The sequence below is a fragment of the Arthrobacter sp. 05T47 genome, assembly GCF_056395825.1.
In genome coordinates this window covers 114,160-171,061 of sequence record NZ_JBFTKG010000002.1, presented here as the reverse complement: position 1 = coordinate 171,061, position 56,902 = coordinate 114,160, and the positions used below count along the sequence as shown (strand labels likewise).

Below are 56,902 nucleotides of genomic sequence, written 5' to 3'. Positions count from 1 at the left end.
CAGGTGCCGCTAACCCGGCCCCGCCGATCGGTCCTGCGCTTGGCCAGCACGGTGTCAACATCATGGAATTCTGCAAGGCGTACAACGCTGCGACGGAAGCCCAGCGCGGCAACGTTATCCCCGTGGAGATCACGGTCTACGAAGACCGTTCATTCACGTTCATCACCAAGACCCCGCCGGCTGCAGAGCTCATCAAGAAGGCTGCAGGCGTCGCCAAGGGTTCGGCTACCCCGCACACCGTCAAGGTTGCCAAGCTGACCCAGGCCCAGGTCAACGAGATCGCCACCACCAAGATGGAAGACCTCAACGCCACGAGCCTCGAAGGCGCAGCGAAGATCATCGCCGGCACCGCCCGCTCCATGGGTATCACCGTCGAGGGTTAATTCCCGTCCGCTGATGGGCCGGGTTCGGGTACCCGATCACGACGCCGTCAGCACCGCCGGCCAGCCGGCACCACCTAAACATTGAAAAGCGGAATTCCGGAACAGATAATCCAGCCGGGATACCGCCTGTGGCAGGGCCCAGCGCGGTCCGCAGACCACAACTGCACAAGGAGAAATAAGCAGCATGGCAAAGCGCAGCAAAGCATATGAGGCAGCCGCCGCCAAGATCGACGCGGAGAAGTTCTACGCGCCGTTCGAGGCAGTGACGCTCGCCAAGGACACCAACCCGTCCAAGTTCGACGCCACCGTTGAGGTCGCTTTCCGCCTGGGCGTTGACCCTCGCAAGGCCGACCAGATGGTCCGCGGCACCGTCAACCTGCCGCACGGCACCGGTAAGGTCGCCCGCGTCCTCGTCTTCGCAACGGGCGACAAGGCTGAGGCTGCAATCGCAGCCGGCGCCGACTTCGTTGGCTCCGATGACCTGATCGAAAAGATCGCCGCCGGCTGGACCGACTTCGACGCCGCCGTCGCCACCCCTGACCTCATGGGCAAGGTTGGCCGCCTCGGTAAGGTCCTGGGTCCGCGTAACCTGATGCCGAACCCGAAGACCGGCACCGTGACCGCTGACGTCGCGAAGGCTGTCAACGACATCAAGGGCGGCAAGATCGACTTCCGCGTCGACAAGCACTCGAACCTGCACTTCATCATCGGCAAGGTTTCCTTCGACGCCATCAAGCTGGCCGAGAACTACGCGGCAGCACTGGAAGAGGTCCTTCGCCTCAAGCCGTCCGCTTCCAAGGGCCGCTACATCCAGAAGGCCACCGTCGCCACCACGTTTGGCCCGGGCATCTCGGTTGACCCCAACGTCACCAAGGTCCTGACCGAGGTCTAGTCCTCACCGGATCCACGGCGCCACCAGCCCCACGGCGCCTCCAGTTCCAAACGAAAGGCCGTCCCGCACCAGCGGGGCGGCCTTTCGCCGTTTCGGCGCCCGGGAACCCCCGCCGTCCCGGACTCATTAGCCGTCCCGGAGCCCTTGGAGCGGCCGGACTTGCCGGTTAGGCTGTCCCGGTGACTACGCCGTCGTACCTTATCGAGCCCCTTTCCCTGCCTGCAAGCCTTGACGGCGCCCGCGTTGATGCCGACGCAGCGGACTTCCTGGAATTCATGGCACTCTCCGATGAGCTCGTGCTGCAGACGTGGGGCAACCTTGACCGGGCCACGTCCCCGGCAGCGCGTCTTCAGTACTGGCGGGACAGTCCCTACACCCGGGTGCGGCTCTTTTTCGTCCGGGTCGACGGACGCATGGTGGCCAGCTCCTGGGTCCGCTTCGAATTGCAGGASAAYCTCAGCAGCGCGCTTCTGCACGTGAGTGTCCTGGRTGCCTTTACCGGCCGGGGGATCGGCCGGGCAMTGCTGGAGCACGCCGAAGCGGTGGCAGCTGCCGACGGACGGACCATACTGCAGACCTTCACGGAGCACCCGGCCGATTTCGACGTCGACGGCCCAAACGTCATCAGGCCSGCCACGGGCACCGGGGCGCTTCCCGCCGCCGCGCCCGGCGTCCGGTTCGCCGGACRCGCCGGCTACCGCCTCGAGCAGGTGGAACGGTTCAGCTCCCTCGACSTCCCGCCCACSGCGGACCCCAACGCAGAGGACCCCAACACAGCGGACCTCAACACCGCGGACCTCAACACCGCGGACCTCAACACCGCGGACCTGGACGTTCTGGAACGGGATGCCGTGGCCCACGCGGGGGACTACGAGCTCCTGCACTGGTGGGATGCCTGCCCCGAGGAACACGCCGCCGGGCTCGCGGTGCTGATGTCCCGCATGAGCACCGACGCCCCCAGTGGCGCGCTGAGCTACGAGCCGGAGACCTGGGACGTCGCCCGGGTCCGCCACGTCGAGGACATCTGGCGGCGGGCCGGCCAGTCCTCCCTGGTGGCGGCGGCACGGCACCGGGCCACCGGGGAGCTGGCCGCCTACACGGTCCTCCAAACTGAACCGGACAAACCCTGGCTGGCCAGCCAGGACGACACCCTGGTCGCGGCGAACCACCGCGGCCACCGGCTCGGCATGCTCATCAAGATCCTCAACCTGCGCCAATTGCGGGAACAATTCCCTGCGGTGCGGCGTGTGCTGACCTACAACGCCGCGGAAAACGATCACATGCTCAGCATCAACATCGCACTGGGCTTCAAGGCGGCCGGTTACGACGGCGAGTGGCAGCGGACCGCGGCCCCCGCGGGCGCAGCTGGTCGCGGCGGCCGGAACTGACCTCCCGCGGCGGACGGGAAGCCACTGGAGCGAAACCGTCCGCGTCACCAACGGACCCGCGTCACCAACGGACCCGCGTCACCAATGGAAGAGTGGCCCAAACCGGCATATGCTGGCGGTTGAAGGCCCGGTGTGAGCCGGGCCGGACCGATGGTGGATGGCACAACGGCTGGGAAGATGCCCTCTATGGCAAACGAAGTACGGATTGAGCAGCTGTGGATCCCCGATTCCCTTGACGCGCCCGATGCCGCGGATTTTCTGGCCGCCGTCGAGGTGGGAAGAAGAGTCCGGATGCAGACCTGGGGCACCGACGACCTCGCCTATGCGCCGCAGGAGAAGCTCCTCGAGATGGCGGACCCCTACGAACGCCAGGTGATCCTTGTCGCCAAGATCGACGGCGTGATTGTCGGGACGGCGGACATCGCGCTGCCGCTCGTGGACAACCTCGACCTCGCCGAATTCACGCTGGACATCCTGCCCGAATTCCGGCGCCAGGGCGTGGGGCGGCAGCTGCTGGAGGCCGCGGAGCACCTGGCCCGGGACGAGGGCCGCCACACCATCCTGATCGACACCAACCACCCGGGATCCACCCTGAGGGACCCGGAAGCCGAGCAGCTCGTGCCCGGCAGCGGCGTCGGATTTGTCCCGCTGGGAAGCCGCGACGTCGAATTTGCCCGTCACACCGGCTACACCCTGCAGCACATCGAACAGTTCAGTTCCTGCGCACTTCCGCTGGACAGCAAACTCGTCGCCGAACTCGAGGCCGAGGCCGAGGAAGCCAATGGCGGCCGCTACCGCCTTCACCACTGGACCGACCGGTGTCCTGACCAGTGGCTCGAGGCTGTCGCCGCCCTGGAGAACCAGGCAGGCGAGGACGAAGTGCCCGGCCCGGACGCCCAGGAGATGGTGTTCGACGGCGGAATCCTCCGGGAGGCGGAAGAGGTCACCATCGCCCAGGGCCGCCGGACTGTGGTCACCGCCGTCGAGCACATCGCCAGTGGAACGCTCGTTGGCCTGACCACCATCAGCGTCCTGGCGCTGCGCCCGGATGTCGTCTTCCAGGATGACACCGTGGTGCTGCAGGAACACCGCGGCAACAAGCTCGGGCTGCTGATCAAGGTTGCCAACATGGAGCGGCTCAGCGAACAGTTCCCGGACGCCCGTGTCCTGTACACCTGGAACGCCCCGGAGAACCGCTACCTCCTGAAGGTCAACCAGCAGCTCGGATTCACGACGGCGGGCGTCACGGGCCTCTGGCAGAAAGAGCTCCCCGACTTCGGCCCGAGCGTCAGCTGAGGGACAGCGGACTCTTTCGGCCGGGCCTGTCCGGCCCTGTCCGGCGGGCTCCTGCCCGCCCGATTTGGAACCCGCGCCCGGTGTCCCGTAAGCTGGCATGACCAAAGACCGTCGGTTGTTGGAAATCCACTCTCCCAAGCAAGACTCAATTCTGCAGTCGCGCCGGGAGAGCGCAGTGGATTTCCGGACGAAGGACCCTGAACATAGGGCGGCCGGCGCAGGTGAACGAAGCAAAGCTCCGTGGTCATGGACCGCGTCGAGACAAGCCCCGTGCATCTGCGCGGGGCGTTTTTTAGTTTTAGCTCTCTTGAGCGGGGCCCCGGACATACCGGCACTATCCCCGGAAGGAGGGTTATGGCAACGCCTAGCAAGGTTTCAGCAGTAGCTGAGATCACTAACGATTTCAAGGAATCGAACGCCGCTGTCCTGACCGAATACCGTGGGCTCACCGTTGCACAGCTCAAGCAGCTGCGTGTTTCTCTCGGCCAGGAAACCAAGTTCTCGGTCGTCAAGAACACCCTGACCGCCATTGCAGCCAAGGAAGCTGGTGTCGAAGCATTCGACGGTCAGCTTGCCGGCCCCACTGCAATCGCGTTCATCAAGGGTGACGCAGTTGCCGCTGCCAAGAGCCTGACGGATTTTGCCAAGGCCAACAAGCAGCTGGTCATCAAGACCGGTTACTTCGAGGGCAAGGCTCTGAACGCCACCGAAGTTGCTGCCCTGGCAGCACTCGAGTCCCGTGAGCTGCAGCTCGCAAAGGTTGCAGGCATCCTCAAGGCTCCTGCTGCCGCTGCTGCACGCATCATTGACGCACTGCGCCTCAAGCTTGAAGAAGAGAACGGTGCCCCGGCAGCAGCCGAAGCACCCGCCGCTGAAGAAGCTCCCGCAGCAGATGCAGCAGCCGAGGCCGAAGCACCGGCCGAAGCCGCAGCCCCCGAAGAGAACTAGTCCTCTTCTCCATAAGACTCCGGTGCGACAGCGAGCCTCAGGCCCGCCGGGCACCACTATAGGAAGGACGCCACACCATGGCGAAGCTCACCAACGAAGAGCTCATTGAAGCTTTCAAGGAACTGACCATCATCGAGCTCTCCGAGTTCGTCAAGCTCTTCGAAGAGACCTTCGAAGTTACCGCTGCTGCTGTTGCCGTTGCCGGCCCCGCCGGTGGCGCTGCCGCTGAGGAAGCCGAAGAGAAGACCGACTTCGATGTCATCCTCGAAGCTGCTGGCGACAAGAAGATCGCAGTGATCAAGGAAGTTCGCGCCATCACCTCCCTGGGCCTCAAGGAAGCCAAGGACCTGGTTGACAGCGCACCCAAGGCTGTTCTCGAAGGCGCCACCAAGGAAGCTGCCGAGAAGGCAAAGGCTCAGCTCGAAGAAGCTGGCGCCCGCGTTACCCTCAAGTAACTCCTGCCGTCCGGATCCATCGCGATCCGCACTGCTCGAAGGAAACCCCGTCCACTCAGGTGGGCGGGGTTTCCTGCATTCCCGGCCCGGGCATACACATCCCGGGGGCGCGGGTGAACGGMGCCCAAGGATTTGGCAAAGTTTTTCTGATACCCCTGTCGCACTTGATGGCTCGACCCTAGACTTTGGATTTGTGCCCACCGGCCCCCAACGTTCAGGAGTTCACCCACAATGACGGACCCAAACACTTCCCCCTCCCGCCGCGCCATGCTCACGGCGGCCCTCGTAGGCGGAGGCGCAGCCGCCGCCGCGCTGGCCGGCAGCCCGGCAGCACAGGCGGCCGGCGAACAACCAGGAGGGGGCCAGCCCGGCAGCAAGAAGCAGTTCACSCTSACGGTSCTSGGCACCACGGACCTGCACAACAACGTCTTCAACTGGGACTACTTCAAGAACACCGCCTATGCCGACGCCGCCGGCAACAGGATCGGTATCGCGCAGGCCGCCACGTTGATCAACGCCATGCGGGCCGAGCGCGGCGCGGCCAACACGCTGACCATCGACGCCGGGGACACCATCCAGGGCACGCCCCTGGCCTACTACTTCGCCAAGATCAAGCCCATCTCGGCAACGGTGAAGCACCCCATGGCGCTGGCCATGAACGCGATCGGCTACGACGCCGTGGGGCTGGGCAACCACGAGTTCAACTACGGCATTCCACTTTTGCGGACCTGGGAGAAGCAACTGGATTTCCCGCTCCTGGGCGCGAACGTCCACGACGCCGTCTCGGGCAGGCGCGCCTTCACGCCCTACGTCCTGAAGCGGATCAAGACGGACAGCGGCTGGCTGATGGTCGGCCTGGTCGGCTTCGTGACGCCCGGCTGCGCACTCTGGGACCGCGACAACGTCCAGGGCAAGCTCGACTTCAACGGCATTGTCGAGGAGGCCAAGACCGTCATCCCGCAGGTGAAGGCCGCCGGGGCCGACGTCGTGATCGTCACCAGCCATTCCGGGGCGACGCCCGGATCCTCCTACGGCGACGCCCTGCCCTTCCCCGAGAACGCGTCCACCCAGCTCGCCGAGGAAGTCCCCGGCATCGACGCCATCCTGGTCGGGCACGCCCACCTGGAGATCCCGGAGCGCTTCGTCACCAACAAGGCCACAGGCAAGCAGGTGCTCCTGACCGAGCCGCTCAAGTGGGGCATGCGCGTATCGGTCATGGACCTCGGACTCGCCAAGGAAAAGGGGAAGTGGAGCGTCACCTCAGCGCATTCGCTCCTTTTGGACGCCAAAACCGTCGACGCCGATCCCGCCGTCGTCCGGGCCGTGCAGGCCGGGCACGAGGCCACCGTGAGCTACGTCAACGAGGTCATCGGGACCTCCACCGCCCCGCTCAGCACGGCCACCGCCTGCTGGGRSGATTCCGCCGCGATCGAYGCSATCAAYTACGTCCAGGCCASCACCATCAAGGCCGAGCTCGCCAACGGTCCCGCGGCCGGGCTGCCCGTCCTGTCCATTGCAGCGGCCTTCTCCCGGGCAGTGGACGTCAAGGCCGGACCGCTGACCATCCGCGATGTCGCCGGACTGTATATCTTCGACAACACGCTGCTGTCCATCAAGGTCACCGGGGCGCAAGTCAAGGCCTACCTCGAGTGGTCCGCGCAGTACTTCAAACCGGTGACCTCCACCACGGCCAGGGCCCAGGACGTCACGAACGCCGTCACGGCCGCGGCCCCGAACGGCACCCCGGACTACAACTATGACGTCGTCTACGGCCTGGACGCGCCGCTGGACTACGAGATCGACCTCGCCCGGCCGGCGGGGGACCGGATCGCCAACCTCAGCTACGGCGGCCAGGCGCTGCGGCCCGAGCAGGAATTCGCCCTGGCCATCAACAACTACCGGCAGAGCGGCGGCGGCAATTTCCCGGCCGTCAAGAGCGCACCGGTGCTCTCGAACAGCCAGCAGGAGATCCGGCAGCGCATCATCGACTACGTCGTGGACCGCGGCACCCTGGACGTCGCCACCTTCAGCCAGGCCAACTGGCGGCTCACCGTCAACGGGGCGCCGCTGACCGTCACGGCCTAGCACTCCCGCCACCCCAACACGCACACCAAGGAACGCGGGGTCACCTGCGTCCCATCCTGACCGCCGGATGGGCTGTAAGTGACCCCGCGTCGCTTTTAAGAGGTGTTGGTTTTAACCCGCGCGGGCTAGTTGGGTTCGGTGATGTCCGCCCTGACGGCGCCAAGGGCCGCCGTCAGGGCGTCGGCGTCCACGAAAGCGCTGTAGCCGTGTTCCCCGGCACCCATGGAGATCCGCCGGCCCGTGATGGTCCGGTCGGCGTAGACCGGCCAGGGGCGGATGCTGCCCAGCGGCGTAATCGTGCCGCGCTCGTACCCCGTGGCCTCGAACGCGGTCTCCGCCGCCGGGAGCGAGAGTTTGTTGACGCCCAGCAGCGCCCGCAGCTTGGGCCAGGAGATCTGGCGGTCGCCCGGGACCAGGGCGAACAGGAAGCTCCCGTCCTTGTGCTTGACCACCAGGGACTTCACGATATCCGCGGGTTGGATTCCCAGGATTCCGGCCGCCTCCTCAAGGCTCCTGGCGGCGAGGCGTTCCACGATCTCGACGTCCAGGCCGCGGGCCGCGGCGTCGGCCAGGAACCGCTCGCGGCCGCCGCTGGTTGTCCGTTGTTCCACCATCCGCGTCAAGCCTTTCCTGCTCCTGGTCGTTGCCGGTTCTCTTGGGTCTGCGGGTGGCGGTTCAGTCGCGGTACAGCAGCAGGGCCTCGCCCTGTCCGCCGCCGCCGCACAGGGACACGGCCGCCTTGCCGGTGCCGCGGCGTTTGAGTTCGTGGGCCGCGTGCAGGGCCAGTCGGGCGCCGGAGGCCCCGATCGGGTGGCCCAGGGCGATTGCACCGCCGTGGATGTTGCACTGCTCCAGCGGATAGTCGAGGTCCTTCAGGGACTGGACCGCCACGGAGCCGAATGCCTCGTTGATTTCGATGAAGTCGAGGTCGGCGACGGACCAGCCGGCCTTGTCCAGGGCGTTCTTGATGGCGTTGGACGGCTGGGAATGCAGCGAGTTGTCCGGACCGGCGACCTGGCCGGGCTTGCCGACGACGGCGAGGTAGTCCAGGCCGTTGTCCTCGGCGAACTTCCGGCTGGTCAGCACCAGGGCGGCGGCGCCGTCGGACAGGGGAGAGGAGTTGCCGGCTGTGATGGTTCCGTCCGTGACGAACGCGGCCCGGAGACCGGCCAGCGATTCGACGCTGGTCTCCGGCCGGATGCCCTCGTCGGAGGTGACGGCGATCGGATCGCCCTTGCGCTGCTTGACGCTCATCGCGGCGATCTCGCCGTCGAAGACCCCGTCCTTGGCGGCCCGCGCCGCACGCTGGTGCGACTGGGCGGCCACCCGGTCCTGGGAAGCCCGGTCGATGCCGAGGGTCAGGTTCTTGCTCTCGGTCGAGAGCCCCATGGACTGGCCGTCGAAGGCATCGGTCAGGCCGTCGTGCGCGGCCACGTCGAGGGCCTGGACCGTGCCGTACGCCCAGCCCTGCCGGGACCCGGGCAGCACGTGCGGTGCGCGGGTCATGGATTCCTGGCCGCCGGCGACCACCACCGTGGCGTCACCGCTGCGGATCATCCGGGCGGCGTCGATCACCGCGGTGAGGCCGGAGAGGCAGACCTTGTTGATGGTCACGGTGGGGACGTTCCAGCCGATGCCGGCGCCGATCGCGCTCTGGCGTGCCGGGTTCTGGCCCGCCCCGGCCTGCAGGACCTGGCCCATGATGACGCTGTCCACCTGGTCGGCTTTGACGCCGCTGGCGGCAAGGGCCGCCCGGATGGCGTGGCTGCCGAGCTCGACGGCGGTGAAGCTGGCCAGCTGCCCGTTCAGGCGTCCCTGGGGGGTGCGGGCGGCGGAGAGGATGACAACATCGTTGTTGTCTGCAGGATTGCTCATGGTTTTTTCTTCCGATCTACGTCGACTTATGTCTACGTTATCGTGAGCCCCGTCACCTATCCATTCGGCCCGGTCCCGGCCCTCGCCGCCGCCGACTGGCGAGACTGAGGCAGCGCTGCAACAAGACTCAACAGAACCCCCAGTAGATCCCTGCCGGATCCCCGCCGGAACTTTGTGCTTGCAATCCCGGCGGAAGTGGGGTAGACAAGTAGGTTGCTTTGCCGTATCGTAGATATTTGCGTCTTCCCTGTTTACCTTCAGCCTTCATATAGCGGTGGGCTTAGCCTGACAGCTGTTCTATCAATGTGCCGTCAATAACGTGCACCAGCATGGACAGCGCGGGTCCCGGGTCATATAGCGGAACCGGACTGGTAGCGCTGCGGAGTCATTCTGCAGAGTGCATAACGGGGGAGATCTGACAACGCCTGAAGGTCTGTGGAAGGATCCCTCTTGGTCGCCTCGAGCACCTCTAATGTAAACAACGCTACCGCTATCAATGCCGACAGCACCGACGGTGCAACCCGCCGGCTCTCATTCGCAAAGATTCACGAACCCCTTGATGTTCCGAATCTGCTCGCCCTGCAAACCGACAGCTTTGACTGGCTGGTCGGAAACGAACGCTGGCAGGCGCGCGTTGCGAAGGCCGTCGAAGAAGGCGACCTCAGCGTCGCCACCTCCTCGGGTCTGTCCGACATCTTCGAAGAGATCTCCCCGATCGAGGACTTCCAGGGCACCATGTCCCTGAGTTTCTCCGAGCCGGAGTTCGCTGACCCCAAATACACCATGGCTGAGTGCAAGGACCGGGACGCAACGTACTCGGCTCCGCTGTACGTCAAGGCCGAGTTCATGAACAACAACACGGGCGAAATCAAGCAGCAGACCGTGTTCATGGGTGACTTCCCGCTGATGACCGAGAAGGGCACCTTCGTCGTCAACGGCACCGAGCGTGTCGTCGTCTCCCAGCTGGTCCGGTCCCCGGGCGCCTACTTTGAGCGCACCGCCGACAAGACCAGTGACAAGGACATCTTCACCGCGAAGATCATCCCGTCCCGTGGCGCCTGGTTCGAACTCGAAATCGACAAGCGCGACCAGGTCGGCGTCCGTCTTGACCGCAAGCGCAAGCAGTCCGTCACCGTGCTGCTGAAGGCCCTCGGCTGGACCGAAGGCCAGATCCTCGAGGAATTCGGCCAGTACGACTCCATGCGCGCGACGCTGGAGAAGGACGCCACCGAGACCCGCGAAGACGCGTTGCTGGACATCTACCGGAAGCTGCGACCGGGCGAGCCGCCCACGGTTGAGGCTGCCCAGTCCCTGCTGGACAACCTGTACTTCAACTCCAAGCGCTACGATCTGGCCAAGGTTGGCCGTTACAAGATCAACCGCAAGCTTGGCATCGACCGCTCCCTTGGCGACAAGGAAGCTTCGGTCCTGCACGTTGAAGACATCGTGGCCATGATCAAGTTCCTGGTTGCGCTGCACGCCGGCGAGAAGACCCTCACGGGTAAGCGCGACGGCCAGGACCACGAGCTCCGCGTCGAGATCGATGACATCGACCACTTCGGCAACCGTCGCATCCGCGCCGTCGGCGAACTCATCGAGAACCAGGTCCGCACCGGCCTGTCCCGCATGGAGCGCGTCGTCCGCGAACGCATGACGACCCAGGACGTCGAGGCCATCACGCCGCAGACCCTGATCAACATCCGTCCCGTCGTGGCAGCCATCAAGGAGTTCTTCGGAACTTCCCAGCTGTCCCAGTTCATGGACCAGAACAACCCGCTGTCGGGTCTGACCCACAAGCGCCGCCTGTCCGCGCTTGGCCCGGGTGGTCTGTCCCGTGACCGTGCCGGCATGGAAGTTCGTGACGTGCACCCGTCCCACTACGGACGTATGTGCCCCATCGAAACTCCTGAAGGCCCGAACATTGGTCTGATCGGTTCGCTGGCATCCTACGGACGCATCAACCCGTTCGGTTTCATCGAGACCCCGTACCGCCTTGTTGCCGAGGGTGTCGTCTCCGATGAGGTCAAGTACCTCACSGCCGACGACGAGGCCGAGGTCCTGATCGCACAGGCCAACGCCCCGCTCGACGAGAACAAGCGTTTCGCGGAAGAGACCGTCCTGGTCCGCGCCCGCGGTGGTGGAGGCGAGCCCGTGCTGGTTCCCGCCGCCGACGTCGAGTTCATGGACGTTTCCCCGCGCCAGATGGTGTCCGTGGCTACCGCCCTGATCCCGTTCCTCGAGCATGACGATGCCAACCGTGCACTCATGGGTGCCAACATGCAGCGCCAGGCCGTGCCGCTGGTCCGTTCCGAGGCGCCGTTCGTCGGTACCGGCATGGAACGCGCCGCAGCTGTCGACGCCGGTGACGTCACCATCGCCAAGAAGGCCGGTGTGGTTACCGAGGTCTCCGCTGAGCTGGTCATCATGCTCAACGACGACGGTACGGAAACCAACTACCGCATCAACAAGTTCGCCCGCTCCAACCAGGGCAACTGCTATAACAACCGTGTCCTGGTTAACGAAGGCCAGCGCCTGGAAGTTGGCGGCATCATCGCTGACGGCCCGGCAACGGACCAGGGCGAGCTCGCCCTCGGTAAGAACCTGCTTGTGGCATTCATGTCATGGGAAGGCCACAACTTCGAGGATGCCATCATCCTGTCCCAGCGCATCGTGGCCGAGGACGTCCTGTCCTCCATCCACATCGAGGAGCACGAGATCGATGCCCGCGACACCAAGCTTGGTGCCGAGGAAATCACCCGTGACATCCCCAACGTGTCTGAGGAAGTCCTGGCAGGCCTGGACGAGCGCGGCATCATCCACATCGGTGCCGAGGTTGAAGCCGGCGACATCCTGGTCGGTAAGGTCACCCCCAAGGGCGAGACCGAGCTGACCCCGGAAGAGCGCCTGCTGCGCGCCATCTTCGGTGAGAAGTCCCGCGAAGTGCGCGACACCTCCCTGAAGGTTCCGCACGGCGAGTCCGGCACCGTGATCGGTGTCCGCGTCTTCGACCGCGACAACGACGACGAGCTGCCCCCGGGCGTGAACCAGCTGGTGCGCGTCTACGTGGCTGCCAAGCGCAAGATCACCGACGGCGACAAGCTCGCCGGCCGCCACGGCAACAAGGGTGTTATCTCCAAGATCCTTCCGATCGAGGACATGCCCTTCCTTGCCGACGGTACCCCCGTTGATATCGTCCTGAACCCGCTGGGTGTTCCGGGCCGTATGAACGTCGGCCAGGTGCTCGAAACGCACCTCGGCTGGGTTGCCAAGACCGGCTGGAAGATCGAGGGCGAGCCCGAGTGGGTCAAGCAGCTGCCGAACCTGCCGCGCGAGAGTGGCCAGACCACTGTGGCGACGCCGGTCTTCGACGGTGCGCGTGAAGAGGAAATCACGGGCCTGCTCGATTCCACCAACGTCACCCGCGACGGCGACCGCCTGATCAACTCTTCCGGCAAGACCCGTCTGTTCGACGGCCGCTCCGGCGAGCCGTTCCCGGATCCGATCTCGGTCGGCTACATGTACATCCTGAAGCTCCACCACCTGGTGGACGACAAGATCCACGCCCGCTCCACCGGCCCGTACTCCATGATCACGCAGCAGCCGCTGGGTGGTAAGGCACAGTTCGGTGGCCAGCGCTTCGGTGAAATGGAAGTGTGGGCGCTCGARGCTTACGGCGCCGCCTACACGCTCCAGGAGCTCCTCACGATCAAGTCGGATGATATCCACGGTCGTGTGAAGGTCTACGAAGCCATCGTCAAGGGCGAGAACATCCCCGAGCCGGGCGTTCCTGAGTCCTTCAAGGTCTTGATCAAGGAAATGCAGTCGCTGTGCCTGAACGTGGAAGTGCTTTCCACGGACGGAACCACAATTGAAATGCGTGACTCTGATGACGCAGTCTTCACGGCTGCGGAAGAACTGGGCATCGATCTGTCTCGTGCAGAGCCCAGTTCCGTAGAAGAGGTCTAGCAGAGCGCCCGGAGAAAAGCAGCCGGCCCCGCCGCGCTGACTTTTCTCCGGGCCTCTCGGCCTCTTCCCGTAACCCAAGACTTCAGAATTTAGAGAACAAGAGAGAACAGGGACCATATGTCCAGCGAATCCTCCTTCGGCCTCATGCAGATCGGCCTCGCCACCGCGGAAGACATCCGTGGCTGGTCGTACGGCGAGGTTAAGAAGCCGGAAACCATCAACTACCGCACGCTCAAGCCCGAGAAGGACGGCCTCTTCTGCGAGAAGATCTTCGGACCGTCCCGCGACTGGGAATGCTACTGCGGTAAGTACAAGCGCGTGCGCTTCAAGGGCATCATCTGTGAGCGGTGTGGCGTTGAGGTCACCCGCGCCAAGGTSCGCCGTGARCGCATGGGCCACATCGAGCTGGCYGCCCCGGTCACGCACATCTGGTACTTCAAGGGTGTTCCGTCCCGCCTGGGCTACCTCCTTGACCTGGCACCGAAGGACCTCGAAAAGGTCATCTACTTCGCCGCCTACATGATCACGAGCGTCGACGCCGACAGCCGCCACGAAGAACTGCCCAACCTCCAGGTTGAGCACGACATCGAGAAGAAGCAGCTGATCGACAACCGCGACTCGGACATCGCCACGATCGCCCGCGACCTCGAGAACGAGCTTGCCCGTCTCGAAGGCGAAGGCGCCAAGGCTGCCGACAAGAAGAAGGCCCGCGACTCCGCCGACCGCCAGATGGCGAACGTCCGCAAGCGCGCCGACGCCGAAATCGAGCGCCTCGAGCAGGTCTGGGACCGCTTCAAGAACCTCAAGGTCGCTGACCTCGAAGGTGACGAGGGCCTGTACCGCGAACTGCGCGACCGCTACGGCATGTACTTCGAAGGCTCCATGGGTGCCGAGGCCATCAAGAAGCGTCTTGAGAACTTCGACATGCAGGCCGAGTCCGACATGCTGCGCGACGTCATCGCCAACGGCAAGGGCCAGCGCAAGACGCGTGCCCTGAAGCGGCTCAAGGTGGTCAACGCGTTCCTGACCACCAACAACAGCCCGCTTGGCATGGTTCTGGACGCCGTCCCGGTGATCCCGCCGGAACTGCGCCCGATGGTCCAGCTGGACGGTGGCCGCTTCGCGACCTCCGACCTCAACGACCTCTACCGCCGCGTGATCAACCGCAACAACCGCCTCAAGCGCCTGCTTGACCTCGGTGCTCCGGAGATCATCGTCAACAACGAGAAGCGCATGCTTCAGGAAGCTGTTGACAGCCTCTTCGACAACGGCCGCCGCGGCCGTCCGGTCACCGGACCGGGCAACCGCCCGCTGAAGTCCCTGAGCGACATGCTCAAGGGCAAGCAGGGTCGTTTCCGCCAGAACCTCCTCGGCAAGCGCGTCGACTACTCCGGCCGTTCGGTCATCGTCGTCGGCCCGCAGCTGAAGCTGCACCAGTGTGGTCTGCCCAAGCAGATGGCCCTGGAGCTCTTCAAGCCGTTCGTGATGAAGCGCCTGGTTGACCTCAACCACGCACAGAACATCAAGTCGGCCAAGCGCATGGTGGAGCGTTACCGTCCGCAGGTCTGGGACGTCCTCGAAGAGATCATCACCGAGCACCCTGTGCTGCTGAACCGTGCACCTACCCTGCACCGCCTCGGCATCCAGGCGTTCGAGCCGCAGCTTGTTGAAGGCAAGGCAATCCAGCTGCACCCGCTGGTTTGTGGCGCCTTCAACGCCGACTTCGACGGCGACCAGATGGCAGTGCACCTGCCGCTGAGCCCCGAAGCCCAGGCCGAGGCCCGCATCCTGATGCTGTCCTCGAACAACATCCTGAAGCCGTCCGACGGCCGCCCGGTGACCCTGCCTTCGCAGGATATGATCATCGGTCTCTACCACCTGACCACCAAGCGTGTCGGTTCAGCTGGCGAAGGCCGGATCTTCTCCTCCGTCGCGGAAGCCATCATGGCCTACGACCTTCACGAGCTGCACCTGAACTCCAAGGTCAAGATCCGCCTCGAGGGCTTCGTGCCCTACGCCGGCTGGGAAGCCCCGGAGGGCTGGGAGCCCGGTCAGACCACATTGGTCGAGACCTCCCTCGGCCAGGTCATCTTCAACCAGACGCTGCCCGCGGACTACCCGTGGGTTGAGAACGTTGCCGACAAGGGCGAGCTGTCCACGATCGTCAACGACCTCGCCGAGCGCTACCCGAAGGTCATCACGGCGGCAACGCTGGACAACCTGAAGGATGCCGGTTTCTACTGGGCCACCCGCTCGGGCGTCACGGTTGCCATCTCCGACATCGAGGTGCCCACGGACAAGCCGCGGATCCTCGCCGGTTACGAGACCATGGCCGCCAAGATCCAGGGCCAGTACGACAAGGGCCTGATCGACGACGACGAGCGTCGCCAGGAACTGATCGAGATCTGGAACAAGGCAACCAACGAGATCGCCCAGGCGATGCGTGACAGCCTGTCCCCGATGAACACCATCAACCGCATGGTGTCCTCCGGCGCACGTGGTAACTGGATGCAGGTCCGTCAGATCGCGGGTATCCGTGGCCTGGTGGCCAACCCGAAGGGTGAAATCATCCCGCGTCCGATCAAGTCCTCCTACCGCGAGGGCCTGTCGGTGCTGGAATACTTCATCGCCACGCACGGTGCCCGTAAGGGTCTGGCTGACACCGCCCTGCGTACCGCCAACTCGGGTTACCTGACCCGTCGTCTGGTGGACGTCTCGCAGGACGTCATTGTCCGCGAAGAGGACTGCGGTACCGAGCGCGGCCTGATGACCGCGATCGCCGTGGCCGACGCCAACGGCGTCCTCGTCCTGGACGAGAACGTCGAGAACAGCGCCTACGCCCGCACCCTGGCCGTGGACGTCGTCGACTCCGCGGGCAAGGTCCTGGCAGCGGCCGGCACTGACTGCGGCGACGTCGTCATTGCCGAACTGTTCGCAGCCGGCATCACCGAGGTCAAGGTCCGCTCCGTACTCACCTGTGAGTCCAGCGTCGGCACCTGCGCCCTGTGCTACGGCCGTTCGCTGGCCACTGGCAAGACCGTCGACATCGGTGAGGCCGTGGGCATTATCGCCGCACAGTCCATCGGTGAGCCGGGCACCCAGCTGACCATGCGTACGTTCCACACCGGTGGTGCAGTTTCGGCCAGCGGCGGCGACGACATCACCCAGGGTCTGCCCCGTATCCAGGAGCTCTTCGAAGCCCGTACTCCGAAGGGTGTCGCACCGATTGCTGAAGCAGCCGGCCGCATCACCATCGAAGAGTCCGAGCGCCAGATGCGCCTGGTCATCACCCCGGATGACGGATCTGAAGAGATCGCCTACCCGGTGCTGCGCCGTTCACGTCTCCTCATCGAAGACGGCGATCACGTCAGCGTTGGCCAGAAGCTCATCAACGGCCCGGTCGACCCCAAGCAGGTGCTGCGCATCATGGGCCCCCGTGCCGCGCAGAAGTTCCTGGTGGACGAAGTCCAGGGCGTGTACCGCAGCCAGGGCATCGGTATCCACGACAAGCACGTCGAGGTTATCGTCCGCCAGATGCTGCGCCGCGTCACGGTCATCGAGTCCGGCGAATCGGACCTGCTGCCCGGCGAGCTCGCCGAACGCAGCCGCTTCGAAGAGGCCAACCGCCGCGTTGTGTCCGAGGGCAAGACGCCGGCTTCCGGCCGTCCCGAGCTCATGGGCATCACCAAGGCGTCCCTGGCGACCGAGTCCTGGCTGTCCGCAGCTTCCTTCCAGGAGACCACCCGCGTCCTGACGCAGGCGGCCATGGAAGGCAAGAGCGATCCGCTGCTCGGCCTCAAGGAAAACGTCATCATCGGTAAGCTCATCCCGGCCGGCACGGGTCTCCCGCGCTACACCGAGGTCACGGTGGAACCGACTGAAGAAGCGAAGGCCAACCTGTTCACCGGCCCGAGCGCATTCAGCGACTTCTCCTACGACACGCTGGGCGGCGACGGAGCTCCTGAGTTCCACGCCATCCCGCTGGATGACTACGACCTCGGCAGCGACTTCCGCTAACGGGCAGGGCGGGCCCTTTCGTGTCGCGTTCCGCGCCACGAGGGACCCGGCCGCCCTGCCCTTGCAGCTCGACGTCGGGCCCCGTCACCACTCTGCTTTTCAGCGGAGCGGGGGCGGGGCCCTTCCTTTTGACCCCGTTCAACGATCGATTGCTGAGCTATGGCCCTTTAGACCCTTCAGAAGGGCCGTACCTCAGCAATGGACGGGAATCCGCGCCGATTAAGGGCTGGGACCCGTCCGTGTTAGACTTGAGACTAATTGTTATTGTGGCAGTGGATGAGTGCGCCGGTCTTAGTTAGACAGCTTGCAGCTGTAGGGCTTGACCAGGACGACGTTTCCGGTTTGCAGGGTTCTTGTGCAACGTATGCCACATTTTCGCATGCCTAGGGGCAGTTCAGGTCGAAAGTCCTTGGACCCCGGCGTGCGGTCCGACTATTAAGGCTTCGCCTCAGCTGCTCTGGAGAGAACTTCAAAGCTCGGGCGGCGAGGCGCAGCGACAAGAGAGCGGCCGCCAACGGCCGCTCCGGATAAAACGGAGAACACGAGAGTGCCTACGATTAACCAGCTGGTCCGCAAGGGCCGCACGCCGAAGGTCAAAAAGACCAAGGCCCCCGCGCTTAACGGCAGCCCCATGCGCCGCGGTGTCTGCACCCGCGTGTACACGACGACCCCGAAGAAGCCGAACTCGGCTCTGCGTAAGGTTGCTCGCGTGCGCCTCAACGGTGGCATTGAAGTCACCGCTTACATCCCCGGTGTAGGCCACAACCTGCAGGAGCACTCCATTGTGCTCGTTCGCGGCGGCCGCGTGAAGGACCTTCCGGGTGTCCGCTACAAGATCGTCCGTGGCGCCCTCGATACCCAGGGTGTCAAGAACCGTAAGCAGGCTCGCAGCCGCTACGGCGCAAAGATGGAGAAGAAGTAATATGCCTCGCAAGGGTCCGGCCCCCAAGCGGCCGCTAGTTCTAGATCCCGTTTACGGCTCCCCGCTGGTCACCCAGCTCATCAACAAGGTGCTGGTTGACGGCAAGAAGTCCACCGCAGAGCGCATCGTTTACGGTGCACTCGAGGGTGCTCGCGCCAAGTCCGGCGGCGACCCCGTTGCAGCCCTCAAGAAGGCCATGGAGAACGTCAAGCCTTCGCTTGAGGTCCGCTCCCGCCGCGTTGGTGGCGCCACCTACCAGGTTCCCGTTGAGGTCAAGCCGGGCCGTTCCACGGCCCTCGCCCTCCGCTGGCTGGTTGGCTACTCCAAGGCCCGCCGCGAAAAGACCATGACCGAGCGCCTCCAGAACGAAATCCTGGATGCCTCGAACGGTCTCGGTGCCGCTGTGAAGCGTCGCGAAGACACCCACAAGATGGCCGAGTCCAACAAGGCCTTCGCACACTACCGCTGGTAATACTTCCCGGACGCCGCCGGCTCGAAAGAGCCGGCGGCGAACGTGCAGTCCATCCGAAAGGGAGACACCGTGGCACAGGACGTGCTTACCGACCTTAGCAAGGTCCGCAACATCGGCATCATGGCCCACATCGATGCCGGCAAGACCACTACTACCGAGCGCATCCTGTTCTACACGGGTGTGAACCACAAGATCGGCGAAACGCACGACGGCGCTTCGACGACTGACTGGATGGAACAGGAAAAGGAACGCGGCATCACCATCACGTCTGCCGCCGTGACCTGCTTCTGGGAAAACAACCAGATCAACATCATCGACACCCCCGGCCACGTTGACTTCACGGTCGAGGTTGAGCGCTCCCTGCGCGTCCTCGACGGCGCTGTCGCCGTGTTCGACGGCAAGGAAGGTGTGGAGCCGCAGTCCGAGACTGTTTGGCGCCAGGCCGACAAGTACAACGTTCCGCGCATCTGCTTCGTCAACAAGATGGACAAGCTCGGCGCTGACTTCTACTTCACCGTCGACACCATCATCAGCCGCCTCGGTGCCAAGCCGCTCGTCATGCAGCTGCCGATCGGCGCCGAGAACGACTTCATCGGCGTCGTCGACCTCCTGTACATGCGTTCGCTGGTTTGGCCCGGCGACTCCAAGGGTGACGTCACCATGGGTGCCAAGTACGAGATCCGCGAGATCCCGGCTGACCTCCAGGCGAAGGCCGAAGAGTACCGCGCAACTCTCGTTGAGACTGTTGCCGAGGCCTCTGAGGAACTCATGGAGAAGTACCTCGAGGGCGAAGAGATCAGCATCGATGAGCTCAAGGCCGGCATCCGCAAGATGACGATCAACTCTGAGCTGTACCCGGTCTTCTGTGGTTCCGCGTTCAAGAACCGCGGCGTCCAGCCGATGCTCGACGCCGTCGTGGATTACCTGCCGAACCCGCTCGACGTCCCGCCGATGATCGGTCACGATCCCCGCGACGAAGAGAAGGAACTCACCCGCAAGCCGTCCTCTGAAGAGCCCTTCTCCGCACTGGCCTTCAAGATCGCCGCGCACCCGTTCTTCGGTCAGCTCACCTTCATCCGCGTGTACTCCGGTCACGTGGAAGCAGGCTCGCAGGTGGTCAACTCCACCAAGGGCAAGAAGGAGCGCATCGGCAAGCTGTTCCAGATGCACGCCAACAAGGAAATGCCCGTCGAGGGCGCTACCGCCGGCCACATCTACGCAGCGATCGGTCTGAAGGACACCACCACGGGCGACACCCTGTGCGATCCGTCCAACCAGATCGTCCTCGAGTCCATGAGCTTCCCGGAGCCCGTGATCTCGGTTGCGATCGAGCCGAACACGAAGGGTGACCAGGAGAAGCTCTCCACGGCCATCCAGAAGCTCTCCGCTGAGGACCCGACCTTCCAGGTCTCCCTCAACGAGGACACCGGCCAGACCATCATCGCCGGCATGGGCGAGCTCCACCTGGACATCCTGGTGGACCGCATGCGCCGCGAATTCAAGGTTGAGGCGAACGTTGGCAAGCCGCAGGTTGCTTACCGCGAGACCATCAAGCGTGCTGTAGAGCGTCACGACTACACGCACAAGAAGCAGACCGGTGGTTCCGGCCAGTTCGCAAAGATCCAGATCGCGATCGAGCCGCTGGACACTGCGGAAGGCGAGCTGTACGAGTTCGAGAACAAGGTCACTGGTGGCCGCGTTCCGCGCGAGTACATCCCGTCCGTCGACGCCGGCATCCAGGATGCGCTCAACGACGGCGTCCTGGCCGGTTACCCGGTTGTCGGCATCAAGGCGACGCTGATTGACGGCGCTTACCACGATGTTGACTCCTCGGAAATGGCGTTCAAGATCGCCGGCCGTATGGCTTTCAAGGAAGCCGCACGCAAGGCGAACCCTGTTCTGCTCGAACCGCTGATGGATGTCGAGGTCCGCACCCCTGAGGAATACATGGGTGAAGTTATCGGTGACCTCAACTCCCGCCGTGGCCAGATGCAGTCCATGGAGGATGCCCAGGGCGTCAAGGTTATTCGCGCGCACGTCCCGCTGTCCGGCATGTTCGGCTACATCGGTGACCTGCGGTCGAAGACCCAGGGCCGCGCTGTGTACTCCATGACGTTCAACAGCTACGCCGAGGTCCCGAAGGCAGTTGCCGACGAGATCATCCAGAAGAACCGCGGCGAGTAGTCCCTAGGACGCATCGCAGCAACGAAAACTCGGATGGGCCTCCGCCAGCGGAGATTCATCTGGTGCAGGCGGCCGGACTCCGGTCAGCTGTAGTCCGGCCAGGCCGGAGTGCGGCCGTCTGCACGAACAGGCTCTAGGCACTAGCATTAGTACCTGAATCTGCAATTTCACCAATCCAAAGCCCCCCAAGTAGACTTACTGGAGTTTCTGTCGCGACAAGCGCGGCCGAAGGGTAAGTCATTTGAAAACGTTCTAGGAGGAACCTGTGGCAAAGGCAAAGTTCGAGCGGACTAAGCCGCACGTTAACATCGGTACCATTGGTCACGTTGACCACGGTAAGACGACGCTGACGGCCGCCATTTCCAAGGTGCTGTACGACAAGTACCCGACTCTCAACGAGAAGCGTGACTTCGCGTCGATTGACTCTGCTCCCGAAGAGCGTCAGCGCGGCATTACCATCAACATCTCCCACGTTGAGTACCAGACCGAGAAGCGCCACTACGCACACGTAGACGCTCCGGGTCACGCTGACTACATCAAGAACATGATCACCGGCGCTGCTCAGATGGACGGTGCAATCCTCGTGGTTGCCGCCACTGACGGCCCGATGGCACAGACCCGTGAGCACGTTCTGCTCGCCCGCCAGGTTGGCGTTCCCTACCTGCTGGTCGCGCTGAACAAGGCTGACATGGTCGATGACGAAGAGCTCCTCGACCTCGTCGAAATGGAAGTTCGTGAGCTGCTCAGCTCGCAGGGCTTCGACGGCGACGAGGCTCCCGTTGTTCGCGTTTCCGGCCTGAAGGCCCTCGAAGGCGACCCCGTCTGGGTCAAGTCCGTTGAGGACCTCATGGCAGCAGTCGACGAGTCCGTTCCGGACCCGGTACGCGACCGCGACAAGCCCTTCCTGATGCCGATCGAAGACGTCTTCACGATCACCGGCCGTGGCACCGTTGTTACGGGCCGCGCCGAGCGTGGAACCCTCGCGATCAACTCCGAGGTCGAGATCGTCGGCATCCGCCCGGTCCAGAAGACCACGGTTACCGGTATCGAGATGTTCCACAAGCAGCTCGACGAAGCATGGGCCGGCGAGAACTGTGGCCTCCTGCTCCGCGGTCTGAAGCGCGACGATGTCGAGCGTGGCCAGGTTGTCGTCAAGCCGGGTTCCATCACCCCGCACACCGACTTCGAGGCTAACGTCTACATCCTCTCCAAGGACGAAGGCGGGCGTCACAACCCGTTCTACTCCAACTACCGCCCGCAGTTCTACTTCCGCACCACGGACGTAACCGGCGTTATCACCCTGCCGGAAGGCACGGAAATGGTTATGCCCGGCGACAACACTGAGATGACCGTTGCGCTCATCCAGCCGATCGCAATGGAAGATGGCCTCGGCTTCGCTATCCGCGAAGGCGGCCGCACCGTTGGTTCGGGACGCGTCACCAAGATCATCAAGTAGTACTTGCTGATCATGGTTATCCTGGCCGGTTGACGGTCACGGAAAACCAAAGAACAGCCCCGCTGCACACGCAGCGGGGCTGTTCTTTTTAAGTTCCTGATACCTTTACAGGAGGGGAAAGGAGCTCACCATGGGCTGGTTCATTTTTCTGCTCATCGTCGTCGCGGCAGTCGTCGTGTTCTTTTGGGCGAAGCGGCACTTCCGCCAGGAGATAGAGCGCGCCAAGCGCATCAACCGGGCGAACCGCAACCAATAACCCTGCGGGGGAGGAACTCAGGCGCGCCGGGCCCGCGCAAGCGCCTGGTACCAGTAGTACGAGTCCTTGGGCGTGCGCTGGAGCGTCTTGAAATCCACATGCACCAGGCCGAAGCGCTGTGAGTAGCCCGCCGCCCATTCAAAGTTGTCCATGAGCGTCCAGACGTAGTAGCCGAGCAGGTCGACGTCGTGGGCTATTCCGCCKGGTGAGGTGGCGTCCACCGCCTGGGCCAGGTGTGCGGCGAGGTAGCTGATCCGTCCGGCGTCGGGGATGGGGCCGGTGACGTGGTCCGGTTCGGGGAAGCTCGCGCCGCTCTCGGTGATGTAGAGCGGCGGCAGGGCCTCGCCGTATCTGTCCTTCAACTCCCGCAGCAGGATCCCCAGATGGTCCGGGGCGACCGGCCAGCCGAATCCGGTGCGCTCGTACTCCGGGAACGCGGCGAGATGGAACGGGATCTTCAGCAACTCCTCCACGGTTCCCGAGGGGGTGTTGACGCCGCGCCCCGTGGCCACCTTCACGGGGTAGTAGTAGTTCAGGCCATAGAAATCCAGCGGCTGGTGGATCGTGGCCAGGTCCGCATCGGAGACTCTCCCCAGGGACCGGAACCACGGCCGGGCGATCAGCGGCGGCTTGGGAAAGCGGCCCAGGAGGATCGGGTCCGCGTAGAGACGGTTCAGCACGAGGTCGAACACCCTGGCCAGCAGCCGGTCCGTCAGCGACCCGGAAGCCGGCCGGACGGGGGAATGCAGGTTCGTCACGCCGACGCCGCCGCGGACCCCCGCCGCCCGCAGGGCCTGCACCGCGAGGCCATGGCCCAGGAGCTGATGGCGCACTGAGGGCAGGGCATCGAAGAGCAGGCCGCGGCCGGGGGCATGGATGTCCATGGCGTAACCGTTGAGCGTGACCGAGGCCGGTTCGTTCAGCGTCACCCACTGCGCGACGCGGTCGCCGAACCGCTGGCCTGCCGCCGCACAGTACTCGGCGAACCGCTCCGCCGTCGAACGGTTCATCCAGCCGCCCCGGTGCTCGAGGGGGAGCGGGGTGTCCCAATGGTAGAGGGTGGCCATGGGGGAGATGCCGGCGGCGAGCAGCCGGTCGATCAGGCGGTCATAGAAGTCCAGGCCCGCGGCGTTGAACCGGCCGGTGCCCGCAGGCTGGACCCGCGGCCATGAGATCGAGAAGCGGTAGGAGTCGATTCCGAGCTCGCGCATGAGCCCGACGTCTTCGGCCGCCCGGTTGTAGTGGTCGCAGGCGACGGCGGGGGAGTGGCCGTGCAGGATGTTCCCCGGCTTCTCGGCAAAGGCATCCCACCCGGAGGGCCCGCGGCCGCCGGCCGCGAGGGCGCCCTCGATCTGGAAGGCCGCGGAGGCAACTCCCAGGGTGAACCCGGGGCTCAGGCGTGCGGCGAGAGCCTGAACTGCTACAGAGTCCTGCACAGTCATGCCCCTATCATCCATTCGATGGCGGTTCAGGACAACGACCCAAGGTCAGCTGCCTGCAGTGACTGCACTGCCGTGCAGCGCCCTGATTCGCTTCTGCCCATAAAATCCGGCATACTAGATGAGTTGTTCAAGCGCTCTTTCGCGTCCCGATCCGGATAATGCCGGGTGCCAGGGTCCAGGTAAGAGACCAAACATAACCCACTCCCCACGGAATTGCGGACGAGTACGTGTGAAAACGTGCGACACGCCCGACCGCGGGGGTCGGTTACGCCGGCAGGTTGAGGAACCCGGATTTTTCCGGATTCAGCTTGTGCGGCGGGTGGTAGTCACGACTTCAAATGCTTCGGCAGCCACATACAACAGGTAAGTAAACAGAGCAGCATTTACTGAAAGAGAGTCAGGCGACATGGCGGGACAAAAAATCCGCATCCGGCTGAAGTCATACGACCACGAGGTCATTGACGTTTCAGCACGGAAGATCGTTGAGACGGTCACGCGCGCAGGCGCAACGGTAGTCGGCCCCGTGCCGCTGCCGACGGAGAAGAACGTTTACTGCGTTATCCGCTCTCCGCACAAGTACAAGGACAGCCGCGAGCACTTTGAAATGCGCACGCACAAGCGTCTGATCGACATCATCGACCCCACGCCCAAGGCTGTTGACTCGCTTATGCGTCTCGACCTGCCGGCCGACGTGAACATCGAAATCAAGCTGTAGGGAGGTGCTGAGAGACTATGACCGCAACCCGTAACGTAAAGGGCCTGCTGGGCACGAAGCTCGGCATGACCCAGGTCTGGGACGAGAACAACAAGCTCATCCCCGTCACTGTGGTCCAGGCTGACTCGAACGTCATCACGCAGCTGCGCAATGCAGAAACTGATGGCTATGTCGCCGTTCAGATCGGCTACGGCCAGATCGATCCCCGCAAGGTCACCAAGCCGCTGGCTGGTCACTTTGAAAAGGCAGGCGTCACGCCTCGCCGCCACGTCGTAGAACTGCGCACTGCAGATGCTGACTCTTACGAGCTGGGCCAGGAGCTCTCCGTTGAGCTCTTCGAAGCCGGCCAGAAGATCGACGTCGTTGGCACCACCAAGGGTAAGGGCTTCGCCGGTGTTATGAAGCGTCACGGCTTCCACGGCGTTGGAGCTTCCCACGGTGCCCACAAGAACCACCGTAAGCCCGGTTCAATCGGTGGCGCATCCACCCCGAGCCGCGTCTTCAAGGGCATGAAAATGGCCGGCCGCATGGGCGCCGTTCGTCACACCACGCTGAACCTCACGGTCCACGCGGTTGACGTCGAGAAGTCGCTGCTCCTTATCAAGGGCGCCGTTCCCGGTGCCCGCGGCCAGGTCGTACTCGTACGCACCGCCGTGAAGGGAGCCTAGTTCAATGACTAGCACTGTCAAGGTTGACCTGCCTGCAGAGATCTTCGACGTACAGACCAACGTGCCGCTGCTGCACCAGGTCGTCGTTGCCCAGCTCGCTGCTGCTCGCCAGGGTACCCACAAGACCAAGACCCGCGCCGAGGTTTCCGGTGCAGGTCGCAAGCCGTTCAAGCAGAAGGGCACCGGCCGCGCCCGTCAGGGTTCCATCCGTGCTCCTCACATGACCGGTGGTGGCGTTGTCCACGGCCCCACGCCGCGTGACTACAGCCAGCGCACCCCCAAGAAGATGATTGCTGCTGCACTGCGCGGCGCACTCTCGGACCGCGCCCGCAACGGCCGCGTCCACGTCGTTGCTGACCTGGTTGCCGGCTCCAAGCCGTCCTCCAAAGAAGCACTGGCAACCCTGCGCGGAGTTTCCGAGCGCAAGAACCTGCTCGTTGTCATTGAGCGCGCCAACGACGTTGCTGCACTGTCCGTGCGCAACCTCGAGGAAGTTCACGTTCTGTACGCAGACCAGCTGAACACCTACGACGTGCTCGTTTCCGACGACGTAGTCTTCACCAAGGCTGCCTACGAAGCATTCGTTGCTGACAAGGTTGCAAAGAACGAGGAGGATGCCAAGTGAGTGCAGCCACCATCAAGGACCCGCGCGACGTCGTGCTTGCACCCGTTGTCTCGGAAAAGAGCTACGGCCTGATCGATGAGGGCAAGTACACCTTCCTGGTGGACCCCCGTTCGAACAAGACCGAGATCAAGCTGGCCGTGGAGAAGATTTTCTCCGTCAAGGTCGAATCGATCAACACCATCAACCGTGCCGGTAAGCGCAAGCGCACCAAATTCGGCTGGGGTACCCGCAAGAACACCAAGCGTGCCATTGTGAGCCTCAAAGAAGGCACTATCGACATCTTCGGCGGTCCGCTTTCATAGCGGAGACCACTTTAACGAGGAAATAAATTATGGGAATCCGTAAATACAAGCCGACTACCCCGGGCCGTCGCGGCTCGAGCGTAGCGGACTTCACTGAAATCACGCGGTCGACGCCGGAAAAGTCGTTGGTACGTCCCCTCCCGAAAAAGGGTGGCCGTAACAACTCCGGTAAGATCACGACCCGTCACAAGGGTGGTGGACACAAGCGCCAGTACCGTCTGATCGACTTCCGTCGCCACGACAAGGACGGCGTCAACGCCCGCGTTGCCGAAATCGAGTACGACCCGAACCGCACGGCTCGGATCGCCCTCCTGCACTACGTTGATGGCACCAAGCGTTACATCATCGCCCCGAACAAGCTGTCCCAGGGCGACTTCGTAGAGGCCGGCGCCGACGCTGACATCAAGCCCGGCAACAACCTTCCGCTGCGCAACATCCCGGTCGGTACCGTAATCCACGCAGTCGAACTGCGTCCGGGTGGCGGCGCCAAGATGGGCCGCTCCGCCGGCGCATCGATCCAGCTCGTTGCAAAGGAAGGCCGTTTCGCCCAGCTGCGTCTGCCTTCCGGCGAAATCCGCAACGTTGACGTGCGCTGCCGCGCAACCGTCGGCGAGGTCGGCAACGCCGAGCAGTCGAACATCAACTGGGGCAAGGCTGGCCGTATGCGCTGGAAGGGCGTTCGCCCGACCGTCCGTGGTGTCGCCATGAACCCGGTCGATCACCCGCACGGTGGTGGCGAGGGTAAGACGTCCGGTGGACGTAACCCCGTCAACCCGAACGGTAAGCGCGAAGGCCGCACCCGCCGTCCCAACAAAGAGAGCGACAAGCTTATTGTTCGTCGCCGTCGTACTGGCAAGAACAAGCGATAGGAGCCTGGACACATGCCACGCAGCCTGAAAAAAGGTCCTTTCGTTGACCAGCACCTCTTTGTGAAGGTAGCCAGGGAAAACGAAAAGGGCACCAAGAACGTCATCAAGACCTGGTCCCGCCGCTCGATGATCGTCCCCGACATGCTCGGCCACACGATCGCCGTACACGACGGACGCAAGCACATCCCCGTGTTTGTCACTGAGTCGATGGTCGGGCACAAGCTCGGCGAATTCGCTCCCACGCGGACATTCCGCGGCCATGTCAAGGACGACCGTAAGGGCAAGCGCCGCTAGGCGCCTGCACTTACGTCAAAGACGAGAGAAGGAAAGCAATGGAAGCCAAGGCAATTGCGCGTCACATCCGCGTAACGCCTATGAAGGCCCGGCGCGTCGTCAACCTTGTTCGTGGTAAGCAAGCGAATGAGGCTCTGGCAATTCTGAAGTTTGCCCCGCAGGCAGCTTCGGAGCCGGTATTCAAGGTAGTTCAGTCGGCAATCTCCAACGCCCGGGTCCTCGCGGACCGCGACGGCGTGGCGTTTGACGAAGGTGACCTCATCATCAGCGAAGCGTTTGTTGATGAAGGCCCGACCATGAAGCGGTTCCAGCCGCGAGCCCAGGGTCGTGCATTTCAGATCAAGAAGCGCACGAGCCACATCACCGTGGTAGTCGCTACCCCGGAGAAAGAGGAGGCTCGCTAAGTGGGACAGAAAGTTAACCCGCACGGGTTCCGACTCGGCATCACCACCGATCACGTATCGCACTGGTTTGCTGACAGCACCAAGGCCGGCCAGCGGTACAAGGACTTCGTTCGCGAAGACATCCGTATCCGCCAGCTCATGTCCACGGGCATGGAGCGCGCCGGTATCGCCAAGGTCGAAATCGAGCGCACCCGCGACCGTGTCCGCGTGGATATCCACACGGCACGTCCGGGCATCGTCATCGGCCGCCGCGGCGCTGAAGCAGACCGCATCCGCGGCGAGCTCGAGAAGCTCACGGGCAAGCAGGTACAGCTGAACATCCTCGAGGTCAAGAACCCCGAGATGGAAGCCCAGCTTGTTGCCCAGGGCGTTGCAGAGCAGCTGACTTCCCGCGTGGCGTTCCGCCGTGCGATGAAGAAGGCCATGCAGTCCGCACAGCGTGCCGGTGCCAAGGGCATCCGGATCGCTTGCTCGGGTCGACTGGGCGGCGCAGAAATGTCCCGCTCGGAGTTCTACCGCGAAGGCCGTGTGCCCCTGCACACCCTGCGCGCGAACATCGACTATGGCTTCTACGAGGCCAAGACCACCTTCGGCCGCATCGGCGTGAAGGTTTGGATCTACAAGGGCGACGTCACTGCCAAGGAACTGGCTCAGCAGGCAGCTGCTGCTCCGTCCCGTGGCCGTGCCGGCGACCGCCCGGGCCGCCCGGGTGGCGCCGACCGTGGTGACCGCCGCCGTCGTCCCGACCGCCCCGCAGCTGAGGCAGCTCCGGCTGCCGCCGAAGCTCCGGCAGTTGAGGCTGCACCTGCTGCAGTAGAAGGAGGACAGGCTTAAATGCTTATCCCACGTCGAGTCAAGCACCGTAAGCAGCACCACCCGGGTCGTTCCGGCGCTGCTACGGGCGGCACCCAGGTCTCCTTCGGTGAGTGGGGCATCCAGGCTCTGAGCCCGGCCTACGTCACGAACCGTCAGATCGAATCTGCCCGTATCGCGATGACCCGCCACATCAAGCGTGGCGGAAAGGTCTGGATCAACATTTACCCGGACCGTCCGCTGACGAAGAAGCCTGCTGAAACCCGCATGGGTTCCGGTAAGGGTTCTCCGGAATGGTGGGTCTCAAACGTCAAGCCGGGCCGGGTTCTCTTCGAACTCTCCGGTGTCAGTGAAGAGGTAGCTCGCGAGGCCCTGCGCCTGGCAATCCACAAGCTGCCGTTGAAGGCACGCATTGTGCGTCGCGAAGGTGGTGAGTAGAAATGGCAGTAGGATCCAAGGAACTTGCATCCGCACAGCTGGACGGTTTCGACAACGAGCGTCTCGTTGAAGAACTCCGCAAGGCCAAGGAAGAGCTGTTCAACCTGCGTTTCCAGTCCGCCACCGGTCAGCTGGAGAACCACGGTCGTCTGCGCGCGGTAAAGAAGGACATCGCCCGCATCTACACCGTTCTCCGTGAGCGCGAGCTGGGCATTCGTGCCGAGGTTGCCGCACCGGTTGTGGAAGCCAAGGAAGAGAAGAAGTCCAAGAAGGCTGCAACCAAGAAGGCCGAAAAGGCTGAAACGGTTGAAACCGAGGAGGATGCCAAGTGACTGAAAAGAAGGACGAGAACGTGACGGAAACTGTTTCCGACGCAGCCAAGGCTGACGAGCGCGGTTACCGTAAGACGAAGCGCGGCTACGTCGTCTCGGACAAGATGGAAAAGACCATCACTGTCCAGGTCGAAGACCGCGTGAAGCACGCCCTCTACGGCAAGGTCATCCGCCGCAACGCCAAGATCAAGGCTCACGACGAAGAGAACAGCGCCGGCATCGGCGACCTCGTGCTCCTCGCCGAGACCCGCCCGCTGTCCGCTACCAAGCGGTGGCGCCTGGTCGAGATCCTCGAAAAGGCCAAGTAGCACCTGCAGCTTTGCTGCTTGTTGATACAGCAGAAGCCCTCGTTCCCCTTTGGGGAGCGGGGGCTTCCGCGTTGCCGGGGACTGCCCAGAGTGGCGGTACCGCCGGTGGCGTCACGCTGGGCAGGCTTTGAGGAGGCGTACGACGCCGTCTGGGCGGGTTTCCGGGGGCCACCCGCGGCCGGTGGGCCCAAAGACTGTCCTGCGTGACGCCGTCGGGCGCTGGCGGACGGCCGCAGCGCATGGCGCGGCGTGCCGGCGCCATAGACAGGCCCCGGCTGGCGTGTGCCGGCGGCAAGGCTGTGATATGGGGATACGCCCAAAACGTGCTAAGATTTTGAGTTTGTATGGCGCCTTTTGCGCGCCGTCATCAACCTCGTAAACAATCGTGCCACGGCATAGTGCCCCCTTGCGCCCCGACTCGTCGGAAACCGCCTGGGAAGCAAATGTTTTTGGCACGGGCGTTTAGGCCTGGTCTGGCAAAATCCAGGCAGGTCAAGAGACACCCCGATCAACCGTTCCGCAAGGCTCATCCCGTAGGAATAATTTCGGTCTGAGAACCAGCGCGACGCAAGGAGTAAATAGTGATTCAGCAGGAGTCGCGACTCAAGGTCGCCGACAACACGGGTGCTAAGGAAATCCTTACCATTCGCGTTCTCGGTGGATCTGGCCGTCGCTACGCAGGCATTGGCGACGTAATCGTCGCTACCGTCAAGGACGCAATTCCGGGCGGCAACGTAAAGAAGGGCGACGTCGTCAAGGCTGTCATCGTCCGTACCAAGAAGGAACGCCGCCGTGCGGATGGTTCCTACATCAAGTTTGACGAGAACGCAGCCGTCATCCTGAAGAACGACGGTGACCCCCGCGGTACCCGTATCTTCGGACCGGTTGGTCGTGAACTTCGCGACAAGAAGTTCATGAAGATCGTTTCTCTGGCTCCGGAGGTGCTCTAGTCCATGGCTAAGATCAAAAAGGGTGACCTCGTTCAGGTCATCACTGGCGCCAAGGCTGAGCGCGGCGGCGACAAGGGCAAGCAGGGCAAGGTTCTGCGCGTCTTCCCCGAGACCAACCGCGTGTTGGTCGAAGGCATTAACCGCGTAACCAAGCACACCAAGGTCGGTCAGTCGCAGCGCGGCACCAAGACCGGTGGCATCGAGGTCGTCGAGGCTTCAATCCACATCTCCAACGTGGCTCTGGTTGACCCCTCCACCAAGAAGCCCACCCGCGTCGGTTTCCGCACCGAGACCGTTGAGCGCGATGGCGTGAAGCGCGAAGTGCGCGTCCGCGTGGCCAAGAGCTCAGGGAAGGACATCTAATGACTGAGACTCTCGAGACTCCGGCAAGCAAGATCGTTCCTCGTCTGAAGACCAAGTACGCCGATTCCATCAAGAACACGCTGACTGAGGAATTCAAGTACCAGAACGTCAACCAGGTTCCCCGCCTGGTCAAGGTCGTTGTGAACATGGGTGTTGGAGATGCCGCCAAGGACTCCAAGCTGATCGACGGCGCTGTCCGCGATCTGACCCTGATCACCGGCCAGAAGCCGCAGGTCACCAAGGCACGCAAGTCGATCGCTCAGTTCAAGCTGCGCGAAGGCATGCCGATTGGTGCACACGCAACCCTGCGTGGAGACCGCATGTGGGAATTCCTGGACCGTCTGGTCACGCTGGCCCTGCCGCGTATCCGCGACTTCCGTGGCCTCAGCGGCAAGCAGTTCGATGGCAACGGCAACTACACCTTCGGTCTGACCGAGCAGGTTATGTTCCACGAGATCGACCAGGATTCCATCGACCGCGTTCGCGGCATGGACATCACCGTCGTGACCACTGCCAAGACCGACGACGAAGGTCGCGCGCTGCTCAAGGCGCTTGGCTTCCCGTTCAAGACCGAAGACTAATCTAGCTACGTAAAAGGTCCGTCCGCGCTGGTCCCGAATTCTGTTCGGATATGCAGCACGGCGGAAACCGTTATGAGGAAGGGCAAGAGCCCACATGACAATGACAGATCCCGTCGCAGACATGCTTACGCGTCTGCGCAACGCTAACTCGGCATACCACGACTCCGTGACCATGCCGTACAGCAAGCTCAAGGCACGCGTTGCCGACATCCTGAAGGCTGAAGGTTTCATTGCCTCCTGGAAAGAAGAAGACGCTGAGGTTGGCAAGAAGCTGACCCTCGAGCTCAAGTTCGGTCCGAACCGCGAGCGTTCAATCGCTGGCGTTCGTCGTATTTCCAAGCCGGGACTGCGCGTTTACGCAAAGTCCACCAACCTGCCGCACGTGCTCGGTGGCCTGGGTGTCGCAATCCTGTCCACCTCTTCCGGCCTCTTGACTGACAAGCAGGCCGGCAAGAAGGGCGTGGGCGGCGAAGTCCTCGCTTACGTCTGGTAACGGGAAAGGAAGAGAATAATGTCACGTATTGGACGTCTCCCCATCACCGTTCCTGCCGGCGTTGAGGTCAAGGTTGACGGCTCTGTCGTCAGCGTCAAGGGTTCCAAAGGCGAGCTGAGCCACACTGTGGCCAGCCCGATCGAGGTTTCCCTGGAAGATGGCACCCTGACTGTCGCCCGCCCGAACGACGAGCGCGCCTCACGTTCGCTGCACGGCCTGACCCGCACCCTGATCGCCAACATGATCCAGGGTGTCACCGCAGGCTACGAGAAGAAGCTTGAGATTGTCGGTACCGGTTACCGCGTCCAGGCCAAGGGTTCTGACCTGGAGTTCGCTCTGGGCTACAGCCACCCGGTTAACGTCTCGGCACCGAACGGCATCACCTTTGCAGTTGAGACCCCGACCAAGCTCTCTGTTTCAGGTATCTCCAAGCAGCAGGTCGGCGAGGTTGCTGCCAACATTCGCAAGCTGCGGAAGCCGGACCCCTACAAGGGCAAGGGCATCCGTTACGCAGGCGAAGTCATCCGCCGCAAGGTCGGAAAGGCTGGTAAGTAACCATGGCGATCGCAATTAACAAGAAGCGTACGAACAAGAGCAAGTCTGCCCAGCGCAGCCGCCGCCAGCTTCGTATCCGCAAGCGCATCTCCGGTACGGCTGTACGCCCTCGTCTGGTCGTCAACCGCTCCGCACGTCACGTATTCGTCCAGGTTGTCGATGACACCAAGGGCCTGACCGTGGCAAGCGCCTCCACATTGGAAGCCGACCTTCGTGCATTCGACGGTGACAAGACCGCCAAGGCCAAGCGCGTTGGCGAACTGGTCGCCGAGCGTGCCAAGGCTGCCGGTATCGAAGCAGTTGTCTTCGACCGCGGTGGTAACAAGTACCACGGCCGGATCGCCGCCGTCGCTGACGGCGCACGTGAAGGTGGGCTGGCACTGTGACCGAAAATAACGAAAAGGACATTCAGGTGACTGAAGCTGTAGCTGCTCCGGCAACTGAGACCGCTGCGCCTGCTACCACCGACGACCGCCGTGGTGGCGCCCGTCGTGGCGAGCGTGGCGACCGCGGCCAGGGCCGTGGCGACCGTGGCGGCCGTGGTGGCCGTGACGGCGGCCGCGAAGCCGAGAAGAGCCAGTTCGTAGAGCGCGTTGTAACCATCAACCGCGTTTCCAAGGTCGTCAAGGGTGGTCGTCGCTTCAGCTTCACCGCCCTCGTCGTCGTCGGTGACGGCAACGGCATGGTCGGCGTTGGCTACGGCAAGGCTAAGGAAGTTCCTGCCGCTATCGCGAAGGGCGTTGAAGAGGCCAAGAAGTCCTTCTTCCGCGTTCCCCGCATCGGCAACACCATCCCGCACCGCGTTCAGGGTGAGGCCGCCGCAGGCGTCGTCATGCTGCGTCCGGCTTCCGCCGGTACCGGTGTTATCGCCGGTGGCCCGGTCCGTGCAGTACTGGAGTGCGTGGGCATCCACGACATCCTCTCCAAGTCGCTCGGTTCCTCCAACGCCATCAACATCGTTCACGCGACCGTTGATGCCCTGAAGCGCCTCGAAGAGCCGGCAGCAGTGGCAGCACGCCGCGGCCTCCCGCTCGACGAGATCGCTCCGCCGGCAATGGTGAAGGCTCTCCTGAACCAGAAGGCAGGTGTCTGAGTCATGGCTAAGAACGTGCTTGTTTCCGACGCTCAGTTGGAGATCACTCAGATCAAGTCCGCCATTGGCGGCAAGCAGAACCAGCGCGACACCCTTCGGTCCCTCGGCCTGAAGCGGATCGGACACACCGTTGTCCGCACCGCCGACGCCGTGACCGTTGGAATGCTCAACACGGTTCCGCACCTGGTAAAGGTAGAGGAGGCGAAGTAAATGGCAGAGAAGAACACCGCCGAAAAGGCACAGGGCGCCGCTGAGAAGCAGAACGCACTGAAGGTTCACCACCTGCGTCCCGCCCCGGGTGCCAAGACCGCCAAGACCCGTGTTGGTCGTGGTGAAGGTTCCAAGGGTAAGACCGCTGGTCGCGGTACCAAGGGTACGAAGGCCCGCTACCAGATCAAGGCTGGCTTTGCCGGCGGCCAGCTGCCGCTGCACATGCGCCTGCCGAAGCTGCGCGGCTTCAAGAACCCGTTCCGGGTCGAGTACCAGGTTGTAAACCTGGACCGGCTCAACGAGCTGTTCCCGGAAGGTGGCGCAGTCACCGTGGAGAACCTGGTCGAAAAGGGTGCCGTTCGCAAGAACCAGCCCGTCAAGGTGCTGGGCACCGGCGACATCACCGTCAAGGTTGACGTCACCGTCCACGCATTCTCGGCCAGCGCCGCAGAAAAGATTGCCGCAGCAGGCGGAAGCACCACCGCCCTCTAACGAGGCGGCGGGGCAGTTGCCCGTTGTTGAAACTCCCGGTATCAGGGGCTCAGGCCCCCGGTGCCGGGAGTTTTTTTCATTTTCCGGGCCCCGCCGATTGTTCGCCGCACGCATCCACCGGTTAGACTCGGTTGTTGGGTTTATTTGACCTATCTCACACGACTTTACTTATTACTCAGGAGGACGCTTGCTTAGCGCATTTGGCCGGGCCTTTCGCACGCCTGATCTGCGACGCAAGTTGTTGTTCACGCTGGGAATCATCACAATCTTCCGCTTGGGTGCCTTCATCCCCTCGCCGGGTGTGAGCTACCAGAATGTCCAGCAATGCTTGCAGAACGGTCAGACCTCGGGCGGCATCTACCAGCTCGTCAACCTGTTCAGCGGCGGTGCATTGCTGCAGGTCTCCATCTTTGCCCTCGGCATCATGCCGTACATCACCGCCAGCATCATCGTCCAGCTGCTCCGGGTGGTCATTCCCCGCTTCCAGCAGCTGTACGAGGAGGGAGCATCCGGGCAGTCGAAACTGACCCAGTACACGCGCTACCTCACGATCGCCCTCGGCCTGCTCAACGCCACCACGCTGGTGTCGCTGGCACGCTCCGGGCAGCTGCTGCCTAACTGCCAGCTGCCGATCATTCCGGACAGCTCGATCGTCACCACGGTCCTGATCATCATCACGCTCACGGCCGGCACCGGCCTGATCATGTGGATGGGCGAGCTCGTGACGGAGAAGGGCGTCGGCAACGGCATGTCCCTGCTGATCTTCACGTCCATCGCGGCAGGCTTCCCCGGCTCGCTCGGTGCGATCTGGAAGGCCCAGGGCCCCGGAACCTTCTTCCTGGTCCTGATCATCGGCCTGCTCACCGTGGGCCTTGTGGTCTTCGTGGAGCAGTCYCAGCGCCGGATCCCGGTGCAGTACGCCAARCGCATGATCGGCCGCCGCACSGTSGGCGGMACCAGCACGTACATCCCCATCAAGGTGAACATGGCCGGCGTCGTGCCCGTCATCTTCGCCTCCTCCATGCTGTACCTGCCGGGGCTGATCTCACAGTTCAACCAGCCCAAGGCCGGCGAACCGATGCAGCCCTGGGTTGAGTGGATCAACAACAACCTGACCAAGGGTGACCACCCGATCTATATGGCACTGTATTTCGCCATGATTGTGTTTTTCACCTACTTCTATGTTGCGATTACTTTCAACCCTGAAGAGGTCTCGGACAACATGAAGAAGTACGGCGGCTTCATTCCGGGCATCCGCGCCGGTAAGCCGACGGCGGACTATCTTCAGTACGTCCTATCCCGGATCACCCTGCCCGGAGCCTTCTACCTCGGCTTCGTGGCACTGATCCCGCTGGTTGCACTCGTCCTGATCAACGCGAACCAGAACTTCCCGTTCGGCGGCACCTCGATCCTGATCATGGTGGGCGTCGGTCTGGAGACCGTGAAGCAGATTGATGCGCAACTACAGCAACGTCACTACGAAGGGCTTTTGCGATGACGAGAATGTTGATTATCGGACCTCCCGGCTCCGGCAAGGGAACGCAGGCGGAACGCATTTCGGAGCGCCTCGGCGTCGTTGCGATTTCCACCGGCGACATCTTCCGCGCCAACGTCAAGGGTGAGACTCCGCTCGGCGTCGAAGCCAAGAAGTACATGGATGCCGGCGACTTCGTCCCGGACAGCGTCACCAACAAGATGGTGCGCGACCGCCTCAGCGAGGACGACGTCGAAAACGGCTTCCTGCTCGACGGCTACCCCCGCACCACCGCGCAGGTGGACTACCTCGATGCGATCCTCGCCGACGCCGACCAGAAGCTCGACGTCGTCCTGCAGCTCACCGCGGACGACGAAGAACTGGTTACGCGCCTCCTGGGCCGTGCCAAGGAAACTGGCCGCAGCGACGACAACGAAGGTGTTATCCGTCACCGGCTGGACCTGTACCACGAGCAGACCGAACCCGTTGTGGCCAAGTACGCCGATCGCGGCATCCTGACCCAGGTGGACGGCATCGGCGCCATCGACGACGTCACCGAGCGCGTCATGGAAGCGATCAAGTCGGCCCAGACCGCCTGAGCCATTCCGGCTAAGGCACTCTTGCCGACGCACTTCTGAAGGGCGCGTTCCGTACCATCGTGTACGGGACGCGCCCTTCGCTGTTGGGTGGCGTTGGCTTTCCTGGCGGCGGCCCGTTCGGGGCTGCTGTGCCAGTGCGGGAGAATAGAGCATGAAGACGTGGGTTGAAAGCCCATGGTGGAGGCCCGGGCTGAAGTGCACCCGGTCCGCGAGAGAAGATTCTGAGGTTCAGATGGCATTCGGCCAGGCACGCACTGAATACAAGACCAACGCCCAGATGCGCACGATGCATGAGGCCGGGCTTGTCCTGAGCCGGGCACTGGATGCGGCCGTTGCCGCGGCCGCCCCGGGCGTCACCACGGCCCGGCTGGACGAGGTCTTCGCCGCGGTGCTGCAGGACGCCGGCGCCAAGTCCAACTTCCTCGGCTACCACGGGTTCCCGGCGACAATCTGCACCTCGGTGAACGAGGAAGTTGTCCACGGCATCCCCGGCGGCCGGGTACTGCAGGACGGCGACATCATCTCGATCGACGGCGGCGCGATCGTGGACGGCTGGCATTCCGACTCCGCGCGGACCGTGATTGTCGGAACCGCCGATCCCGAGGACGTGCGCCTGTCCGACGTCACCGAGGAAGCCATGTGGCGGGGCATCGCCGCCCTGGCCACCGGCAAATTCGTGGGCGACGTCGGCAACGCGGTGGACGACTATGTCTCCTCCGTGCCCGGCAAGCCGCTGGGCATCCTGGAGGACTACGTGGGCCACGGCATCGGCTCCGAGATGCACATGGCCCCGGACGTGCTGAATTACCGCACCAGCCACCGCGGGCCGAAGATCCGCCCGGGGCTGTGCCTGGCCATCGAGCCCATGCTGGTCCGCGGCAGCATCGACACCGCGATCCTCGAGGACGACTGGACCGTTGTCACCACGGACGGCAAGCGCTCCTGCCAGTGGGAGCACTCCGTTGCCGTGCATGAGAAGGGCATCTGGGTCCTTTCCGCGCCCGACGGCGGCGCGGCGAAACTTGCGCCGCTTGGCGTCGTGCCCGTCCCGATTCCCTAAACCCCGGTACGCGGCGACTCGCAGGTTTTCCGGCGACACGCAAAATCCCTGGCGACACGCAAAATCCCTGGCGACACCGGAATTCCGGTAGCGCCAGGGATTTTGTGTGTCGCCAGTGGAAGCTAGCTCTTCAGCTTCGGCTTCACGTCCTTGGTGTAGATCCCCTCCAGCGTTGCCTTGAGGCCCGTCATGGTGGCCTTGACGTCGCCCTGCTGGGTCAGGATCGCCGCGGCGGCCTTGGCCATCTCCTGGTCCGCGCCGGGCAGGAAAACGCGGGCGTTGTCCTGGACGCGGGTCACGGCGAGCTGGTCCATGGCGGTCTTGATCTGCGGGGTCTTGGCCAGCACGGCGCCCATGTCAGCGGACACGCGAGTGGGCATGTAGCCGGTGGCCGCGGAGAACGCCGCCGTGTTTTCCGGTTCCGTCATGAACTTCAGGAACGTGGCGGCCGCCAGCTGGACTTCCTTGCTCACACCGCTGGGAATGCCGAGCCCCGCTCCACCCGTGGGGCAGACGCCGGTCTCCGACTTCGGGCCGCCGGGGAGGTAGCCGACGCCGACGTTGAACTTCGCGGACTTCAGGACGCCGAGCAGCGATCCGGTCGAGGAGATGGTGGTCGACGTGATGCCGGCGGCGAAGTCGTCCGCGGCTTCCTTGGAGGACACCCCGGCCCACTTGTCCTTGTAGATCGAATCCTGGACCCACTGCAGGGCCGCGACCGACTCGGCGGAATCGCACGTGAAGGTCCACCCGTCCGACCAGCTGCCGCCCCATCCCCACAGATTGTTCTGCAGGGTCCAGCCCGCGTAGCCGGCCAGCGCCGGGTACATGTAGGCGTACTCGGCCCCGGAGCTGGCCTTGAGCTTGGGCGCCCACTCGCCGAACTCCTGCCAGGTCTTGGGGGCGCGGTCCGGCAGCCCCGCCGCCTTGAAGTGGTCCTTGTTGTAGTAGAACAGCGGCGTGGAGCGGCCATAGGGGAGAGCCCACTGCTTGTTGGCGTACTGGTAGTCCGCCACGAGTGACTTCTGGAAATCGTCCACCTTGATCTCGAGCTGCTTGATCAGGCCGTCGAGCGGAATGATGTTGCCGTTGGTGAAGTAGCGGAACCACCAGACATCGGAGAGGACCACCAGTCCGGGAAGGGCCGACTTCGCGGCCTGCGAGGTCTGGAACTTCTGCGCGATTTCCTCGTAGTTGGCTCCCGCGGTCACGAGGTTGACCTTGATGTCGGGGAACTTGGCGTGGAACTTCTCGATCACCGACTGCTCCACGTCCTGGGATTTCCCGGGGTGGTTCGTCCAGAAATCGAACTGCCCGGCGGCCTTGACACCGCTGAAGTCGATGTCGGCGGCGCCGGTAGCGGCGGCCGTCCCGGCGGTCGACGGACCGCCGCACGCGGCCAGGGTAGCTGCTCCTGCGCTGGCGCCGGCCAGGCCCAGGAAATGCCTGCGGTCAAGATTGATTGCCACGATGGATCCTCTCAAAGGTACGAAATTCGTTGGTTCTGATGACGGAGATGATGGACGGGAACTGAACGGGCCCAGCGCAGGGGCAGACTCAGCCCGTGACGCTGCCCTGGGTGAGGCCGGCCACGATGTAGCGCTGCAGCGCCGCGAAGACCAGCAGGATGGGGACGATCACGAGGACGGCTCCGGCCATCAGGATGCCCCAGCCGGAGCCATTGCCCTCGGAGTTCTGCAGCAGGGTCAAGCCGACTGGAAGGGTCATGGTCTCGGGCCGGTCGGTGATGATGAGCGGCCAGATGTAGTCGTTCCACTCGCTGACCACTGTCACCAGGGCGACGGTGGCGATGGAGGGAACGGAGACCGGCACCACGACCTGCCAGAGCCGGCGCCAGTGGCCCGCGCCGTCGATTTCGGCCGCCTCGAGGATGGAACCGGGCAGCGTCCTGAAGTGCTGGCGGAGCAGGAACGTGCCGAAGGCGGTGCCCAGTCCCGGGAGGATGATTCCCCACAGGGTGTTCTTGCCGCCCATCCCGGCGATCAGGATGTAGTTGGGCAGGATGGACACCTGCGGCGGGACCATGAGGGCTACGAGGATCAGCACGAAGATGGCGTTCTTGAACGGGAAGCGGACAAACACGAGGGCGTAGGCCGTCAGGACGGCCAGGATCACCTTGACGGTGGAACCCACCGCCGTGACGATCAGGCTGTTCAGGAAGAACTGGCCGAACGGCACCGTGGTCATGGCCGTCCTGTAGTTCTCCAGGTTCACGCCCTCCGGGAGGAGCTTCAGGTCCATGGTGATGATCTCGCCCGGCTGCTTGAAGGAGCTCAGGAGCATCCACAACAGGGGCAGGAACACCACCAGGGTGGCGAGAACCAGCGGGACGTAGCCGCCGGCGATCGTCTGGACCAGGTTGGTGCGCGAGAACGGAGCAGGGCGCCGGGGCGGCACCTCGGGACCGGAGCCCGCGGCGCCGTCGGAAGGGGGAGTGCCCGTGACGCCGGGACCGGGACTGACGGGCAAGAGCGTGCTCACGAGTAGTGCACCTTCCGTTCGACGAACCGCAACTGGAGGACGGTGATGATGAGCAGGATTGCGAAGAGGACCACGGAGATGGCGGCTGAGTAGCCGGCCCGGTTGAAAGCACCAAAGGCCTGCAGGTAGGCCTCGTAGATCAGGGTGCTGGTGCCGTTGCCCAGCGGCGTCATGATCCGGATCAGGTCGAAGGCCTGCAGCGAGCTCAGCATGGTGGTGATGAGCAGGAAGAACGTGGTGGGCGAGAGCAGGGGCAGGGACATGTTCAGGAAGCGGCGGAAGCCGTTGGCCCCGTCCAGGGAGGCCGCTTCCATGACGTCCTGCGGCAGGGACTGAAGGCCGGCGAGGTAGACCACGGCGCAGTAGCCGAGGTTTTTCCAGATGTAGACGACGATCACCATGACCAGGGACAGTTGGGGATCGTTGATCCACTGCGGGCTGGCCTGGCCGATGCTGCGCAGCAGCCATGCCAGGACTCCATACCCCGGGTCGAAGATGAAAAGCCAGACGAGGCCGACGCCCACGCCGCTCAGTACGTAGGGCGCGAACACCGCCGAGCGGGCAAATGTGGTGCCGCGTACTTTGGAATTCAACGCCAGGGCCACCAGAAGGCCCAGCACCATGGACCCGCCGACGGTGACCACGGTGAAGACGGCGGTGGTGCCCAGGACCTTCGCGGCGTCGGGGCTGGTGAAGAACGTGGCGTAGTTGCCCAGGCCCACCACGGTGGCGGAATCGGAACCGAGGGTCCAGTCCAGTGTGGAGTAGTAGATGTTGTTGATCAGCGGCAGGTACGTGAACACCGCGATCAGCGCGAGGTTGGGCAGGGCGAGGGCCAGGAAGACGAAGAAGTCCCTGCGGGTTCGGCCCGACCAGCGGGGCCGCTGCGGATGGGCGGTGCGGGCGTGGGCGACGGCGGTCGGCCGGTCAGCCAGTTGTCTTGTCATTCGGGTCTCTAACGGATCCGGGCCGGCCAAAGGCAGCAGGCGGATTGGTGGGGGTTCAGGGGTGGGGGTACAGGCAGGGGGTCCAGTCACACTTCACCACAGGCCAGAGGCGTGAAATCCCGCATCTGGGCCGTCCCGGAAATTGTTGCCGGAGGCTTCTGCGGCCGTTCACAGCAAGTTCGCCGAAGGATTCCATAACGTTTGTTTTGCGGGGGAGCGCACAATGGAGCCATGACAGCAACAGGGGCGATCACCGACGTCGCCGGGATCCGGGTAGGACACGTCCAGAAGACAGGCGACGGCTGGCTGAGCGGGGTGACGGTCATTCTTCCGCCGCCCGGCACGGTGGGCTCCGTCGACGTCCGCGGCGGCGGCCCCGCAACGCACGAGACGGACTCGCTGGATCCCACCACATTGTCCTCGAACGTGGACGCCGTAGTCCTGACCGGGGGGAGCGCCTACGGCCTGGCAACGGCGGGCGGGGCCATGCGCTGGTGCGAGGAGAACGGCCGAGGGTTCGCCGTCCCGGGCGGCCTCGTTCCGATCGTTCCCGCGGCCGCAATCTTCGACCTGGGCCGCGGCGGCGACTTCGCGGCCCGCCCCGGCGAGGAGATGGGCTACGCGGCCACAGTGGATGCCGCGTCCCGCCAGGAAGGGCACGACGTCGAACGCGGCAACGTCGGCGCCGGCACGGGAGCAGCAATCGGCCGTGGCACCTACAAAGGGGGAGTGGGCACAGCCTCCCTCACCCTGGACAATGGGGTCACAGTTGGCGCCATTGCAGTGGTCAACGCGCTGGGGCTACCTTTTGGCACATCGGGCGAGCCAGAAACAGGAGCGAGCACGCGGAGGGTTTCGGATTTGCCGCCCTTGAACACCACTCTGGTCGTCGTGGCGACTAATGCCGTCCTGGACACGTCCGACTGCAAGCGCACGGCCTCGGCCGCCCACGCCGGACTGGCCCGGGCCCTGAACCCCAGCCACACCCTTGCCGACGGAGACACCGTGTTCGCGCTGGCGACGGGCGCCGTCGCGCTTGACCGCAGCACCCCGACGGCCCGGCAGATAAGCCTCATTACGCTGCAGAGCGCAGCCGCCGACGTCGTCCGGCTGGCCATCCTCGACGGGATCGCACAGGCGGAGGCGGTGACGACGGCGGCGGGCACGCTAGGTGCGTACGGACGCTGAGTGCGCTACGATGGCTGGATTTAACTCTCGATTTAACAATCTCGCCGCAATGGCGTAGTGTTGTCTGTTGGTTGTCTGCCCCGTTGTGCCCTTTTGTGGTCGGGTGGCACCAACCAACCAATCAAAAACGTCCGCGGTCATGACCGGTGCAAACCGGGAGGCTGCGGCAACAACAGTTAGCGGAGGGTATGGCCAAGAAGGACGGGGTCATTGAGATCGAGGGCGTTGTGACCGAGGCGCTGCCTAACGCGATGTTTCGCGTTGAGCTCACCAACAAGCACATCGTTCTGGCACACATCTCTGGAAAGATGCGCCAGCACTACATCAGGATCCTCCCCGAGGACCGCGTAGTGGTGGAGCTGAGCCCTTACGACCTGACACGTGGTCGTATCGTCTACCGCTACAAGTAAACACTGGGCGGCCAGGGCAATAGCCAAGGGCCGGTCCAGCTGACCAACTGCAACACGCAAAGGAACGCCATGAAGGTCAAGCCGAGCGTCAAGCAGATCTGCGAAAAGTGCAAAGTGATCCGCCGTAATGGCCGGGTCATGGTGATCTGCGAGAACCCGCGCCACAAGCAGCGCCAGGGCTAATTTCCTTCACAGGAAATCCTGGGTTGCTAACCCACGCAAGTAAATAAAGGCAGCACAAGCTGAATTGGGACGTATGGGCCCGGACAGCTAACCCCTGGTCGGAGGCTGGGGCCGCACTGAAAGTGCGGGTGTACTGCCTACGACCTCCGGTTTATACAAGGAGTACTGCCAATATGGCTCGTCTCGCTGGCGTAGACATTCCCCGCGAAAAGCGGCTGGAAATTGCGCTTACTTACATCTACGGCGTGGGCAAGACCCGTGCACACGAAACCCTGGCTGCTACCGGCATCAGCGCTGACGTTCGGGTCAAGGACCTGACCGACGCACAGCTGGTTGAGCTGCGTGACTACATTGAAGGCAACTACAAGGTTGAGGGTGACCTTCGCCGCGAGGTAGCCGCTGACATCCGCCGCAAGGTTGAGATCGGCAGCTACGAAGGCCTGCGTCACCGCAAGGGCCTGCCCGTACGCGGACAGCGTACGAAGACCAACGCCCGTACCCGCAAGGGCCCGAAGCGTACCGTCGCCGGCAAGAAGAAGGCCCGTTAATCCCTGAGGGATTAACTCGGTTTTCCCCCGATAACTTTCTGTAGGAGAAAAAATGCCCCCGAAGACTCGTGGCGCGGTTCGCAAGCCGCGTAAGAAGGACAAGAAGAATATCGCGCTGGGCCAGGCGCACATCAAGAGCACCTTTAACAACACCATCGTGTCCATCACGGACCCGAGCGGTGCTGTCATCTCCTGGGCTTCGTCCGGTGAGGTTGGCTTCAAGGGCTCGCGTAAGTCCACCCCGTTCGCTGCCCAGATGGCCGCCGAAGCCGCCGCAAAGCGTGCACAGGAGCACGGCATGCGCAAGGTTGACGTGTTCGTCAAGGGACCGGGTTCCGGACGCGAAACCGCCATCCGTTCGCTGCAGGCCGCTGGCCTCGAGGTTGGCTCCATCCAGGACGTCACCCCCAGCGCCCACAACGGCTGCCGTCCGCCGAAGCGCCGCCGCGTCTAAGGCTTTCCAGCGCCCAGGAGCTTGCCCGGACCCTTAACGGTCCGGGCAGGCCCGGCCGCGTTAAGTCTTCAGACCGATCTTTCCACCACCTGTGTTGCGTCATATAGCGGATGCTCGCCGAAAGGAAACCTAAGTGCTCATTGCACAGCGCCCCACCCTCTCCGAAGAGGTCGTCTCCGAAAACCGCTCCCGGTTCATCATCGAACCGCTGGAGCCGGGCTTTGGTTACACCCTCGGAAACTCCCTCCGCCGTACCCTGCTCTCCTCCATCCCCGGTGCCTCTGTAACGAGCATCCGGATCGATGGCGTGCTGCATGAGTTCACCACGGTTCCGGGTGTCAAGGAAGATGTCACTGAGATCATCCTGAACATCAAGAACCTGTCGGTTTCCTCCGAGCACGACGAGCCGGTTGTTGCTTACCTGCGCAAGCAGGGCCCGGGAGTCGTCACCGCCGCGGACATCGCTCCGCCGGCCGGCGTCGAATTCCACAACCCGGATCTGCACATTGCCACGCTGAACTCGAAGGGCAAGTTCGAACTCGAACTGACCATCGAGCGCGGTCGCGGCTACGTTTCGGCAGCTCAGAACAAGTCCGGCGATTCCGAGATCGGCCGCATCCCGGTCGACTCGATCTACTCGCCGGTCCTGAAGGTTACTTTCCGCGTGGAAGCTACCCGTGTTGAGCAGCGCACTGACTTCGACAAGCTCATTGTCGACGTCGAGACCAAGCAGGCAATCGCCCCGCGCGACGCCGTTGCTTCGGCAGGTACCACCCTGGTGGAACTGTTCGGTCTGGCCCGCGAGCTGAACACCGCAGCTGAAGGTATCGAGATCGGTCCGTCGCCGACGGACGCTGCCCTGGCAGCGGACATGGCTCTGCCGATCGAGGATCTGGACCTGACGGTCCGTTCCTACAACTGCCTCAAGCGTGAGGGCATCCACACCGTGGGTGAACTCGTTGCCCGCTCCGAGGCTGACCTCATGGACATCCGCAACTTCGGCGCGAAGTCCATCGATGAGGTCAAGGCCAAGCTGGTCGAACTGGGCCTGTCCCTCAAGGACTCCCCTCCCGGTTTCGATCTTGCAGCACGTGCCGCAGCCATCGAAGAGGACGACGCCGCGTTCAGCGACGACGAGCTCTAACCAACAGATCTTGGCCGGCTGGCTGGATGCACCATGGTGTGCGCAGCCCAACGGCTTCCATATGAGGAGAAACTATTATGCCTACCCCCGCTAAGGGTCCGCGCCTCGGAGGCGGAGCGGCTCACGAGCGTCTTATGCTCGCGAACCTGTCCGCCGCACTTTTCGAGCACAAGCGGATCACCACCACGGTGACCAAGGCCAAGCGCCTGAAGCCGTACGCCGAGCGCCTGGTGACTTTCGCCAAGCGTGGCGACCTGGCTTCCCGCCGCCGTGTACTCGGCCTGATCAGCAACAAGGGCGTCGTCCACGAGCTGTTCACCGACATTGCACAGGCAGTGGAGAACCGCGATGGCGGCTACACCCGCATCACCAAGATCGGCAACCGCAAGGGCGACAACGCTCCCATGGCTGTCATCGAACTGGTTCTCGAGCCGGTTTCCGCGAAGCAGGCCGTTGTAGCCGAGGCTACCTCCGCTGCCAAGAAGGACGCAGAGAAGAAGGACGCCGCCAAGGCCGAAGCAGCTCCGGTTGCCGAGACCGAAGAGGCTCCCGAGGCTGAGGTCGTTGAGACTGAAGCCGTAGCAACCGAAGAGGCTCCGGCCGCTGAGGAAGCAGCCGTCGAGTCCGAGAAGGACGCGAAGTAATTCGCTAAAACCTTCTTATAGACTTAAGTCTATGAACGAGCTCAAACCCGCTGCCCCCGTCTTGGGGGGCGGCGGGTTTTTGCGTATCCGGATGGATGTGGCGTACGACGGCGGCCCCTTCAGCGGGTGGGCGGTGCAGCCTGAACTGCGCACGGTCCAGGGCGTCCTGGAGGAGGCCCTCGAACTGTTGATCCGCCGCCCCGTCCGGGTCACGGTGGCCGGCCGCACGGACGCCGGCGTGCACGCCCGCGGCCAGGTGGTCCACCTGGACCTGACCGAGGCGGAGTGGCTGGGCCTGAACCGGGGCGCTGAACTGGATCCCGCCGTCGCCCTGCTCCGCCGTATCCGCGGCGCCCTGAGCCGGGGCCTGGGGGACCTCAGCGGGGCGATCGAGGTGCACAGGGTGAGCGTGGCGCCCGTTGGGTTCGATGCCCGCTTCTCGGCCCTCTGGCGACGCTATTCGTACCGGATCGCGGACGGCCCCGCGCTGTGGGATCCGCTGGGCCGCGCGTTGACTCTCTGGCACAAGGTCCCGCTGGACGTCGGGCTCCTCAACGAGGGCGCCGCGCGGCTGCTGGGGCTCCAGGATTTCCGCTCGTACTGCAAGCCCCGCGAAGGCGCCACGACCATCCGTGAACTGCAGCGCTTCGAATTCGCGCGCGGCACCGACGGGGTCATCGTCGCAACCGTCCAGGCCGACGCGTTCTGCCACAACATGGTCCGGTCCCTGGTGGGCTCGGCGCTGTACGTCGGGGAGGGCGTGGAGGCCGCGGGCTGGCTCTACGACCGGCTGCTCGCCCGGCAGCGCGACGCCAAGTCCGTGCTGGCTGCCCCGCATCCGCTGGTGCTTGAGGAAGTGGCCTACCCAACGGACAGCGGCCTGCTGGCCCGCGCCGAACTGACCCGGGCACTGCGCGCCTAAGACCGCCGGTCTTCCCCAGTTTCGACGACACGAGACCGCTGGAAGGCGGCGGTTCGGAGCGACACGTCGGCCGGGGCTTCCGAAGGTGGGGAAACTCCGGCGCAGCCGGCAGCTGGTGACGGCGAACGTAACGCTAGGAGGCGGCCGGGTGCCCGTCGGCGGGAAGCTCAAGTGTGAACGTGCTGCCGTGTCCGGGCCGGGTGCGGCAGGAGATGGATCCGCCGTGCCGTTCCATGATGGCTTTGGTGATGGACAGTCCCAGGCCCGCGCCGGGAATGGAACCGTCGCGAACGGCCGGGCTGCGGAAGAAGCGGGTGAAGACGCGGTCGGCGTCGGCGGCTGTCATGCCCATCCCGGTGTCCTCGACGTGGAGGCGCACCAAGCCGTCGCCGGTAGTGGCGGAGACCCGCACCGATCCGCCGTCGGGTGAGTACTTGATCGCGTTTGAGACGAGGTTGTCCAGGGCCTGGCTGATCCGGAGCGGATCCACGTGCGCCCAGAGCGGGCCCCGCACTTCCATGGCGAGGGAGACGCGGGACGCCTGGGCGTGGGGCTGCGCCGAGCCGAGGCTCGCCTCCACCAGCCCGGCGAGGTCGGTCCTGCGGGGGTGGACATGGAGGGCGGCGCTGGCGGACATGAGCAGGTCCGACACCAGCGCCAGCAGCCGTTCCGCGTTGCGCTGCGCCACTTCGACGCGGCGCACCACCGGGCTGTCCAGGCCCTCCGTGTCGGCGAGCACCAGATCCAGGTTGCCAATGATCGAGGTCAGCGGCGTGCGGAACTCGTGGGAGACAGTGGAGACCACCTCGTCTTTCGCCGCGAGGGCGTCCACCAGGCCGGTGACCTCATTGAAGACCACCACAGCGCCTCGGAAGTCATCGGCGTCGTCCTTCAGGGGCCGGGCCCCCGTTGAGACGACCCGGCTGGCCGGCCCCTCGCCGAAGCAGACCAGGTAATCGGCGAAGGACTCGCCGCCCAGCGCCCGGCGGATAGGGCGGCGCTCCAGGGGCAGCGGCGTGTTTCTGTCCTGCCCGGTCAGCACGMGCCGGCCTTCTTCTTCCGGCACTGCGTCCAATGGCGACGCCGACGGCGGGTGCGCAGCCGCCGGCACGGCCACCGGCGCGGCCGCGGTGGGGTGGGGCGCGGAGGCCGCGGACTCCTCCAGCTGGGCCTGCCAGCTGTTGGTCAGCAGGCGGCGGCCGTCGGCGTCCACTGCCACGATCCCGACGTCGACGGTGTCAAGAATCGTATTCAGAAGCCGCTCACGCTCGCGGCTGTCCGCAAGCAGGACTTCCAGTTCGGCTTCCTTGGACTTGATCCGCCACTGCTCGTGCCGCAGCCGCGCTCGGGCGAAACGCATGGCCAGGGAGACCGCAAGCATCATCAACGGCACCAGCACGGCGTCGGCGATGCGGGCCGCAACCGGTGCACCCCGGTCCGCAAGGAGCCAGGGCGCGGCGGCCAGCAGCGGGACCGTGAAGCTGAGCCAAAGGCTCGCGGGTGCGGACAGGCTGGACGCCGAAATCCACACCACGGGCAGCACAGAGAGCACACCGGGATCCGGCAGGCCAGCCGAACTGCCGTCACGAAGGAGCCCGATCGCGACCAGGTCCAGGACGGGGATGGCGAGCGGCGCCAACCGCCCGAGGCGCTGCCAGGGAACGGCGACGCAGGCCACCAGGAGCGCGGCCTGCAGGCTCAGTGCATACCGACACAAGGTGCTGTCCGTAAGTCCGGGCCAGGCGGCGGGGGCAGCGAATACGACGGAGGCCATCATCACTGCCAGCGGCAACTGGCACACAAGGACCCGGGCGCGCGGCCCCAGGGCCTTGCCGTATCGATCCACACCGCGGATCAGCCGCTGTCTAAGCAAAGACGCCGCGCTCCCTTCCCGTTGACCCATTTTTACACCTTGTGTCACGCAAAATTGACACAAATCGAAGTTTTACCATTTGTCTTAGCTGGCAGCGCAGAATTTGCCCCGTAGGGTGGGTATTCTGACAATGCCGGCTGGGGCCGACGGGATCAGTGTTGCCGCCGCATCCGCGGGCGGCAACGTAGCGTGCCACGTGAGGGGGGGCCATGACCGACCTTGGAGTCGCCGTCGTCGTAGAAGACGACGAGGATGTTCGGAACCTTGTCGAAGCCGTATTGAGCCAGGCGGGTTTCGAAGTTCATTCCGCGGCCGGCGGCCGGGAAGGCGTCGACGTCGTCAGGGCGCAAGAGGCGAACGTGGTCACCCTGGATGTCGGGCTGCCCGATATCGACGGTTTCGAGGTGCTGCGCCGGATCCGGCAGTTCAGCGACGCATATGTGGTCATGTTGACGGCGCGCACCGATGAACTCGACACCTTGACGGCATTTCACACCGGAGCCGATGACTTCCTGGCGAAGCCTTTCCGGCCCCGCGAATTGCGCGCCCGCGTGGGCGCCATGATGCGCCGGCCCCGGTACGACATCCGGGCCGGGCAGGCATCCAATCCTGAGGCTCCCGCCGCCGTGGAAGCGACCCTCAGTCCCGTGCTGCGCCACAACGGGCTGGACCTGAACCCCGAGACGCGGACCGTAAGCGTCGACGGCGTGGCTGTCAGCCTGACGCGCAGCGAGTTCGACCTCCTGCAGGCCCTCCTCAAAGGCGCCGGTGCCGTTCGGTCCAAAACCGAACTGGTGCGGGTGGTCCGCGGCGATTACTACCGGGCGGATGCCTTCATCAGCGAATCCGACGAACGCGCCGTCGAGGTGCATATCGGCAACCTTCGGAGGAAACTCGGCGAGGACCCGGTGGAACCGCGCTGGCTGCAGACCGTCCGCGGCGTGGGCTACCGGTTGGCGCCGCAGCGGTAGCACGCCCGCTCTCGGGCGTGCGGGCGGCCTGACGGGGCCGGTGGTCCGGGTGGAGCTAGCTGTCCCACAGGACATAGCTGAACTGGAGCTCGTCGACCGTTTCGTCGCCGCGCTCGGCAACGTCGCGCAAGAGCACCAGGGCATGGCCCATGTCGCCGGCCCTGAGGGCAGTCTCCAGTTCGCCGGCGAGCTGGGCCAGGCGCAAGCCGCCGACCATTTCGGAGGATGTCTTCAGGCTCAGTACCGCGTCCATGGACCGTGCAAGGTCCCCGTTCTCGAGGGCTGAGGCCAGCGTTTGGTAGCGCTGGTCCCACATCTTGGTGTAATCCCTGGCAAATCCCTTAGCCACGGCCGGGCTGTCGAGTTGGGCACCCAGGTCCTGGAGCGCGGCCGGATCCACAAGCGGTGGCGCCGTCGGAAGGGCTGTGGGGTCCACCGTGGGGTCCGCGAACGGAGTGGGCGCAGCAACACTGGCCGCCGGCAGGACAGTCTCCGGCTGTCCGGGAGTGTCCGTGTGAGCGAGGACGACGCTCGCATTGCTCTCGTCGGGGCTGGCACTGGGTAGAGGCATGGGACCACGCTACTTGCTGATATGGCCGATGCCTTGCAGCCCGGCCTATCCTGCGGAAACCCTGAGGCTTTCCGAAGGGGAACCAGCCACGCCCGCTATTGCCAGCCATGGACTCGGCTGTGATGCCGGCCGCTACTGGCCGCTGAACGTGTCTATTGCGTTGATGACAGCCGGGCCCAGGATGGCGATGAAAAGCACAGGAAAGATGAAAAACAACAAGGGGAACAAGATGGTGACGGGCAGCTTCATGGCCTTCTCCTCGGCCCGCTGCCGGCGTTTGACCCGCATGACCTTTGCCTGCACCCGCAGCACCCGGCTGATGGCGATGCCGTAGGCGTCGGCCTGGACCACCGCCTGGACGAAGCTGCGCAGCTCAGGCACGTTGGTCCGTTCCGCCAGCGCAATATACGACTCGCGCCGGCTGCGACCCACCTGCATGTCCTGCAGGGTCCGGATCAGTTCGTCTGCAAGCGGGCCCTTGCCGTTTTCGCCCGCCCGGGCCATGGCCCCCTCGAAGCCCAGGCCGGCTTCCACGGAGATGAGCATCTGGTCCAGAGTGTTGGCCAGTTCCAGCTGCATCGTCTTCTGGCGCTCCTGCCCCTTGCTGTAGAGCAGGAGGTCAGGGATGAAGTACCCCAGCAGGAACACAAAAATACCCACGAGCTTGAGGATCGGCGTCGGGCCGTTGGCGCTGATCCAGAAGCCCAGGAGCGCGCCCACCAGACCAAGGAGCGGCTTTGTCGCGAGCACCCTGCCCAGCGGCAGCGAGGCGGGGCGCCCGGCGAGGGACAGCAGCTTGTCCAGCCTGCGGATGTACGCCTTGGGCGTCAGCCGGCGCCCGACCGCTTCCAACAGGCCACTGCGCGCCCGCTGGGTGAGTTCGGCGGGGCCGGTGCCCAGGGCGAGCAGCTCCCGGAGGGCGCGCTGTGATTTGCGGTCGACGGAGAGCAGGGACCACACAAGATAGCCGAGCGGCAAGGCCACCAGGAGCATGGCAAGGAGAACAGCAGGTGCCATGGCTGCCTCAGAACTTCAGGTCGATGATCTTGCGCATCCACAGACCACCAATGGTCATCAGGATGACGGAGGCGACGATCATGACCCAGCCCAGCAGGTGCGTGAACATGACGTTCATATAGCCGGGGTTGACCAGCATCAGCATCACGACAATTCCGATCGGCATGGCCATGAGGATGTAGGCGGAGAACTTGCCCTCGGCAGCGAGGGACTTGATGTGTCCTTTGATCTCGCTGCGCTCGCGGATGGTCTCGTTGACCTGGTCCAGGACTTCGGCCAGGTTCCCGCCTACCTCGCGGTTGATCTGGATGGCCTGGGCGATCCAGACAAAGTCCTCGTTCCGCATCCGGCCTGCGGTGTCGCTAAGGGAAGCCAGCAGGTCGCGGCCCAGGCTGGTCTCGGTAACCACCCGGCGCATCTCCTCCGACGTCGGGCTTTGCGATTCGGTGGCTGCGGCGTCGATGGCGCGCAGGATGCTGTGCCCGGCCCGGAGCCCGCCGGAGAGCAGTTGCAGGGTGTCGCCGAGCTGCTGGTCGAACTTGCTCCGGCGCTTGCCGGTCAGGTAGCCGATCACGAGGTGCCCCACCACCGGTGCCAGGAGTACCAGCAGGATCGCCAGCAAAGGTCCAGCGACGACGAAACCCGCGAGGCCCCCGGCAAAGGCACCGGCCAGGAGCAGGACGTAGAAATCGGCCTGGCCCAGGCGCAGGCCGGCCTGTTCCAGCGACTCACGGCTGAAGAGCCGGACCTTGCGGGCCGAGAAGAATCCGTCCACCAGGTGCACGGCCGAGCCGGCGAACCGAGTGAGCTGCGAGTCTGGCTGGCGCTGGACTGGCCTGCGCCGGTCCAGGGGGACGTTCACCCCGCCAGGGGCGAGCAGCACGATCCCCAGGACCACCACTGCAATGAAGAGCAGGCCGACGCCGATGGACAGCAGGGTCATAGACGGATCACGCCCTTCCGGCCGACATCAGCGGCGCGGCAAACACCGCGGGGGAGACATGGATGCCCAGGTCCTCGAAACGGTCGATGAAGCGCGGGCGGATGCCGGTCGGGACCGGCCGGCCGAGGAACCGGCCGTGGGCATCGACGCCGGCCGCGTAGTCAAACACGAAGGCGTCCTGGAGCGTCACAATGTCTCCCTCCATGCCCTGGACCTCGGTCACGTGGGTGATGCGCCGGGTTCCGTCCCGCAGCCGGGAGATCTGGATGATCAGGTTGACGGCCGAGGCGATCTGTTCCCGGATGGCGCGCAGCGGCAGGTCCATCCCGGCCATGAGCACCAGCGTCTCCAGGCGGGCCACGGCATCGCGCGGCGAGTTGGAGTGAACGGTGGAGAGCGAACCGTCATGGCCGGTGTTCATCGCCTGGAGCATGTCCAGCGACTCCCCGCCGCGGACCTCGCCCACCACGATCCGGTCCGGCCGCATACGCAGCGAATTGCGGAGCAGCTCGCGGATGGTGACCTCGCCCTTGCCCTCGGTGTTCGGCGGCCGGCTTTCCAGCCGCACCACGTGCTCCTGCTGGATCTGGAGTTCGACGGCGTCCTCGATCGTCACGATCCGCTCGTCGTGGGGCAGGAAGGAGGACAGGACGTTGAGCAGCGTCGTCTTGCCGGTGCCCGTGCCGCCGGAGACGATGATGTTGAGTTTGGCCTTCACACAGGCATTGAGCAGTTCCGCCATTTCCGGGGTCAGCGTGCCGAACTCGATGAGGTTCCGGACCGTCAGGGGCACCTTGCTGAACTTTCTGATGGTCAGTGACGAACCGCCGACGGCGAGTGGCGGGATGACGGCGTTGACGCGGGACCCATCCTCGAGGCGGGCGTCCACCAGGGGCGAGGACTCGTCGATCCGCCGGCCCACCTTGGAAACGATGCGCTCGATCACCTTCCGGAGGTGGTCCTCGGAGCTGAAACGCGACTCCGTCAGGGTCAATTTCCCGTGGCGTTCCACGTAGATCTGGTCCATCCGGTTGACCATGACCTCCGTGACGGCGGGATCGTCGAGGAAGCGCTGCAGGGGCCCGTAGCCCAGTACGTCGTCGGCCACGTCGCGGACCAGCCGGGAGCGCTCTTCGACGGACAAGGGGACCTGTTCGGCGTCGATGATGCGGGTCAGTTCCTCCCGCGCGGACGTGCGGAGGTCCTCTTCCTTGGTTGCCGAATCGTTGAAACGGGTTCCCAGGCGTTCGAACAATGCGGTGGCTGCGCGCTCTTTGAGGGCCGCGAAGGCATCCACGGGCTGCTGGCCCCGGGCTCGGGCTTCGTGGGGCTCCGTGAAACCCGGCAGGGGTGTGGGGCTGCTCTTTTCGAGCACGACGGCGGCCGGCAGCGCCGCCGTCGTCCCGCTTCCCCGGATGGGGGAGCCGGGCAGCGGTGCGGCGTGCAGGGTGGATGCGTGCAGGGTGGATGCGTGCTGGGTGGATCCGTGCTGGGCGGATCCGGCGAGGGTGGCGCCGCCGGGTGTTCCCTCGGCGGAGCGGAGCCGTTCGGAGAGTTTCACCTAGACCACCACCCGCCGGTGGAGTTTCCTTTGGGCAGTGGCGCGCCAGGCGGGATCAAACCGGTTGACGAGCTGTTTCAGTCCCTTGATGGCCGGGTCCTTGCGCCCGTCCTGGAGCACCGGAATTCCGCGGTTGGTGGAGATGGCGACTGCCTTGGACCGGGGAATGCTGACGTCCACGGGCGCCCCGATGGTCGCCTCGACGTCCTGGACGCTCAGCCCGGACTTGGAGTCGGCCATGTTCAGGACCACGTGGCGGGTCTCGGGCAGCAGGTCCAGCCGCCGGAGGATTTCCAGGCCGGAGCGCAGCCCGCGGATGCTGGGCACGTCCATGGCGGTTACCCAGACGGCGTCCGTGCATTGCTCCAGGGCGGCGAGCCCGATCTCCGGGAGCCCGGGCGCCGTGTCGACCACGACGTACTGGAACTGTTCGGCCAGTTGATCGAGCAGCCGGGTGACCTGCTGCGGTGTGATGTCGTCAGCCTCCTCGGGCGTCCTGGGGGCGCAGAGGGCGTAGATGTTCCCGGGGTGGACGGTGAGGAAGGCTTTGAGCACGAGGGAATCGTGGCTGGCCGAGGTCGAGACGGCGTCTGTTACGGTGTGCTCCGGGTTCAGGTACAGGCCCGAGGCGACGTCCCCGAACTGCAGGTCAAGGTCCACGATCACCACGCCCATGGGCGCGACTTTGCCGAGCCCGATCGCTATGTTGGTGGCAATCGTCGTCTTGCCGACACCGCCCTTGGGGGAGAAGACTCCGATCACCAGTCCCTTGGCGCTGTCCGGCTGGCTGGCGGCCGAGGTCCGGTTGCGGGTGGCGAACGACTGGCAGGCCCGCTCGAGCAGCACCCGGATCTGGGCGGGGTCCGCCGCCGGGCTGAGGATGTCGCGGATGCCGGCCCGCATGGCCAGCAGGACGAAGTCCGGCTCAGCCTCGCCAACCAGGATGACGCTCAGTTCGGGAAGCTGGACGTCGAAGACCGTCGCCAGGCGCAGGGCGTCCTCCACCGGGACATCCGGTCCCAGGATCAGGACTTCGGGCCGTTCCTGGTTGAGGTTCGCGAAGAGCTCCGCCGGGTTCGCGGGATTGACGAATGCGAAGGTCTGCAGGCCGCCCGGGAGGCCCCCGGCCAGTGCCTGGCGGACGCGGGCATCGAAGTCCGTGTTCGGGGAAATCAGGACAAAGCGGCTCACTTGTACACCTCTGGTCTCGTCATGATTCCGGGCCGGCCGCTGTCCTTGGCGTTGAGCGGTTCCTTGCTCAGCCAGATCTTGGCGAATTCGGCAGCGTAGACAATCTTGGTGGCATCCACATCGTTGACGGCGACTGTCAGCAATAGCGACCCGGTTGGCAGCGACGTGTCCTCAGCCGTGGCGGCAGCGCCGGCCGTTGGTTGCGGAGACGGTTCGGTCGAAGGCGCCCGCTGCACCGAGGTCACGAGGACCTTGTGAATTGTCAGCTGAGTGGTTTGTTTGTCCGGTTTGGCTTCGAGCCCTTCTTTATCAAGGTTGATGAAGACCCCGACGTGGTCGCCGGCGGCGATCCGTCCGCCCACGACGCGCTGCGGTTCCAGCTGGAAGGACACCTCCTGGAGCCCCACCGGGATGTCCACCGATCCGCTGGTTTTCAGTTCTTCGGGGGCGATCAGGCGCTCCGCGACGAGCTGTTCGCCGGGGAGCAGGTCGACGGCGGTGACCTTGTCGGCCAGCCCGTCCAGGTTCTTCAGTGCGGTCTTGGCGACGGCCGTGCCCGGAAGTTTTTCGGTGGCGAGGAAGGGCTGGAGGGTCTCCACGGACGTGCCGGCGGGTATGGCTTTAGACACCACGAGAACGTCCTGGGGATCCAGGCCCTGCACGGCCCGTGCGTCGGCTCCTTGCGCGTAGCTGACCACCAGGACGGCTCCGACGACGGCCAGCACCAGGGCCGCGATTCCTGCCAATAAGCGTGACTTCACTGTTAGGGCACTCCAATGGTTAGGCGGACAATTGAGGTCCCGTAGTCCGGTGCTGCGCCGAGTTCGAAGGCGTCGGACAGAGAAACGTATCGGACGAAATAGCCCTTGATGGTCTTGTTCTTGAGCGTTCCGCTCAATGACCAGCTGTAATTGGAAAACCGGTAGCCAGTGACATGGAAGGCGGCAAATCCCTTCACGTAGTACTTGCCGCTGGAGCCGTTACCGGTGGCCACGTCGTACAGCGGGAAAAGTACTGTTTGGTCATTCATCTTGCTCATGTCCGCAGCCGTGCACTCGCTTGGTGCGCTCGCGCCCGTGTTGCTGGTGAACCATGCGCCAGCACTGTTTGCCTGTCCGGCGGTCAGGGTGACTCCGCATTTTGCATCGCTATCGGAAATCCAGCCGAAGCCACCCGGGATCTCGCCACAGCCGCCAGAATCCATGTCAAGGACCTGTTCGGCGCCGGCCAGCGAGCCTGGCGTCAGGTTGAGTTTGCATTGGGCAATCGCCAGAGGCAGAAGGATCGTACCCGTGGACGGCGTCCCCCACTCCACCCGGGACGTGGCTGTTACTTCCGCGCTTGAAAAACCCAGGGCACGGGCGAAGAAGAGGGAAACCCTGTTGGGCGTCTTACCTGCTTCCTGGGCCCCCACCGTGACTTTCACCGTGCGGGCGGTTTTGTCCAGGACGAGGTCAGCGATGTTGCTCGCGCCGTCGCCGGCGTTGCCGTTGGCGAGGCTTCGGGCGAGTGTGGAAGTGGTGGAGCAGTCGGCGTCGTTGATGTCGCGGGCACATTTCTGGGCAATGGCAATGGCCGCGGCATCGGCCCCGTTACGCAACTGGGTCCGTTCTGCATAGAGGACCCCCGTGTCGACGGCGAGGGCTGCGAAACCCAAGAGGACCACCACTAGGATCGCGACCAGCACGCTGACCGCGCCGCGCTCGCCGTTTCTATCCGCGCTCACCTTGCCTAGCCGCCGCATACCATCACTCCCTTGCCTTGCATCGGGAAGGGCCCGGCTATGCCTGTCATCGTGGAGAGGGTGTAGGTGATCGTAAAAGTCACTTGCACTCCGGTGGAACACGTGGCTGGACTGACGGTGATATTGGCGTCCGTCAAGGTGGGCTTCAGAGCCGTGGCCACGTTCTTAGCCGCAGTACGCGCGGCCGCGGTGTCGTTGCCAATTGCCATCACGCGGACGCCCTCGCGGGCTGCGCTGGAGAGCGAAATCTGCACGTTGTAGGCACGGCCAAATTCCATGATGCCCAGCAGCAGCATGACAAGAACCGGAGCCAGGAGTGCGAACTCCACGGCGACGGCCCCCCGTTCTTTTGTCGTGGACATAGGGGCGCCTTTCTACCTGTGGCTTGCCGGAGATGGCCGTGGGGGGGGGGGG

The 56,902-nt window shown here is 64.1% G+C and carries 61 protein-coding genes (1 of these 61 cut by a window edge); 46 read left to right on the top strand and 15 right to left on the bottom strand.

Going from position 1 to position 56,902, the window contains the following annotated elements; genetic code table 11:
* The 7 genes from rplK to AC1DEY_RS02850 form a co-directional block, all read left to right on the top strand.
* Positions 1–383 carry the 3' portion of a 50S ribosomal protein L11 gene (gene rplK, locus AC1DEY_RS02880; RefSeq protein WP_018773647.1) on the top strand. Its footprint begins 49 nt before the window's first position, so 383 of the gene's 432 nt are visible here — the last part of the coding sequence; its start codon lies off the left edge, out of view; the stop codon is at positions 381–383.
* Between the two features lie 184 nt (positions 384–567).
* Positions 568–1,275 (top strand): 50S ribosomal protein L1, encoded by a 708-nt coding sequence (rplA, locus tag AC1DEY_RS02875; RefSeq protein ID WP_091251962.1) that lies wholly within the window; start codon positions 568–570, stop codon positions 1,273–1,275.
* A 179-nt stretch (positions 1,276–1,454) separates the two neighbouring features.
* On the top strand, positions 1,455–2,663 hold the full coding sequence (locus AC1DEY_RS02870) for a GNAT family N-acetyltransferase (RefSeq protein ID WP_476866673.1): 1,209 nt from the start codon (positions 1,455–1,457) through the stop codon (positions 2,661–2,663).
* A gap of 186 nt (positions 2,664–2,849) precedes the next feature.
* Complete coding sequence (locus tag AC1DEY_RS02865; RefSeq protein ID WP_441407828.1) at positions 2,850–3,959, top strand: GNAT family N-acetyltransferase; 1,110 nt, start codon at positions 2,850–2,852, stop codon at positions 3,957–3,959.
* Positions 3,960–4,313: 354 nt separating this feature from the next.
* Positions 4,314–4,907 carry a 50S ribosomal protein L10 gene (rplJ, locus tag AC1DEY_RS02860; RefSeq protein ID WP_441407829.1) on the top strand — a complete coding sequence of 198 codons (594 nt, stop codon included), beginning with the start codon at positions 4,314–4,316 and terminating at the stop codon, positions 4,905–4,907.
* Between the two features lie 77 nt (positions 4,908–4,984).
* Positions 4,985–5,362 (top strand): 50S ribosomal protein L7/L12, encoded by a 378-nt coding sequence (rplL, locus tag AC1DEY_RS02855; RefSeq protein ID WP_441407830.1) that lies wholly within the window; start codon positions 4,985–4,987, stop codon positions 5,360–5,362.
* Positions 5,363–5,593: 231 nt separating this feature from the next.
* Entirely contained in the window at positions 5,594–7,447 is a 1,854-nt protein-coding gene (locus tag AC1DEY_RS02850) for a bifunctional metallophosphatase/5'-nucleotidase (protein ID WP_476866672.1), read from the top strand.
* A gap of 125 nt (positions 7,448–7,572) precedes the next feature.
* Here the strand turns inward: AC1DEY_RS02850 and AC1DEY_RS02845 are convergent, their stop codons facing one another.
* Together AC1DEY_RS02845 and AC1DEY_RS02840 are read right to left on the bottom strand one after the other, a co-directional pair.
* Positions 7,573–8,061 carry an aminoacyl-tRNA deacylase gene (locus AC1DEY_RS02845; RefSeq protein WP_476866671.1) on the bottom strand — a complete coding sequence of 163 codons (489 nt, stop codon included), beginning with the start codon at positions 8,059–8,061 and terminating at the stop codon, positions 7,573–7,575.
* 61 nt (positions 8,062–8,122) lie between these two features.
* Positions 8,123–9,322 (bottom strand): acetyl-CoA C-acetyltransferase, encoded by a 1,200-nt coding sequence (locus AC1DEY_RS02840; protein ID WP_476866670.1) that lies wholly within the window; start codon positions 9,320–9,322, stop codon positions 8,123–8,125.
* A gap of 450 nt (positions 9,323–9,772) precedes the next feature.
* Here AC1DEY_RS02840 and rpoB point away from each other — a divergent pair, with 450 nt between their 5' ends.
* From rpoB to AC1DEY_RS02805, 7 genes are all read left to right on the top strand, one after another.
* Positions 9,773–13,288 (top strand): DNA-directed RNA polymerase subunit beta, encoded by a 3,516-nt coding sequence (rpoB, locus tag AC1DEY_RS02835; protein ID WP_090575285.1) that lies wholly within the window; start codon positions 9,773–9,775, stop codon positions 13,286–13,288.
* Between the two features lie 117 nt (positions 13,289–13,405).
* Positions 13,406–17,305, top strand: coding sequence for a DNA-directed RNA polymerase subunit beta' (locus AC1DEY_RS02830; RefSeq protein ID WP_476866669.1), 3,900 nt, complete (start codon positions 13,406–13,408; stop codon positions 17,303–17,305).
* A gap of 547 nt (positions 17,306–17,852) precedes the next feature.
* Positions 17,853–18,227 (top strand): 30S ribosomal protein S12, encoded by a 375-nt coding sequence (gene rpsL / locus AC1DEY_RS02825; protein WP_018773658.1) that lies wholly within the window; start codon positions 17,853–17,855, stop codon positions 18,225–18,227.
* A 1-nt stretch (position 18,228) separates the two neighbouring features.
* A complete protein-coding gene (gene rpsG / locus AC1DEY_RS02820; protein ID WP_011692813.1) occupies positions 18,229–18,699 on the top strand; it encodes a 30S ribosomal protein S7 in 471 nt (156 codons plus the stop codon).
* Between the two features lie 69 nt (positions 18,700–18,768).
* Positions 18,769–20,883 (top strand): elongation factor G, encoded by a 2,115-nt coding sequence (gene fusA / locus AC1DEY_RS02815; RefSeq protein ID WP_441407836.1) that lies wholly within the window; start codon positions 18,769–18,771, stop codon positions 20,881–20,883.
* Between the two features lie 265 nt (positions 20,884–21,148).
* Positions 21,149–22,339 (top strand): elongation factor Tu, encoded by a 1,191-nt coding sequence (gene tuf / locus AC1DEY_RS02810; protein ID WP_441407837.1) that lies wholly within the window; start codon positions 21,149–21,151, stop codon positions 22,337–22,339.
* Positions 22,340–22,469: 130 nt separating this feature from the next.
* On the top strand, positions 22,470–22,595 hold the full coding sequence (locus AC1DEY_RS02805) for a hypothetical protein (RefSeq protein ID WP_476866668.1): 126 nt from the start codon (positions 22,470–22,472) through the stop codon (positions 22,593–22,595).
* A 17-nt stretch (positions 22,596–22,612) separates the two neighbouring features.
* Here the strand turns inward: AC1DEY_RS02805 and AC1DEY_RS02800 are convergent, their stop codons facing one another.
* Complete coding sequence (locus tag AC1DEY_RS02800; RefSeq protein WP_476866667.1) at positions 22,613–24,037, bottom strand: GH1 family beta-glucosidase; 1,425 nt, start codon at positions 24,035–24,037, stop codon at positions 22,613–22,615.
* A gap of 406 nt (positions 24,038–24,443) precedes the next feature.
* Here AC1DEY_RS02800 and rpsJ point away from each other — a divergent pair, with 406 nt between their 5' ends.
* From rpsJ to map, 23 genes are all read left to right on the top strand, one after another.
* Positions 24,444–24,752, top strand: coding sequence for a 30S ribosomal protein S10 (gene rpsJ / locus AC1DEY_RS02795; RefSeq protein ID WP_003803825.1), 309 nt, complete (start codon positions 24,444–24,446; stop codon positions 24,750–24,752).
* A gap of 17 nt (positions 24,753–24,769) precedes the next feature.
* Positions 24,770–25,420 carry a 50S ribosomal protein L3 gene (gene rplC / locus AC1DEY_RS02790; protein ID WP_003803812.1) on the top strand — a complete coding sequence of 217 codons (651 nt, stop codon included), beginning with the start codon at positions 24,770–24,772 and terminating at the stop codon, positions 25,418–25,420.
* A gap of 4 nt (positions 25,421–25,424) precedes the next feature.
* Complete coding sequence (gene rplD / locus AC1DEY_RS02785; RefSeq protein ID WP_026537568.1) at positions 25,425–26,045, top strand: 50S ribosomal protein L4; 621 nt, start codon at positions 25,425–25,427, stop codon at positions 26,043–26,045.
* Positions 26,042–26,347, top strand: coding sequence for a 50S ribosomal protein L23 (gene rplW, locus AC1DEY_RS02780; RefSeq protein ID WP_018773664.1), 306 nt, complete (start codon positions 26,042–26,044; stop codon positions 26,345–26,347). The genes rplD and rplW overlap by 4 nt, the downstream gene beginning before the upstream one ends.
* A 29-nt stretch (positions 26,348–26,376) precedes the next feature.
* A complete protein-coding gene (gene rplB, locus AC1DEY_RS02775; RefSeq protein ID WP_390203585.1) occupies positions 26,377–27,216 on the top strand; it encodes a 50S ribosomal protein L2 in 840 nt (279 codons plus the stop codon).
* Between the two features lie 12 nt (positions 27,217–27,228).
* On the top strand, positions 27,229–27,510 hold the full coding sequence (rpsS, locus tag AC1DEY_RS02770; RefSeq protein WP_018773666.1) for a 30S ribosomal protein S19: 282 nt from the start codon (positions 27,229–27,231) through the stop codon (positions 27,508–27,510).
* A 38-nt stretch (positions 27,511–27,548) separates the two neighbouring features.
* Entirely contained in the window at positions 27,549–27,914 is a 366-nt protein-coding gene (rplV, locus tag AC1DEY_RS02765; protein ID WP_003803798.1) for a 50S ribosomal protein L22, read from the top strand.
* Positions 27,915–28,748, top strand: coding sequence for a 30S ribosomal protein S3 (rpsC, locus tag AC1DEY_RS02760; protein WP_441407840.1), 834 nt, complete (start codon positions 27,915–27,917; stop codon positions 28,746–28,748).
* Positions 28,749–29,165 carry a 50S ribosomal protein L16 gene (rplP, locus tag AC1DEY_RS02755; RefSeq protein WP_018773668.1) on the top strand — a complete coding sequence of 139 codons (417 nt, stop codon included), beginning with the start codon at positions 28,749–28,751 and terminating at the stop codon, positions 29,163–29,165. It begins immediately after the preceding gene.
* Between the two features lie 2 nt (positions 29,166–29,167).
* Positions 29,168–29,497 carry a 50S ribosomal protein L29 gene (gene rpmC, locus AC1DEY_RS02750; RefSeq protein WP_066436863.1) on the top strand — a complete coding sequence of 110 codons (330 nt, stop codon included), beginning with the start codon at positions 29,168–29,170 and terminating at the stop codon, positions 29,495–29,497.
* Positions 29,494–29,805, top strand: a complete 312-nt coding sequence (gene rpsQ, locus AC1DEY_RS02745) for a 30S ribosomal protein S17 (RefSeq protein WP_441407841.1) — start codon at positions 29,494–29,496, stop codon at positions 29,803–29,805. The genes rpmC and rpsQ overlap by 4 nt, the downstream gene beginning before the upstream one ends.
* 581 nt (positions 29,806–30,386) lie before the next feature.
* Positions 30,387–30,755, top strand: coding sequence for a 50S ribosomal protein L14 (gene rplN, locus AC1DEY_RS02740; protein WP_003803789.1), 369 nt, complete (start codon positions 30,387–30,389; stop codon positions 30,753–30,755).
* Positions 30,756–30,758: 3 nt separating this feature from the next.
* Entirely contained in the window at positions 30,759–31,118 is a 360-nt protein-coding gene (gene rplX / locus AC1DEY_RS02735) for a 50S ribosomal protein L24 (protein ID WP_024366125.1), read from the top strand.
* A complete protein-coding gene (gene rplE, locus AC1DEY_RS02730) occupies positions 31,118–31,699 on the top strand; it encodes a 50S ribosomal protein L5 (protein WP_018773672.1) in 582 nt (193 codons plus the stop codon). Before rplX ends, rplE begins: the two co-directional genes overlap by 1 nt.
* Before the next feature lie 94 nt (positions 31,700–31,793).
* A complete protein-coding gene (rpsH, locus tag AC1DEY_RS02725) occupies positions 31,794–32,192 on the top strand; it encodes a 30S ribosomal protein S8 (protein ID WP_441407842.1) in 399 nt (132 codons plus the stop codon).
* A gap of 18 nt (positions 32,193–32,210) precedes the next feature.
* Positions 32,211–32,747 carry a 50S ribosomal protein L6 gene (gene rplF / locus AC1DEY_RS02720; protein ID WP_011692797.1) on the top strand — a complete coding sequence of 179 codons (537 nt, stop codon included), beginning with the start codon at positions 32,211–32,213 and terminating at the stop codon, positions 32,745–32,747.
* A 2-nt stretch (positions 32,748–32,749) separates the two neighbouring features.
* Positions 32,750–33,133, top strand: coding sequence for a 50S ribosomal protein L18 (rplR, locus tag AC1DEY_RS02715; RefSeq protein WP_018773674.1), 384 nt, complete (start codon positions 32,750–32,752; stop codon positions 33,131–33,133).
* Between the two features lie 26 nt (positions 33,134–33,159).
* Positions 33,160–33,840: a 30S ribosomal protein S5 gene (gene rpsE, locus AC1DEY_RS02710; RefSeq protein ID WP_377985280.1), complete on the top strand. Its 681-nt coding sequence runs from the start codon at positions 33,160–33,162 to the stop codon at positions 33,838–33,840.
* 3 nt (positions 33,841–33,843) lie between these two features.
* Complete coding sequence (gene rpmD / locus AC1DEY_RS02705) at positions 33,844–34,050, top strand: 50S ribosomal protein L30 (RefSeq protein ID WP_160664304.1); 207 nt, start codon at positions 33,844–33,846, stop codon at positions 34,048–34,050.
* Positions 34,051–34,542 carry a 50S ribosomal protein L15 gene (rplO, locus tag AC1DEY_RS02700; RefSeq protein ID WP_441407843.1) on the top strand — a complete coding sequence of 164 codons (492 nt, stop codon included), beginning with the start codon at positions 34,051–34,053 and terminating at the stop codon, positions 34,540–34,542. It begins immediately after the preceding gene.
* A gap of 187 nt (positions 34,543–34,729) precedes the next feature.
* Positions 34,730–36,040 carry a preprotein translocase subunit SecY gene (gene secY, locus AC1DEY_RS02695; protein WP_441407844.1) on the top strand — a complete coding sequence of 437 codons (1,311 nt, stop codon included), beginning with the start codon at positions 34,730–34,732 and terminating at the stop codon, positions 36,038–36,040.
* A 5-nt stretch (positions 36,041–36,045) separates the two neighbouring features.
* Complete coding sequence (locus tag AC1DEY_RS02690; RefSeq protein WP_441407845.1) at positions 36,046–36,615, top strand: adenylate kinase; 570 nt, start codon at positions 36,046–36,048, stop codon at positions 36,613–36,615.
* Positions 36,616–36,847: 232 nt separating this feature from the next.
* The gene (gene map, locus AC1DEY_RS02685) at positions 36,848–37,675 is read left to right on the top strand and encodes a type I methionyl aminopeptidase (RefSeq protein ID WP_476866666.1); all 828 of its coding nucleotides are present in this window, start codon (positions 36,848–36,850) and stop codon (positions 37,673–37,675) included.
* A gap of 122 nt (positions 37,676–37,797) precedes the next feature.
* Here map and AC1DEY_RS02680 read toward each other — a convergent pair whose 3' ends face one another.
* The 3 genes from AC1DEY_RS02680 to AC1DEY_RS02670 all read right to left on the bottom strand — a co-directional run bounded on the left by AC1DEY_RS02680 (position 37,798) and on the right by AC1DEY_RS02670 (position 41,124).
* Positions 37,798–39,144 (bottom strand): ABC transporter substrate-binding protein, encoded by a 1,347-nt coding sequence (locus tag AC1DEY_RS02680; protein ID WP_476866665.1) that lies wholly within the window; start codon positions 39,142–39,144, stop codon positions 37,798–37,800.
* 88 nt (positions 39,145–39,232) lie between these two features.
* Complete coding sequence (locus AC1DEY_RS02675) at positions 39,233–40,093, bottom strand: carbohydrate ABC transporter permease (RefSeq protein WP_476866815.1); 861 nt, start codon at positions 40,091–40,093, stop codon at positions 39,233–39,235.
* 80 nt (positions 40,094–40,173) lie between these two features.
* Positions 40,174–41,124 carry a carbohydrate ABC transporter permease gene (locus AC1DEY_RS02670; protein ID WP_476866664.1) on the bottom strand — a complete coding sequence of 317 codons (951 nt, stop codon included), beginning with the start codon at positions 41,122–41,124 and terminating at the stop codon, positions 40,174–40,176.
* A gap of 231 nt (positions 41,125–41,355) precedes the next feature.
* Between AC1DEY_RS02670 and AC1DEY_RS02665 the strand changes: the two genes are divergently transcribed.
* From AC1DEY_RS02665 to AC1DEY_RS02630, 8 genes are all read left to right on the top strand, one after another.
* Entirely contained in the window at positions 41,356–42,312 is a 957-nt protein-coding gene (locus tag AC1DEY_RS02665; RefSeq protein ID WP_476866663.1) for a P1 family peptidase, read from the top strand.
* A 188-nt stretch (positions 42,313–42,500) separates the two neighbouring features.
* A complete protein-coding gene (infA, locus tag AC1DEY_RS02660; RefSeq protein WP_009358723.1) occupies positions 42,501–42,722 on the top strand; it encodes a translation initiation factor IF-1 in 222 nt (73 codons plus the stop codon).
* 69 nt (positions 42,723–42,791) lie between these two features.
* Positions 42,792–42,905: a 50S ribosomal protein L36 gene (rpmJ, locus tag AC1DEY_RS02655; protein WP_009358722.1), complete on the top strand. Its 114-nt coding sequence runs from the start codon at positions 42,792–42,794 to the stop codon at positions 42,903–42,905.
* 173 nt (positions 42,906–43,078) lie between these two features.
* Positions 43,079–43,453, top strand: a complete 375-nt coding sequence (rpsM, locus tag AC1DEY_RS02650; RefSeq protein WP_003803743.1) for a 30S ribosomal protein S13 — start codon at positions 43,079–43,081, stop codon at positions 43,451–43,453.
* A 52-nt stretch (positions 43,454–43,505) separates the two neighbouring features.
* Positions 43,506–43,907 carry a 30S ribosomal protein S11 gene (gene rpsK / locus AC1DEY_RS02645; RefSeq protein ID WP_066436904.1) on the top strand — a complete coding sequence of 134 codons (402 nt, stop codon included), beginning with the start codon at positions 43,506–43,508 and terminating at the stop codon, positions 43,905–43,907.
* A gap of 133 nt (positions 43,908–44,040) precedes the next feature.
* On the top strand, positions 44,041–45,051 hold the full coding sequence (locus AC1DEY_RS02640) for a DNA-directed RNA polymerase subunit alpha (RefSeq protein WP_018773683.1): 1,011 nt from the start codon (positions 44,041–44,043) through the stop codon (positions 45,049–45,051).
* Between the two features lie 77 nt (positions 45,052–45,128).
* A complete protein-coding gene (gene rplQ, locus AC1DEY_RS02635; protein WP_476866662.1) occupies positions 45,129–45,695 on the top strand; it encodes a 50S ribosomal protein L17 in 567 nt (188 codons plus the stop codon).
* 31 nt (positions 45,696–45,726) lie between these two features.
* Positions 45,727–46,617, top strand: coding sequence for a tRNA pseudouridine synthase A (locus tag AC1DEY_RS02630; RefSeq protein WP_476866661.1), 891 nt, complete (start codon positions 45,727–45,729; stop codon positions 46,615–46,617).
* A gap of 133 nt (positions 46,618–46,750) precedes the next feature.
* Here AC1DEY_RS02630 and AC1DEY_RS02625 read toward each other — a convergent pair whose 3' ends face one another.
* The gene (locus tag AC1DEY_RS02625) at positions 46,751–48,490 is read right to left on the bottom strand and encodes a sensor histidine kinase (protein ID WP_476866660.1); all 1,740 of its coding nucleotides are present in this window, start codon (positions 48,488–48,490) and stop codon (positions 46,751–46,753) included.
* A 209-nt stretch (positions 48,491–48,699) separates the two neighbouring features.
* On the opposite strand from AC1DEY_RS02625, the gene AC1DEY_RS02620 reads away from it, so the two are divergent.
* A complete protein-coding gene (locus AC1DEY_RS02620; protein ID WP_476866659.1) occupies positions 48,700–49,461 on the top strand; it encodes a response regulator transcription factor in 762 nt (253 codons plus the stop codon).
* A gap of 55 nt (positions 49,462–49,516) precedes the next feature.
* Here the strand turns inward: AC1DEY_RS02620 and AC1DEY_RS02615 are convergent, their stop codons facing one another.
* The 8 genes from AC1DEY_RS02615 to AC1DEY_RS02580 form a co-directional block, all read right to left on the bottom strand.
* Positions 49,517–50,032, bottom strand: coding sequence for an Hpt domain-containing protein (locus AC1DEY_RS02615; protein ID WP_476866658.1), 516 nt, complete (start codon positions 50,030–50,032; stop codon positions 49,517–49,519).
* A gap of 132 nt (positions 50,033–50,164) precedes the next feature.
* Positions 50,165–51,049, bottom strand: coding sequence for a type II secretion system F family protein (locus tag AC1DEY_RS02610; RefSeq protein WP_476866657.1), 885 nt, complete (start codon positions 51,047–51,049; stop codon positions 50,165–50,167).
* 7 nt (positions 51,050–51,056) lie between these two features.
* Complete coding sequence (locus AC1DEY_RS02605; protein WP_476866656.1) at positions 51,057–51,992, bottom strand: type II secretion system F family protein; 936 nt, start codon at positions 51,990–51,992, stop codon at positions 51,057–51,059.
* 7 nt (positions 51,993–51,999) lie between these two features.
* Complete coding sequence (locus AC1DEY_RS02600) at positions 52,000–53,553, bottom strand: CpaF family protein (protein WP_476866655.1); 1,554 nt, start codon at positions 53,551–53,553, stop codon at positions 52,000–52,002.
* Positions 53,554–54,744 carry a CpaE/TadZ family protein gene (locus AC1DEY_RS02595; protein WP_476866654.1) on the bottom strand — a complete coding sequence of 397 codons (1,191 nt, stop codon included), beginning with the start codon at positions 54,742–54,744 and terminating at the stop codon, positions 53,554–53,556.
* Positions 54,741–55,490, bottom strand: coding sequence for a Flp pilus assembly protein CpaB (cpaB, locus tag AC1DEY_RS02590; protein ID WP_476866653.1), 750 nt, complete (start codon positions 55,488–55,490; stop codon positions 54,741–54,743). The genes AC1DEY_RS02595 and cpaB overlap by 4 nt, the downstream gene beginning before the upstream one ends.
* Before the next feature lie 17 nt (positions 55,491–55,507).
* On the bottom strand, positions 55,508–56,470 hold the full coding sequence (locus tag AC1DEY_RS02585; RefSeq protein WP_476866652.1) for a pilus assembly protein TadG-related protein: 963 nt from the start codon (positions 56,468–56,470) through the stop codon (positions 55,508–55,510).
* A 5-nt stretch (positions 56,471–56,475) separates the two neighbouring features.
* Positions 56,476–56,850, bottom strand: a complete 375-nt coding sequence (locus AC1DEY_RS02580; RefSeq protein WP_476866651.1) for a TadE/TadG family type IV pilus assembly protein — start codon at positions 56,848–56,850, stop codon at positions 56,476–56,478.
* Positions 56,851–56,902: the final 52 nt, after the last annotated feature.

Coding starts and splice junctions, on each gene's coding strand:
- rplF (WP_011692797.1), top strand. CDS start 32,211: ATGTCACGTATTGGACGTCTCCCCATCACCGTTCCTGCCGGCGTTGAG.
- rplJ (WP_441407829.1), top strand. CDS start 4,314: ATGGCAACGCCTAGCAAGGTTTCAGCAGTAGCTGAGATCACTAACGAT.
- rpmJ (WP_009358722.1), top strand. CDS start 42,792: ATGAAGGTCAAGCCGAGCGTCAAGCAGATCTGCGAAAAGTGCAAAGTG.
- rplD (WP_026537568.1), top strand. CDS start 25,425: ATGACTAGCACTGTCAAGGTTGACCTGCCTGCAGAGATCTTCGACGTA.
- rplL (WP_441407830.1), top strand. CDS start 4,985: ATGGCGAAGCTCACCAACGAAGAGCTCATTGAAGCTTTCAAGGAACTG.
- AC1DEY_RS02615 (WP_476866658.1), bottom strand. CDS start 50,032: ATGCCTCTACCCAGTGCCAGCCCCGACGAGAGCAATGCGAGCGTCGTC.
- rplE (WP_018773672.1), top strand. CDS start 31,118: ATGACTGAGACTCTCGAGACTCCGGCAAGCAAGATCGTTCCTCGTCTG.
- rplR (WP_018773674.1), top strand. CDS start 32,750: ATGGCGATCGCAATTAACAAGAAGCGTACGAACAAGAGCAAGTCTGCC.
- rplC (WP_003803812.1), top strand. CDS start 24,770: ATGACCGCAACCCGTAACGTAAAGGGCCTGCTGGGCACGAAGCTCGGC.
- rpsG (WP_011692813.1), top strand. CDS start 18,229: ATGCCTCGCAAGGGTCCGGCCCCCAAGCGGCCGCTAGTTCTAGATCCC.
- rplV (WP_003803798.1), top strand. CDS start 27,549: ATGGAAGCCAAGGCAATTGCGCGTCACATCCGCGTAACGCCTATGAAG.
- rplP (WP_018773668.1), top strand. CDS start 28,749: ATGCTTATCCCACGTCGAGTCAAGCACCGTAAGCAGCACCACCCGGGT.
- rpsM (WP_003803743.1), top strand. CDS start 43,079: ATGGCTCGTCTCGCTGGCGTAGACATTCCCCGCGAAAAGCGGCTGGAA.
- AC1DEY_RS02580 (WP_476866651.1), bottom strand. CDS start 56,850: ATGTCCACGACAAAAGAACGGGGGGCCGTCGCCGTGGAGTTCGCACTC.
- AC1DEY_RS02605 (WP_476866656.1), bottom strand. CDS start 51,992: ATGACCCTGCTGTCCATCGGCGTCGGCCTGCTCTTCATTGCAGTGGTG.
- AC1DEY_RS02805 (WP_476866668.1), top strand. CDS start 22,470: ATGGGCTGGTTCATTTTTCTGCTCATCGTCGTCGCGGCAGTCGTCGTG.
- AC1DEY_RS02665 (WP_476866663.1), top strand. CDS start 41,356: ATGACAGCAACAGGGGCGATCACCGACGTCGCCGGGATCCGGGTAGGA.
- rplO (WP_441407843.1), top strand. CDS start 34,051: ATGGCAGAGAAGAACACCGCCGAAAAGGCACAGGGCGCCGCTGAGAAG.
- rplQ (WP_476866662.1), top strand. CDS start 45,129: ATGCCTACCCCCGCTAAGGGTCCGCGCCTCGGAGGCGGAGCGGCTCAC.
- AC1DEY_RS02690 (WP_441407845.1), top strand. CDS start 36,046: ATGTTGATTATCGGACCTCCCGGCTCCGGCAAGGGAACGCAGGCGGAA.
- rpsH (WP_441407842.1), top strand. CDS start 31,794: ATGACAATGACAGATCCCGTCGCAGACATGCTTACGCGTCTGCGCAAC.
- AC1DEY_RS02845 (WP_476866671.1), bottom strand. CDS start 8,061: ATGGTGGAACAACGGACAACCAGCGGCGGCCGCGAGCGGTTCCTGGCC.
- rpsJ (WP_003803825.1), top strand. CDS start 24,444: ATGGCGGGACAAAAAATCCGCATCCGGCTGAAGTCATACGACCACGAG.
- AC1DEY_RS02670 (WP_476866664.1), bottom strand. CDS start 41,124: ATGACAAGACAACTGGCTGACCGGCCGACCGCCGTCGCCCACGCCCGC.
- AC1DEY_RS02840 (WP_476866670.1), bottom strand. CDS start 9,322: ATGAGCAATCCTGCAGACAACAACGATGTTGTCATCCTCTCCGCCGCC.
- rplA (WP_091251962.1), top strand. CDS start 568: ATGGCAAAGCGCAGCAAAGCATATGAGGCAGCCGCCGCCAAGATCGAC.
- AC1DEY_RS02630 (WP_476866661.1), top strand. CDS start 45,727: ATGAACGAGCTCAAACCCGCTGCCCCCGTCTTGGGGGGCGGCGGGTTT.
- rpmD (WP_160664304.1), top strand. CDS start 33,844: ATGGCTAAGAACGTGCTTGTTTCCGACGCTCAGTTGGAGATCACTCAG.
- infA (WP_009358723.1), top strand. CDS start 42,501: ATGGCCAAGAAGGACGGGGTCATTGAGATCGAGGGCGTTGTGACCGAG.
- rpmC (WP_066436863.1), top strand. CDS start 29,168: ATGGCAGTAGGATCCAAGGAACTTGCATCCGCACAGCTGGACGGTTTC.
- rplX (WP_024366125.1), top strand. CDS start 30,759: ATGGCTAAGATCAAAAAGGGTGACCTCGTTCAGGTCATCACTGGCGCC.
- AC1DEY_RS02865 (WP_441407828.1), top strand. CDS start 2,850: ATGGCAAACGAAGTACGGATTGAGCAGCTGTGGATCCCCGATTCCCTT.
- rplB (WP_390203585.1), top strand. CDS start 26,377: ATGGGAATCCGTAAATACAAGCCGACTACCCCGGGCCGTCGCGGCTCG.
- rpsK (WP_066436904.1), top strand. CDS start 43,506: ATGCCCCCGAAGACTCGTGGCGCGGTTCGCAAGCCGCGTAAGAAGGAC.
- AC1DEY_RS02610 (WP_476866657.1), bottom strand. CDS start 51,049: ATGGCACCTGCTGTTCTCCTTGCCATGCTCCTGGTGGCCTTGCCGCTC.
- map (WP_476866666.1), top strand. CDS start 36,848: ATGGCATTCGGCCAGGCACGCACTGAATACAAGACCAACGCCCAGATG.
- rpsS (WP_018773666.1), top strand. CDS start 27,229: ATGCCACGCAGCCTGAAAAAAGGTCCTTTCGTTGACCAGCACCTCTTT.
- AC1DEY_RS02620 (WP_476866659.1), top strand. CDS start 48,700: ATGACCGACCTTGGAGTCGCCGTCGTCGTAGAAGACGACGAGGATGTT.